Source organism: Actinoallomurus soli (assembly GCF_024055715.1).
Classification (GTDB): Bacteria; Actinomycetota; Actinomycetes; order Streptosporangiales; family Streptosporangiaceae; genus Actinoallomurus; species Actinoallomurus soli.
This window is the reverse complement of sequence record NZ_JAMXMV010000002.1, coordinates 1-56,035: the sequence shown is the minus strand read 5'-3', so window position 1 is coordinate 56,035 and position 56,035 is coordinate 1. Positions and strand designations below refer to the sequence as shown.

The window sequence follows — 56,035 nt, the reverse complement described above, 5'->3', positions numbered from 1 at the left end:
GTCGCGGTCACCTCCGGCGGCCACGCGGGGTCCGGCGGCCCGTCGGGCAGGTCGAGGCGTACGGCCGGGCCGCGCCGGGCGAAACGCTCGACCAGGTCGGCCAGCGCCTCGGGCCCGGGGGCCGATCCGCCGGGATCGTCGGCCTCCCGGAGCAGGCCGATCACCTGGCGCATGGACGCGAGCGCCTCGGTGGCGGCGGCCTCGATGCCCGCGAGCGCGTCGTCGAGGCCGGCGGCGCTCCGGCGGGCGGCGATGCGGGCCCCCTGCGCCTGGAGCACGATGCCGGTGATGTGGTGGGCCGCCGAATCGTGCAGCTCCCGGGCCAGTTCGAGGCGCTCGTCCCGCCGTACGGCGTCGATGGCGGCCTCCCGGCGGGCGTCGAGGCGGCGCAGCACCAGCCCGGCTCCCACGATGGCGACCCATCCCTGCGCCATGATCCAGGTCGCGGAGTAGGAGACCGGGGCGCCGGTGGCCAGGAAGTGGGAGTAGCGCTCGAGACTGCCGGCCACCACGACCGCCCCGCCGGCCGCGACGGCCGCCGCCGTGCGGACCGGCAGCACCCTCACCGCCGAGGCGATGAGCACCCCCAGGGCGAGGATCGCGGCGCCGGACGGCTCGCCGGACAGGCCCCAGCGCCAGGCGGCCGCTTCGGCGACCCCGGCGACGGCGAGACCGGCCGCGGCGGCCCACGTACGCGAGCGCTCCCGCACCAGGGCGGCGGCCGACACCACAGCCCCGGCGGCGAGCGTGAGGGCCCAGTCGTCGTGCCGGCCCCTCAGGAGGTGGATCTCATAGCCCAGCGCCGCCGCGAACACGATGCCGAGCACGGCGTTCACGGCCGCTCCGGGGCGCGCCATCAGGCGATCCAGAAGACCCATGACGTTCAGGCTAGAGATCCGCCGCCACCGGCGGATCAGCCGAAAGTACGACCGGCCTGGCCGGAACCGTCCTTCCGGCCGGTACCCGCGCGGAGCCCGGGCCCGCACAGTGAACCGCATGCCTTTCACGGAGAGACGCTCATGAGCGCGGTGCTGCGGGCTCGGGGACTCGGCAAGAGATACCGGAGGCGCTGGGCGCTGGCGGACTGCACCCTCGACATCCCGGCCGGGCGGGTCGTCGGCCTGGTCGGCCCGAACGGGGCCGGCAAGTCGACGCTGCTGGGCCTGGCCGCCGGCCTCCTGACGCCGACGACGGGCACCATCCAGGTGTGCGGCGAACGCCCCGGCGCCGACCCGGCACAGCTCGCCAAGGTCGGCTTCGTCGCCCAGGACACGCCGACCTACGCCCGGCTCACCGTCGCCGAGCACCTCACGCTCGGCTCCCGGCTGATCCCGGGCTGGGACATGCGGCTGGCGACCGAGCGGGTGCGGCGGCTCGGCCTGCCCCCCGATCAGCGGGCGGGGAGCCTGTCCGGCGGCCAGCGCGCCCAGCTCGCCCTCACCCTCGCGCTCGCCAAGCGACCCCGGCTGCTGATCCTCGACGAGCCGGTCGCCGCCCTCGACCCGCTCGCCCGCAACGAGTTCCTCCGGGAGCTGAGCGACGCCGTCGCCGGCCGGGAGATCAGTGTGGTGCTCTCCTCGCATCTGGTCTCCGACGTCGAACGGGTCTGCGACCACCTCATCGTGCTCGTCGGCTCCCGGGTCCAGGTCGCCGGTGACGTCCGCGAGCTGCTGGCCGCGCACCACCTGATCGGCGCGCCGCACCTCGACCCCGCCGCCCTCCCGCCGGGCGTGCACGCCGTCTCGGCCGACCGCACCGACCGGCGGACCACCCTGCTCGTCCGCGCCGACGTCCCGGTCGACGGCCACGGCTGGGCGGTGACCCCGGTCGGGCTGGAAGACCTCGTCCTGGCGTACATGAGCCGGTCCACCCCGGTCCTGGAGGAACAGCGATGATCTGGCTCACCTGGCGGCAGCTCCGTACGCAGGCGGCCGTGGTGTTCGGCGCCGTCGCCGTCCTCGCCGCCCTCCTCCTGGCCACCGGCCCGCGGATCGCCCACCTGTACCACGCCCACGGCAGGGCGTTCCTCGACGAACTGGGCCGCACCGAGAGCGGCCTCTATCTCATCGGCACCTTCGCCGTGCTCTTCGCCCCCGCCCTCATCGGCACGTTCTGGGGCGCCCCGCTGGTCACCCGGGAGCTGGACGCCGGGACGCACCGGCTGGCCTGGACCCTGACCACCCGCACCCGATGGCTGCTCGTCAAGCTCGGGGTCGTCGGCCTGGTCGCGATCGCCGCCACCGGGCTGCTCAGCCTCGTGGTGACCTGGTGGAACGGCCCGATCGACGCGGCCATCGCCCGCAACAGCGGCGCACCCGGCCACGGCGTGTTCCTGTTGCCGCGCCTGCACGCCCTGGTCTTCGACACGCGCGGTGTCGTCCCCATCGGCTATGCCGCGTTCGCCTTCGTCCTCGGCGTCACCATCGGCGTCGTCATCCGGCGGACCCTGCCCGCGATGGCCCTCCTCCTCGCCCTCTTCACCGTCGTCCAGGTCACGATGGCCCTGGAAGCCCGGTCGCACCTGCTGCCTCCGGACCACGTCACCACCACGATCACCTCGGCGAACCTGATGCTCATCGACATCAGCGGGAACCTCACGGTGCGGATCGACGAGCCCGGCGCCTGGATCGTCTCCCAGCACACCGTCGACGCCGCCGGTCAGGCGGTCTCCCCGCCGTCCTGGGTGGGGAAGTGCCCGCTGGAGACAGGGCAGGCGTCTCAGACCTGCTTCGACAGGCTCACCGCCCTCGGTTACCGGCAGCGGGTCGCCTACCACCCCGCCGGTCGTTTCTGGACCTTCCAGTGGGAGGAGACGGCGATCTACCTGGTCGCCGCGCTCTGCCTGGCCGGATTCTGCGTCCGATGGATCCGCCGGCGCGTGTCCTGACCGGCCCTCTGCCGACCGGCGCCCTCCCGAAACCCGGCCCCGCTCGCCGGTAGGGCGCCACTTCCTTCTCCTGAAGTCCTCCGGGGTGTGAAACTCTCGGTCGGGTGAGGAGGGACCATCGATGGACGTCCTGATCAGAGAAGCCTCGGCCGTCGACGCCCCCGTGATAGCCGAGCTGGTGACGCAGCTCGGCTATCCGTCGACCGTGGAGCAGACCGCCGACCGGATCGCGCGGTGGCGAAAGGATCCGCTCAGCCGTGTCGTCGTCGCGACGCTCGACGATCACGTGGTCGGGGTCCTCGCCTTCCACGCCATTCCCTTCTTCGAACGCGACGGCCGGCGCGGCAGAGTGGTGTCCCTGGTGGTGGACGCGGAGGCTCGCGGGCACGGGGTCGGGGCCCGGCTGATGAGCTTCATCGAGGCGGAGGCGCGCCGCCTCGGCTGCGAGGACCTCGAGCTCACCAGCTCCCGGTACCGCACCGGCGCGCACGCCTTCTACAAGCACCTGGGCTTCGAGGACGCCTGCCACCGCTCCGCCCGATTCGTCCGCCCCCTGAGCACCCCCGGGGACGTCAGCTGACGACGTCCTTGGAGCGGAAGCGGCGGACGGCCAGGGCGAGAAAGACGATGGCGTACGAGGCGGACAGGGCCGTGCCCTTGATCATGCCGGTCCACTCCAGGTGCGGCTGGAGGGCGTCGGTCCAGGCGAACGTCCAGTGCGTCGGCAGGAACTCCCGCCAGTGGCCGAGCGCCGTCACCGCGTCGATGATGTTGCTGAGGATGACGAGGCCGACCGCGCCGCCGACCGCGCCGAGCGGCGAGTCGGTGGTGACGGACAGCAGGAACGCCAGGGCGGCGACGACCAGCTCGGACGCGAGGATGTAGGCGACGATGATCAGCAGCCGGGTGAGGGCCGTGCCGTTCGGCAGCGCGACGTCGCCGCCCGGCACCCGCAGGCGGGCCCAGCCGAAGACGTAGATTCCGGTGATCATCGCCATGGCGGGCAGGCTGACCACGGCCAGCGCGGCGTACGCCAGGGCGACGATCAGCTTCTGACGCAGCAGCCGGACGCGCGGCACCGGGGCGGCGAGGAGGTAGCGCAGGGACGCCCAGCCCGCCTCGCTCGCGACCGTGTCGCCGCAGAACAGCGCCACCGCCACGACGAGCAGGAAGCCCGAGGACGCGAACAGCGTGAACGCCGTGAAGTTCAGCGCGCCCGCGGTCGCCACCGTGACGAGGCCGGGGGTGTTCGCGGCGTCCCCCGAGGGCGAGCCGCCGATCTTGAAGGCGGCGGCGAGCACCCAGGGCAGGGCCAGCAGGACCAGGAACGCGATCCAGGTGCGGCGCCGGCGCAGCTGCCGGACGGCCTCGACGCGCAGCGGCAGCGTCCGGCGCCGCCGGTACGCGGGATCCTCGGCCGCGCGCCCACCTCGGCCGTCGAGCGCCTCCTGTGTCACCGGGCCTTCCCGATCCGTCACGAGCCGTCTCCGATCAGCGCGAGGAAGGCGTCCTCCAGGCGGCGGTGCGGCGTCACCCGGTCCACCGGAACACCGCCCGCGACCAGGGCGGCGACCACGGCCGCCGGGCCCGAGCCGTCCAGGCGCACGAGGACGCCGGGGGCGTACGGCTCCGCGCCCTCGACGCCCTCCAGCGCGGTCAGCACGCTCATCGCGCGGTCGACCTCCGGGGTGCCGATCAGGATCGAGCCGTCGTGGCCGGCGATCTCGGCGACGGGGCCGGCGGCGACGAGCGTGCCCCGGTGCATGACGACGACGTCGGTGCAGGTCTGCTCGACCTCGGCGAGCAGGTGGCTGGAGATGATGACGGTCCGGCCCGCGGCGGCGTACCGCACGAGGACCTCGCGCATCTCGGCGATCTGCGGCGGGTCGAGGCCGTTGGTCGGCTCGTCGAGGACGAGCAGGTCGGGCAGGCCGAGCATGGCCTGGGCGATGGCGAGCCGCTGCCGCATCCCCTGTGAGTAGGTGCGCACGGGCCGCCGGATCGCGTCGCCCAGCCCGGCGATCTCCAGGGCCTCGTCGAGGTAGGCCTCGCCGCGCCCGGCGGCCTTCCAGTACAGCTCCAGGTTGTCGCGGCCGGACAGGTGCGGCAGGAAGCCGGGGCCCTCGACGAACGAGCCGAGCCGCGCCAGCACCGGGGCGCCGGGCCGGACGGGCTCGCCGAAGATGCGGATGTGCCCGGCGTCGGGGTGGATCAGGCCCATGAGCATGCGCAGCGTGGTGGTCTTGCCGGCGCCGTTCGGGCCGAGCAGGCCGCAGACCTGCCCGCGTTCGACGCGGAAGGACAGGTCGTCCACCGCCAGGTGGCCGTTCTTGTACCGCTTGGTGAGCCCGCTGATCTCCAGCGGTACCTCGGGGTCGCCGGGGCCCGCGCCGCCCCGTCGCCGCCCGCGCCCCGTCGCCACGAGGACGACGGCCGCCGCCACCGCGATCGCCGGGAGGCCCCACACCCACCAGGGCAGCGGGGCCGAGGGCGTGCGCAGCGCCGGGTCGACGGGGACGGTGAGCGGGGAGTCCACGGACACGCGGTACGAGGCGGCACGGGTCGGGGAGGCGAAGCCCATGTCGGTGGTGCTGAACACGACCCGGACGCGGTGCCCCGCGTCGAAGCGGTGGTCGAGGGCGGGCAGGGCGACGTCCACCGTGCCGTCGGCGTTGAAGGGGGCGGCCAGTCGGCGGGCCGGCTCGGCCTGGCCGTCCGGCCCGACGTCGTACACCTTGGCGAACAGCGTCGCCCGCCCGCCGGCGACGTGGACGCGGACGTGCGCGGACCCGGTGAGCGTCACCGGAGCGTCCAGGGGCTCGGTCTCGAACACCGCCGACTGGCCGGGCATGTCGAACGGGGCGCCCCCGGCGCCGAGCCCGCCGGCCGCGTTCAGCGCGCCGAGCCCGGGCAGCGTGGAGATGGACGCGGGCGACCCGCCCGCGGGGTTCTGGATCGTCTGTTCCTGGCCGCCCAGCGGGAGCGTGCGGCGGGACGCGCCGGACAGGCCCGGATACCGGGGCGCGGCGGCGGCGGTGACGACGACGCGCTGGGTGGAGGAGTCGATGCCGCCGCTCCGCGTGACGGTGAACCCGCTCTCCGCCGCCGTGCGGTCGCCCTTGAGGTACCGGTCGAACCAGCCCGTGACCAGGCCGCGGACCCGCGTGGTCTCCGGGTCGCCGCCGTCGTGCCCGCCCTGGAACCACACGACCTTCACCGGCGCGCCGGCGACCGCCCGCGCGTTGCCGTCGGCCTGGTCGAGGGGGAACAGCGAGTCCGACTGGCCCTGGACGAGGAGCGTCGGGACGTGGATCCGGCCGGCGACGGAGGAGGCGCTGGACCGGCGCAGCGTCGCGACCGCCTCGGGCGTGGGCCGCCCGGTCTCCGCGACCTTCTGGTACATCGCGCACAGCGACGGCAGGAACCGTCCACACCCTGTGGACGACGCGCCCGCGGTGAAGAAGATGCCGGCCCAGACCTTCTTGAACACACCGTTCGCGGCGCCCTTCCCGGTGGCGTCGGGGAAGAGCGAGTCGGCCAGGTCGTACCACGTGATCTGCGGCGCGATGGCGTCGACGCGGCGGTCGTACGCGGCGGCCAGCAGGGCGATCCCGCCGCCGTAGGACTGTCCGGCGACGCCGACGCGCGGGTCACCGGGCCCGTCGAGCCGCACCTCGGGGCGGCGGGCCAGCCAGTCGATCAGCTGCCGGACGTCCTTCACGTCGTAGTCGGGGGAGTCCAGGGTGATCTCGCCGTCCGAGCGGCCGAAGCCGCGCGCGGACCAGGTGAGCACGGCGTACCCGTGCCGGGCCAGCCGCTCGGCCTCGCCGCGGGTGTCGTCCTTGCTGCCGCCGAACCCGTGCGCGAGCAGCACCGCGGGGGCGCGCCCGTGGCCGGCGGGCGCGAAGAACGTCGTGTCGAGACCGACGTGCCGGTCGTCGTGCGGCCCGTCGACCACCTGGATGCGCTGCTCCGACGTCCGCACGTGCGGCGGCCCCGGCAGTGCCGCCCAGGTCACGCCGCCCGCCAGCACGGCCGCCGCGCCGACGACCGCCGCCCACCGACCCCGCCTCATGGCGTAGACCCTACGCGGCGTGTAACAGAACGCGGACACCGCACGGACAGGGTCATGACACTGGTTGACGATCTTGGTCCGCATGTCGTCTCCGAGCATTCTCGACGTCCGGACCCCGGTACGGTCACGCCCGCCCGCGGTCCGTCCGCGGCGCCGGCCCTCCTGGCCGCTGCTCGTCCTGGCCGGCTGGCTCGCCCAGGTCGGCATCCGGTACGCGCTGACCGGCGGGAACGGCGTCCCGGTCGCGTTCCCCGACGAGAGCGGGTACCTCCTCGCGGCACGGTGGCTGACCGGCGGCCCGGGCGGCGACCTGTCGGGCAGCACCTTTTACCAGGGCGGATACCCGCTGCTGATCAGCCCCGCGTTCTGGCTCGGCCACGACCCGCAGACCTGCTACCGGATCGTGCTGGGGATCAACGCCCTCGTCGGCGCGTCGATCTTCCCGCTCGGCGTCGTCGCGCTGCGCCGGATGCGCCTGGCCCGGCCGCAGGCGTACGCGCTGGCGTTCGGCGCCGCGCTGCTGCCCGCGGCGACGGTGTTCGGCGGGTTCGCGCTCACCGACGCGGTCCTGCCGACCCTGCTCCTCGGCTGGCTGCTCGCGCTGCACTCCTTCCTGCGCGCCTGGTCCCGGGGGCGGAACACCTCCGGGGACGCCCGGCGTATGTACGCGCGGCGGACCGTGGCGGCCGGCTCGCTGGCGGGCCTGGCCGCGGCGTACGCCTACACGACGCACGCCCGCGGATCGGTCGTCCTCGCCGTGCACGTCCTCACCCTGGCCGCCGTCCTGGGGCGCGACCTGGTACGGAAGGGGACGCCACGCGCCGCCGTCCCGGCAGAACCGGGGAGGCCGCGCGCCGCGGTCGTGGCAGAACGGGGGAGGCCGCGCGCCGCCGTCCGGCCGCTCCTTGTCCCGGCGGCCGTCGTCCTCCTCGCGGTCGGCGCCGGGTGGGCGCTGAACGGCGCGGTACGGTCCGCGCTGTACCCCCACGGTGTCCGGAACCTCGGCGGCCTGCTGTCCACGCGGCTCACCACGGTCGCGGGCCTGGAGTGGGCCGTGTGCGGCGCGGCGGGCCAGATCTGGTACCTCATCGTCGCCACCTGGGGGCTCGCGGGGATCGGCCTCGTCGCCGCCGCCCGTACGCTCTGCCGGCCCTGGAGCGCCCCGGCCGACCGGATCCTGTCCGGGGTGCTGCTGGCCGCGACCGCCGGCACCGCCCTGGCGTCCTCGGCGGCGCTGCCGGACGAACACCGGGTCGGCAACTACTTCTACGGCCGCTACCTCGCCTGCCTCGCCGTCGCGCACGCGCTGTGCGGCCTCGCGGTGCTGATCCGGCGGCGGCACGCCCTCGCCGGGTACGCCTGCGCGGCGGGGGTCGTGCTCGTCGGGGCCGGGCTGTCCGCCGCGGTGTTCGCCGGGGACCGGCTCACCCACTACACGTTCATCGCCTTCGACTTCCCCGAGACGTGCTTCCTGACCTGGGACTGGACGTCATTCCGGCTCGGAGCTTCCTCGCTCGCCGCGTTCGGGCTGCTGAGCGCGCTCGTCGTCCTGGCGTTCCTGCCGCGCCCGGCGTGGACGATCGCCGCCGGGCTCACGGCGTTCAACCTCGTCGCGGCCCTCGTCATCGCCAAGCCCTGGCTCCCGGCGCGCGAGCCGATCTTCCGCCCCGGCCCGCCGTACGGGGGAGTGGCCGTCGACGCGGGCCTGACATGGCGGGTCTGGGTGCGGCAGACCTACCAGGTCTGGTGGACGCAGATCGGCTTCTTCCACTCCGCGAATGAGGCGCCACCTACGGGGACCTGCATGGTCATCGTGCCGGTTCCGGAGCGTACGGCGCCCGGCGCGTCGTGGCGGCGGCACCCGGACGGCTGGCGGCTCGCGTACTCCGGCGTCTCGCCCGCGCCCTGGGCGGCGTGGAGAAGTTCGCGATGTTCCAAGACTGTGACATGATCATTTTGTTCTGACCATTGCGCCGACTGTCCTGATAATGGGCGCGTGGCGACAATCTTGCTCGTGGAGGACGACCCGTCGGCCCGTGCCGGACTCGAGTTCGCGCTGACCCGGCTCGGCCACTCCGTCACCGCGCGCGAGACCGGCGAACTCGGTCTCGAGCAGGTGCGCACGCAACGTCCGGAGATCGTCATCCTCGACGTCATGCTGCCGGGCATCGACGGCGTCGAGGTCTGCCGCCGGATCCGTGCGGAGGACTCCCTGCCCGTCATCCTGCTCACCGCCCGCAGCGACGACATCGACGTCGTCGTCGGCCTGGAGGCCGGGGCCGACGACTACGTCGTCAAACCGGTCGAGCCGCGCGTCCTGGACGCGCGGCTGCGGGCGGTCCTGCGCCGCGTCGAGCGCGCGCCAGGGGACCGTTCCACCCACGGTGACCTGGTCATCGACCGCGGGACGATGAAGGTGCGGCGGGCCGGCCAGGACGTGCACGTCACCGCCACCGAGCTCCGGCTCCTGCTCGAACTGTCCCGGCACCCCGGCCAGGTGCTGACCCGGCAGCAGCTGCTGGCCTCCGTGTGGGAGCACGACTTCCTCGGCGACTCGCGGCTCGTGGACGCCACCGTGCAGCGCGTCCGGTCGAAGATCGAGGACGTGCCGTCCCGGCCGAAGTACATCGAGACCGTACGCGGCTTCGGCTACCGCTTCGTCGCCTCGTGATCGGGCTGCGCGGTCGGCTCGTCGCGGCGTTCGCCGCCGTGGCGCTGCTGGCCTCGGCGGTCACCGCGGGGATCGCGTACTGGCTCGTACGGCGGGCGTTGCTGGAGCGGGTGCAGAACGCGGTCGTCAACGACGTCCGCAACGTCCTCGCCCAGACGGTCCCCACGCGGCTGCCCGATACGACGCTGACCTCCGACCTGCTCCAGCCCATCAGCAGGGCCCTCGCCCGTCAGCCCGGCCGCCAGTCCTGGGTGCTGGGCGACGAGCCCGGCGGATGGGCCACCAGCGGCGCGCACTTCACCGGCCTGCGCATCCCGCCCAAGCTCATCGCCGCCGTCCGCGGGCCCGGCCCCCACAACCGGTTCGCCCGGCCGCTGCGCGGGCAGCAGATCTACTTCCAGCGGATCTCCTCGCGCGGAGTGCCGTACCTGGTCGTCGGCACGCCGGTCTACCTGCCGGCCACGGGCGGCCGTTTCGCCAGCCCCATCGAGGCGTACGTCATCGTGAGCCTCCAGCGCGAACGGGACGACCTCGACCGGATGGCCCGCTCGGTCGCGGCCGGGAGCGGGGCCGCCGTCGTCGTCGCGCTGCTGCTGGCCCTGCTCGCCGCGCGCAGCGTGCTGCGGCCGGTCCGCCGGCTCGCCGCGGCCGCGCAGGGCTTGGGCGCCGGCGACCTGCAGCGGCGGGTCGACGCGCGCGGCAGGGACGAGCTCGCCCGCCTCGCCCGGATCTTCAACTCCAGCGCCGAGGCCCTGGAGGCCAGCGTCACCGAGCTCCGGGAGATGGAGCGGTCGGCCCGCCGGTTCGTGGCCGACGTGTCCCACGAGCTGCGCACGCCGCTGACCGCGATGACCGCCGTCACGGACGCCCTGGAGGAGGAGGCCACCGGAAGTGCCGCCACGGCCGCCGGCCTGGTGGCCGAGGAGACGCGCCGACTGCGCACCCTGATCGGTCACCTGCTGGAGATCAGCAGGCTCGACGCCGGGGCGGCGGCGCTCGTCCTGGACGACGTGGACCTGCCGGAGCTGGTCGTGCAGAGCCTGCGGCTGCGCGACTGGAGCGAGGAGGTCGAGACCGACCTCGTCCCCGACCTGCGCGCCCGCGTCGACCCCCGGCGCTTCGACATGATCCTGGCGAACCTGGTCGGCAACGCCCTCAAGCACGGCGAACGCCCCGTCACCGTACGGCTGCGACGCTCGTACGTGCCGGACGGTCCCGGCATCCGGCTGCGTGTGTCCGACAGCGGGCCCGGCATCCCCGAGGAGGCGCGCAGGCACGTGTTCGAACGATTCTGGAAGGCCGACGCCGCGCGGACCCGCAGCGAGGGCAGCGGCCTCGGGCTCGCCATCGCCCGCGCCAACGCCGAACTGCACGGCGGCGAGCTGACCCTGCTCGACACCGACACCGGCACGACGTTCGAGCTGTGGCTGCCCAACCCGCCGGTGGAGCGCGTGTGAGGGCCCGCCGTGGGCTCGCCCGGTCCGCCGGCGGAACGCGCGTGACGGCCCGCCTCGGGTTCCGCGTCGTCCTCGCGGTGGCCGCCGCGCTCCTCGGCGCGGCCTGCGGGGTACGTCCCACCGGCCTCATCGGGGCCGGTGAGCCCGCCCTGGCGCAGCAGGCCGTCCCGCAGACGACCGTCTACCTCGTCCGGAACGGCCGGCTGGTGCCGGAGCGCCGCGTGGCCTTTCCCGGCGCTCCGCAGGCCGCGGTGTACGCCCTGTGGCTGAGCGGGCCGACCCAGGACGAGATCGCGGCGGGCATCTGGAGCCCACTCGCGAAACTCCCCCTGTACGAGATCACGGTGGACGACGGGATCATGACGGTCCACTACGACCGGAGCGGACTGATGACCCGTCTGGTCATGGCGCAGCTCGTCTGCTCCGGCACCGCACAGCCGGATGTCCGCCGGGTGCGGGCGGCCGGCTGGGAGCAAATGGTCGGCCAGGAGGCCGCGCCCGGCCGGCCCCCGTTCGACCTCCGCCACCCGCCGCGCGGCTGGACGGTCGTCGTCGGCCACCAGAAGAAGTGCTCGGACTACGCCGACCTGATGGCTCCCTGACCGGTCCTCAGAGCGAGCGCACCGCGGGCAGCAGCTCGCGTTCGGCCCAGGAGATGAAGGAGTCCTGGTGCTCGCCGCCGATCTGCACGATGGCGATCTCCTGGAACCCCGCGTCGACGAACCCCTTGATCTTCTCCACGTGCTCGTCGACGTCCGGGCCGCACGAGAGCTGCTGGGCGACCTGGTCCGGGGTGACGAACTGACTCGCCGACTCGAACGCGCCCGTGCCCGGCAGGTTCGCGTTGACCGGCCAGCCGAGGCCGAACCACCGGAACTGCTCGTGCGCCCGCTTGACCGCCGCCTCCCGGTCGGTGTCGTACGCGATGGCGAGCTGCCCGACGCGCGGCTTGCCGGATCCGCCCGCGGCGTCGAACATCTCACCGAGCTCACCCTTCGGCTCGGTGGCGATCATGAGATCCGCCTGCTCGCCCGCCAGCCGGCACGACTCGGGCCCCGACACGGCCACGCCGATCGGGATCCGCTCGTCGGGCAGGTCCCACAGCTTGGCCGACTCCACGTCGAAGTGCGCGCCCCGGTAGTCGATCGTCCCGCCGTCGAAGAGCGCGGAGATCACCTCGATCGCCTCGCTCAGCATCTCGTGCCGGACGCTCGTCATCGGCCAGCCCTTGCCCACGACGTGCTCGTTGAGGTTCTCCCCGGCGCCCAGGCCGAGACGGAACCGCCCGCCGGACAGGATCTGCACGGTGGCGGCCTTCTGCGCCACGATCGCCGGGTGGTAGCGCATCGTCGGGCACGTCACGAAGGTCATCAGCGGAATGCGCTCCGTGGCCTGCGCGGCGGCCCCCAGGATCGCCCAGGCGTAGCCGGCATGGCCCTGCGCGGGCAGCCAGGGGAAGTAGTGGTCGCTGATCACCGAGAAGTCGAACCCGGCGTGCTCGGCGGCACGGACATCGCGCACCAACTGGTCCGGAGCCGCCTGCTCGCACATCATCGTGTATCCGATGGCAACCATGTCTCTTCCCCTCTCCATGGTCCTCGGGCCGGCCGAAGCCCGTACCCAGGGTGCTGATGACCTGACGCTAATACCCGACTCCGTCGAGTGAATCCTGAACGGCGCACGTAAGATCGATAACGGTCCCGGACCCGAGCCTCCTCCGGGTTCGGCGCCGCGTTCGCGGCACCTGCTACCCGGACAGGACCGGCGAAAACCTGGGTTACGGTCGGCGGCCGCAGATGCGGAAGCCCCCCGGTCTGGCGCGCCAGGCCGTCCGCATGATGCCATTGACCCGATTCACGCCTTGGCGAGAGACTTCCGCCCGCCCCCACGCGGAGGAGAAGACACCTTGAGGTTCGCGGTTCACCGGTCCGCACGCCGACCGGCCTCCCCGCACGGACAGCCCCAGGAGCCCGGCGGGGACGCCGAGGACACGACCCGTCCGATGCCTCCGGTCCCGTCCCCGCCGCCGGTCGACGCTCCCGAGCCGGGCGCGACGGCCGCCGCGGCGCCGACGCCTTCCGCGGAGCCCGCGCCTTCCGGGCAGCCGGCGCCTACCGTGCCACCCGGGGTTTCCGCGGAGCCCGCATCCACCGGGCAGTCGGCGCCTTCCGCGTCGTCCGCGCTCGCCGCGCCCTCCGAGCAGGCCGGTGGCGACGCCGAGAGCCCGACCCGTCCGATGGCCCCGGTGGGGCCATCGGTGCCCGGCGGCGGCGACGCGGCCGGCCGGACGCGCCGGATGCCGCCCGTCGGTACCCCGCTCGCCCCGGCACCGGACGCCGCCGGCAGGACAACCTCCGGCGGCGGACAGCCGTCCTCCTCCGGGGAACCGGTGGAACGGAGGTCGGTGTTGCGGATCGTGCGGCGCACGGGCGCACGGCCGGGCCGACGGCCCGGCGCGGGGGCCGCGCGGCGGGCCGACGGCCGGCCGGGGCTGATCGCGGTCATCGTCATCCTGTGGCTCGTCATCGCCGCCATCGCCCTGACCGGGACGCTCATCGTCGCGTTCTCCCAGGAGCACCCGACGCGCTTCGCCGCACCACTGAAGATCTTCCCGGTCACGCAGGCGATCCCCGGTCAGCAGTGCCCGGCCGGAGTCCAGGGGATGATGGGCCAGACCGGGATCGGGCCCGTCTGCTACGAGCTGACCGAAGGCATCACCATCAAGCGGGTGAACGACCTCCACGTCGAGCGCGCCAAGCAGGGCGGCGGGTACGCCGTCTCGATCAGCCTCACGCCGGCGGACGGCAGGGCGCTCAAGCGCCTCACCCGCAACGCCGCCGGCCGCAACTTCGCGCTGACCGTGCGCGACCAGGTCGTGGCCGCGCCCCGGGTCGACGCCCCGATCACCAAGGGCCGGGTGCTCATCACCGGCAACCTCAGCCAGAGCGCCGCCGCAGAGATCGTGAACCGGCTCAAGACCGGGAAGGGAGCGCCGGTGCCCACCCCGGTCCCCGTCTACACGCCCCCGGCGCCGGCCCCGACCCCCACGTCGACCTCGCCGACCCCGTCGCCGACTCCGGACCAGACGTCGACCTCGACCTCGTCGACCTCGCCGAGCCCGACGCCGACCGGGACGACGTCGGCTCCGACGCCGGGCGCGACGACGACCACGAGCCACCCCCTGTCGGTCTGATCAGCCGCCGAAGGAGCCGTGCCGGCCGGCGCCGTCCCGGAACCGCTGGACGCCGGCCAGGCCGGTCTCCTCGAGGACGGCGCGGCCGTGGCGGTACTCGTTCGCGATCGCGGCGTCCTCCTCCAGGCCCTGCTGCTCGAGCATGGACATGCGGTCGTGCCGCAGGCAGTCCTGGGGGAACCCGGCGATCTGGGCGGCCAGCTCCTCCGCGGCCGCGCGCGCACGTCCCGGCGGCACGACGCGGTTGACCAGGCCCATCTCGTGCGCCTCGGCCGCAGGCACGGCACGACCGGTGAGGATCAGGTCGGCCGCCCGCGACTCGCCGATCAGGCGCGGCAGGCGCACGGTCCCGCCGTCGATCAGGGGGACGCCCCAGCGGCGGCAGAACACCCCGAGCACGGCGTCCTCCTCGGCGACGCGCAGGTCGCACCAGAGCGCCAGCTCGAGGCCGCCCGCGACGGCGTGCCCGCTGATCGCCGCGATCACGGGCTTGGACAGCCGCATCCGCGTCGGCCCCATCGGGCCCTCGGAGGAATGGGACACGTCGTGCGCGGAGGCGCCCGCGCCGGGCGGATCGACCCGGTTGCCGCGGTCGGTGCCCAGCGCCTTCAGGTCCGCACCCGCGCAGAAGGCGCCGCCCTCGCCCCACAGGACGGCGACGCTCGCCTCCTCGTCGGCGTCGAACCCCTGGAACGCCTCGGCCAGCGCCCGCGCGGTCGGCCCGTCCACCGCGTTACGCACCTCGGGACGGGCCAGCACCACCGTCGTCACCGGCCCCTGCTTCTCCACGCGAACGCCCATGGAACCGAACGATTCCATGGGCGTGCGAACGGAACAAGGGAGGTCAGTCGATGCGCCAGGTGTCCCCACTGCCGAGCAGGGCCGCCAGGTCGCCCTGGCCCTGCTGGGCGATCGCCTCGTCGATCTGGGTCCGCATCAGCTCGTCGTACGACGGGCGCTCGACGTTGCGGAAGATCCCGATCGGCGTGTGCTCGAACGCCGGCGAGTCGAGCCGGGACAGTGCGAACGCGAGCGAGGGGTCCGGGTTCGTGGCGTCGTGCACCAGGACGTCCGGAGAGTCGGCCGGGACGACCTCCAGCGAGCCGGAGGCCGAGCGCCGCAGCGCCTTGTCCCGGTTCGCGCCGAACACGATGGGCTCACCGTGCTCGAGCCGGATCGTCACGTCGTCGCGGGTCTCGGGGTTCTTCAGCGGCGCGAACGCGTCGTCGTTGAAGATGTTGCAGTTCTGGTAGATCTCGACCAGCGCCGTGCCGTTGTGCGTGGCGGCCTCCCGCAGCACCGACTGCAGGTGCTTGCGGTCGGAGTCGATGGTCCGGGCGACGAACGACGCCTCCGCGCCGATGGCCAGCGAGATCGGGTTGAAGGGGGAGTCCAGCGACCCGAGTGGGGTCGACTTGGTGATCTTCCCGATCTCCGAGGTCGGGGAGTACTGCCCCTTCGTGAGCCCGTAGATCCGGTTGTTGAACAGCAGGATCTTCAGATTCACGTTGCGGCGCAGCGCGTGGATCAGGTGGTTGCCGCCGATCGACAGCGCGTCGCCGTCACCGGTCACGACCCACACCGACAGGTCCGGCCGCGAGGACGCCAGCCCGGTGGCGATCGCCGGGGCGCGCCCGTGGATCGAGTGCATCCCGTAGGTGTTCATGTAGTACGGGAACCGCGACGAGCAGCCGATGCCGGAGACGAAGACGATGTTCTCCCGCTTCAGGCCCAGCTCCGGCAGAAAGCCCTGCACCGCCGCGAGGATCGCGTAGTCACCGCACCCGGGGCACCAGCGGACCTCCTGGTCGGTCTTGAAGTCCTTCGCGGTCTGCCGCTCGGGGTCCTTCGGCACGAGGGCGAGAGGGTCGCTCATGAATTGATCACATCCCGGATGACGTCCGCGAGCTCTTCTGCCTTGAAGGGCAGGCCGCGGACGCGGTTGTAGCCGATCACGTCGACGAGGAAACGGCCGCGCAGGATCAGCGCGAGCTGACCCAGGTTGATCTCCGGCACGATCACCTTGTCGTACGAGCGCAGCACCTCTTCGAGATTGGCCGGGAACGGGTTCAGGTGACGCAGGTGCGCCTGCGCGACCTTGTCCCCGGAGACCCGGATGCGGCGCACGGCCGCGGCGATCGCGCCGTACGTGCCGCCCCAGCCGAGGACGAGCACGCGCGCGTCACCGTCGGGGTCGTCGACGGCCACCGGCGCGATGTCGCGGGCGATGCCGTCGATCTTCGCCTGGCGGAGCCGCACCATCAGGTCGTGGTTGTCCGGGTCGTAGGAGATGTTGCCGCTGCCGTCGGCCTTCTCGATGCCGCCGATGCGGTGCTCCAGCCCCGCCGTGCCCGGGACGGCCCAGGGGCGGGCCAGCGTGTCCGGGTTCCGCTTGAACGGCTGGAACTCCTCCTGGCCCGGCTGTGCGAAGGCCGGATCGATCTGCGGCAGCGCGTCGACCTCGGGCACCTGCCACGGCTCGGAGCCGTTCGCGAGGTACCCGTCGGACAGCAGGATCACCGGCGTCCGGTACTTCACGGCGATGCGCGCCGCCTCGATCGCGGTCGCGAAGCAGTCCGACGGCGTCGCGGGCGCCACCACGGGCACCGGCGCCTCGCCGTTGCGGCCGTACATCGCCTGCAGCAGGTCGGCCTGCTCGGTCTTGGTCGGCATGCCCGTCGACGGGCCCGCCCGCTGCACGTCGATGACGACCAGCGGCAGCTCCGTCGCGACGCCCAGGCCGACCGTCTCGGCCTTCAGCGCGAGGCCCGGACCGGACGTCGTCGTCACGCCGAGCGCGCCGCCGAACGACGCGCCGAGCGCCGCGCCCACCGCCGCGATCTCGTCCTCGGCCTGGAACGTTCGAACCCCGAACCGCTTGTGCTTGGACAGTTCGTGGAGGATGTCCGAGGCCGGCGTGATGGGGTACGAGCCGAGGAACAGCGGCAGCCCGGACCGCACGCTCGCCGCGATCAGCCCGTACGCGAGCGCCATGTTGCCGGAGATGTTGCGGTACAGCCCCGGCGGCAGCGTCGCCGGCTTCACCTCGTACGACACCGAGAACGACTCGGTCGTCTCGCCGTAGTTCCAGCCCGCTTGGAAGGCCGCGATGTTGGCCTTCATGATCTCGGGCTTCTTGGCGAACTTCACCTCGAGGAACCGGACCGTCGCCTCGGTCGGCCGGTGGTACAGCCAGGACAGCAGCCCGAGCGCGAACATGTTCTTCGCCCGCTCGGCGTCCTTCTTGGAGATGTCGAAGTCCTCGAGGGCCTTCACCGTCATCGAGGTGAGCGGCAGCGAGTGCACGCGGTACTCGTCGAGCGAGCCGTCTTCGAGGGGGTTGGCCGCGTACCCGACCTTCGCCAGCGCGCGCTTCGTGAACTCGTCGGTGTTCACGATGAGGTCCGCGCCGCGCGGCAGGTCGCCGACGTTCGCCTTGAGGGCCGCGGGGTTCATCGCGACCAGGACGTTCGGCGCGTCGCCCGGCGTCAGGATGTCGTGGTCGGCGAAGTGCAGCTGGAAGCTGGAGACGCCGGGGAGCGTGCCGGCCGGCGCGCGGATCTCGGCGGGGAAGTTGGGCAGTGTTGACAGGTCATTGCCGAAGGCGGCCGTCTCCTGAGTGAAGCGGTCGCCGGTCAGCTGCATGCCGTCGCCGGAGTCCCCGGCGAAACGGATGATGACGCGGTCGAGTTGCCGGACCTGTTTGGTCACAGAGCAGGACCTCCTCGACGCGCGGCACTCGGGCGGAGGGAGGCATCCGCCACCGACGTGCCACTTAGGCTTACCTTCATGCTACGTCCCGGATCACGTGGTTATTTCAACATTGGCCGCTAGAAGCGCGCTTGTGAGATGCGTCGCAGCGCCCAGTGATCCGCCCCGCTCGCATCACGCCCCCGTACTGATTTCCCAAGTCACGGCGTAGGCATACCTGCGATGGCGGCTCAGCGCGCTGCGGAGGGCGGCCGGATCAGGCCGCCGCCGGTTCCGGACACAGCGCGCTCGCCGACCGGCAGAGGTCGACGTGCAGCCGTGCGAAGAGCAGGAGTCCGGACACGTGCCGAACTATATGGCCTCACCCACGGCATTCCTCGAAACGGGGAGCCGCGGCATGTCCCGGCGGCCGCGCGGCCCGGGCCGGAACCGGGCCCGCGAACGCCGCGAAAGCCCGTGAAAACCGGTGGAACGGGGAGCGGCGGGCGCCGGGCCGCACGACCCGGCGCCTCCCGCCCTCAGTTCGTTCGCTGCTCCTGCGTGAGCTTGGCCAGCAGCCCGTTGACATCGGAGGCGGTGTTGACGGTCCCGGAGAACGACGGCGTCGCGTGGATGGTGAACCGCCCGACGTGCGAGCGGTACCAGGACGACCACGTGCCGCCGCTGGTCCGGCAGGACAACCGCACCTGGGTGTCCATCTTCGTCGACGCGGTGTCGGTGCAGGTCGACACGGCCGCCCCGTCGGTGGCGCCACTGAACTTGATCTTCATGCTGACGCGGACGCCTCCGGTCGAGTCGTGAAGCGACGTCGCCTTGACGTCGGCCCGCACCGTGCAGCTCGACTCGGTGCAACTGCCGAACTGCAGCCTGCTGAGCGGCAGCACGGTCAGGTCGGGGTCGTAGGCGTCCTTCAGCGCCTGCACATCCGTCCGGAGCCCGCTGAACACCTCGCCGGCGCCGGCGGAGGACAGCGCCTTGACGTCGAACACGTACTGATCCGACCCCGAGGCGCCCTCCAGCCGGAGCACCCGGCGGGGCGCGCTCTTGGTGATGTAGTACGTCCGGGCGCCGACCCTCACCTTGAGGGCCTGCACGCCGTTCACCGTCGTCCGCGCGGCGAGCGGGTCGTTCGCCGCCTGGCCGAGGACGGACGACAGCCGCGCGGGCGCCAGGTCGGCCAGGTTCAGCGTCGTGATGTCGTCAGGGGCCTTCGTCCACGTGCCACTCGCCTTCTCGGCGTCGTCCGAGTCCAGACCCTGGTCGTTCCAGTAGCCGCTGTTCGCCTTCAGGTAGGTGGTCCCGCCGACGTCGACCCGGCTGACCTGAGAACCGCTCGCGCTGAAGGTGCCGCGGGCGCTCCCCGCCTTCGTCACGCTGAACGTCGCCCGGCTCCCGCCGTAGGTGCCCGTGAGCGTCACCCCGGCCGCCTGGCCGATCGCATGACCCGCCTCGCGCGCCGCCTTGCCCGACGTGGTCTTGGGGTCGTCGCCGGAGCGGCCCAGCGCCACGACACCGACGACGGCGAGGACGACGAACACCACCCCCGCGCCGGCCAGCACAGAGATGAGGACACCCTTGGACTTCTTCGCCCGCGGGGGCGGCCCGTACTGGTACGGCTGAGGCGCGCCCCACCCCTGCCCGCCGCTCCAGCCCTGCGGGCCGCCGGGAGGTCCGGGCGGGCCACCGGGGTTCTCCCACGGCCCGAGCCCCGTGGGGCTCCCCGGATACGGGCCCGGCCCACCGACGCCCTGCCCGTACGGCCCGGGCCCGCCCGGGCCTGCCGTGTACGGCCCGGGCACCGGGTTCTCCCCGTACGGCCCTGGAGCGGCGGGTCCGCCGGGGTAGGGCCCAGGTCCGGCGGGATCACCGGGGTAGGGCCCGGGGGCGCCGGGTCCGCCGGGGTAGGGCCCGGGCATGGCCGGGTTCCCCGCGTAGGGACCGGGAGCGGCCGGGCCGCCCGCGTACGGGCCGGGGCCGCCGGGGTCCTGCGGGTGAGGGCCGGGTCCGATGGGGCCCGTGTCCGGCCCGGAGGGTTCGGCGGGCTCTTCGGGGCCGCCGGACACGGCGGGCGCGGAGGCCGCGGTCCCTTCCGGACCGAACGGCACCGCCGGTTGCTGAGGGGCGGCAGGAGCGGACGGAGGAGATCCCGGCTGCCCCTGCCACACTCCGGTCTCGGCCTGCGGCGCGGAAGGCCCCGCCCACGTACCGGTGCGGCCGTCGTCCGGCCCGGGCGACTCCGCCGGTTCGCCCGGATGCGGTTCGTCGCCTGGGGAAGACGCGGGCGCGGCATCGTTCACCGACCCATCCGCCTGGGCGGACTCCCCCTCCGACGCGGACTCGGCGGGCTCTCCGGCCCGGCCAGGCCACCCGGCCTCCGCGGACTGCGCGGGTTGCGCTGGCCGGCCGGCCTGCACGGCCTGGCCGGGCTGCCCGAACTGCGCGGGGTCGCCCTGGCCGGCCTGCACGGGCTGGCCGGGCTGCCCGGATTGGGTGAAGTGCGCGGGCGGTGGGGGCGGGAGCGGGGCCACCTGCCGGTCGTGCCCCGATCCTGCGCCTTGCGGGGACGGTTCGAGTGGGCTGGAGGGTTCCGTTTGCGCTGGACCTTCGCCTGGCGCGGACGTCTCCGCCCCTTCCGGCGATCCGGCGTGCTCGATCTCCTCCGGTTTTCCCGGTTGTTCCGGCGACGGCTCCTGAACGCCGTCTCGCTCCGTGCTCAATGATGTCCCCTGTATAACGATCGACGCCGTGACCTTACGTTTACGCTGATCGTCGGACAAGACGGAGAAGCGGTCTGTTACCCGGTCGATGCCCGTAAGATCACCGTCTGCCGCCCGCGCCCGCGCGGCGCCTCCGCCGGCTCCTCTCCGGCCACGGCCGGCTCCCCGAACGCCCCGTGTAGTGACGTGGCGACGTTCGTCCTGGTGACGGGCGGGCGGAACGCTCGGAAACGTGGGCGACAAAGCGCGAAGAACCGGCGGTTCGCATCGCGGAATGCCGCCATCACGGAGCCTTGGCTCGCAGGTCCGGGCCGGCCGTTCCGAGAGTTGTCCACAGGTTGTGGAGAAGGGTGGTGCCGGTCATTCCCTCTGCCGGATGCTCTTGACCATGGACCCGGTCGTCTTGATCTCCCGAAACCGCGGAGCCGTCACCTGTGCCCGTCCGGCTGCAAGTGGCCGGCCGCCGGACGGCGGCCAGAGCCCTCGCCGAGGAGCGGTCGAGCCGCCCGTTCCGCGGCATCGTCGCCTTACCCGGCCCGCCGCGTGCCGTCGCCGCCGCCGTTCGCTACGGCGGGATCGTCTCCCATACGCCGGCAGCCGAGCGGCGTCTTGGCCCGGCGCGGACCGCTCACCGAGCGTTCCGCGCCGGCGGGGTGAGGAACGCCGCGTCGGAGGCGGGTGAGGTCGTCCGCGGCGGGTGATCCGATTACGCTGAGGCTCGTGCACGGCTATTACGGGAACTACCTGACCGTCGTCGTGCTGTTCGCGATCGGCGCTGCGATCGTGGGCGGCGCGCTCCTCGCCAACCGGGCACTGCGCCCGCACCGGCCCACCCCGGAGAAGCTCACGACGTACGAGTGCGGTGTCGACCCGGTCGGTGAGGGCTGGGCGCAGTCGTACGTCCGCTACTACGTCTTCGCGTACCTCTACGTGGTCTTCGCGGTCGACGCGGTGTTCCTGTTCCCCTGGGCGACGGTCTTCTCCGCCAAGGGATACGGCTACGTCACGCTCGGTGAGATGTTCGTCTTCCTCGCCTTCATCGCCGCCGGCCTCGCGTACGCCTGGAAGAAGGGCGTCCTCGGGTGGGTCTGAGCCGCAGGCGGCGGGTCAGCCGTCCTGCGGCAGCGGCTCGGCCGGGTCGAACTCCACCGGATAGGGCAGCGTGACCCGGCTCTTGGTTCCGCCGGCCAGGCGTTCGGCGAGCCGGTAGGACCCTCTCTTCTCGTCGATCGCGTGCACGAGCACGACGGGCGGCTGCTCTCCGGGCTGCAGCCCACGGAATCTCCGCAGCTCCAGCCGCCAGAAGTACGGGATGCCGGCGCCGGCGTAAACGGAGGGAGCGAGTTCGCACAGTGACTGATCGAATACGTGGTGTTCTGTGAACGTGATCGGCCGGTGACAAGTCCGCCCCGCCGCGGCGATCCGTGTCCACCTTGCCGTGAGGCATGCCCCAAGGACACGTAAGAATGGGGGCATGGGTGCCGTCGATCTCCCCGAGCCGCGTATCGGGCCCGCCTCCCGGCTCGCCCCGAAGCCGATCAAGTTCGTGCTCAACTGGGGGCGGCGGTACTCCCTGTGGGTGTTCAACTTCGGCCTGGCCTGCTGCGCGATCGAGTTCATCGCGACGTCGATGTCCCGGCACGACTTCATCCGGCTGGGCGTCATCCCGTTCGCGCCGGGACCGCGGCAGGCCGACCTGATGGTGGTGTCCGGCACGGTCAGCGACAAGATGGCGCCGGCCGTGAAACGGCTCTACGAGCAGATGCCCGAGCCGAAGTACGTCATCTCGTTCGGCGCCTGCTCCAACTGCGGCGGCCCGTACTGGGACTCCTACTGCGTGACGAAGGGCGTCGACCAGATCATCCCCGTCGACGTGTACGTTCCGGGCTGCCCGCCGCGGCCGGAGGCGCTCCTGCACGGCATCCTCAAGCTGCAGGAGAAGATCGCCGCCGAGTCGCTCGGTGACCGGTACACCGGGAACGGTGAGGCCGTCGCGCCGCCGCCACCGGTCGTACGGCGGCCGCCCACGCCCGCGGTCCTGCGCCGGCCGCTCGTGCTGCCGCCCGTGCCCGAGCCGGAGGAGATCGAGGCGGCCGAGCAGCCCACGCAGAAGTTCACCGCGCTGAGTGAGGACGTCGCGGCGACGGGAACCCAGGAACTCCCGCCGGCCGCCGTACCGGCGCCCGAGAACGATCGGGCCGTGACGCGGGACTCCACCGAGACGCAGGACCTGCCCGTCCCCGAACTCCCGGCCTCCGGCGAGCCCTCCTCCGCCGCGGCGGAGACCCAGGAGCTCCCGACAGTGGATCCCGATCCCACCCCGGCTCCGCCTTCGCCGGGCGATCCCGACGTCGCGGACAGGCCGACCGAGGTACTGCCGCCGGTCCCCGACGCGAGCACCACTCAGGACCTCCCCACGCCGAAGGACCCGGGGACGACCCAGGAGCTGCCGGTCCCTGACGAATCCGACCGGCCGGCCGAGACGCCGCCGTCCGCGAAGGGCCCCGACGAGCCGACCGAGGTCCTGCCCACGGTCGACGAGACCGCAGCGGAAGAGCCGGCCGGCGACGCCGGACGCGAGAAGACGGCGACGGAGCGACCCTCCGGAGGTTCACCGGCCGAGGGGCGGAGACGTCGGCTGGGCGGCCGGTTGCGGAGGATCGCCGAGCCGCCCCCCGTGCTGGGCGACACCGACCACACCATCATTCCGGGGTTGAGCGATGACGATTGAGCTGGCGGTGTCGTGGGCGCGCCGGTTCGGTGACGACGTCCGGGCGGACGAGTCCTTCGGCCTGCTGACCGTCGATGTCCCGCCGGAGCTGTGGGAGGAGGCGCTGACGTTCGCACGCGACGAGCTGGGATGCGGCTTCTTCGACTGGCTCAGCGCCGTGGACGAGCTGGAGCGCGGATTCGCCATCGTGACGCACCTCCACTCGCTCGAACAGGGGCATCACCTGCTGATACGTACGACGGTGCCGCGCGAGGACCCGCGGCTGGTGAGCGCGACCGCGGTCTACCGTGGCGCGAACTGGCACGAGCGGGAGACGCACGAGATGTTCGGCGTGATCTTCGACGGGCATCCGGACCTGACTCCGCTGCTGCTTCCGGATGAGTTCGAAGGACATCCGCTGCGCAAGGAGTTCGTCCTGGCGGCACGGGTGGCCAAGCCCTGGCCGGGCGCGAAGGAGCCCGGCGAGTCCGGGCACGGGGCGCCGAGCCGCCGCCGCATGCTGCCGCCCGGCGTACCCCAGGACTGGGGCCCGGCGGCCCGCGCCGCCACCGAGGCGCGCCGGGGCGCACGCCGCGGCGCGGGAGAGGCTCCCGGGGACCAGCCGGCGCGACGCCGGGCACGCGGCATCGACCCGGAGGGCGGCGATGTCTGACGTCCTGGTCGTCATCGTCAAACTGCTGCTGGTCGTCGGCGCGTTCGCCGTGCTGCCGCTGCTGGTCGGGCAGGCCGAACACAAGGTCATGGCCCACATGCAGGGCCGCCTCGGACCGATGTACGCGGGGGCGTTCCACGGCTGGGCACAGCTCGTCGCGGACGGGGTGAAGTTCGCCCAGAAGGAGGACGTGGTCCCGGCCGCCGCCGACCGGCGGATCTTCTCGCTCGCGCCGGCGGTCGCGCTCATCCCGTACCTCGTCGTGCTGGTCGTGATCCCGGTCGGACCGGGCGGTCAGGTGGCCGTGTCGATGGACCCGGGGCTGTTCTTCGCGCTGGCGATGATCGGCGTCGGCGTGCTGGGCGCGATCATGGCGGGCTGGGCGAGCGCGAACAAGTACAGCCTGCTCGGCGGCATGCGGGTCGCCGCGCAGCTGCTGTCGTACGAGCTGCCGATGGTGCTGGCCGCCTCCTCGGTGGCGATGGCGGCGGGCAGCCTGAACCTGTCCGCGATCGTCGACCAGTGGCGGTGGTGGTGGCTGCCCTGGCAGGTGATCGGCGGAGTGGTGTTCTTCGTCGCGGGCCTCGCCGAACTGCGCCGCCCGCCGTTCGACATGCCGGTCGCCGACTCCGAGATCATCTTCGGCCCGTACACCGAGTACGCCGGACTGCGGTTCGCCCTGTTCCTGCTGGCGGAGTACGCCGGGATCGTCGTGCTGTCCGCGCTGACGACCGTGCTGTTCCTCGGCGGCTGGAAGGGGCCGGTGCTCGACACGCAGCTCGGCTGGCTCTGGACACTGATCAAGGTGTTCGTGCTGTCGTTCGTCGTGATCTGGCTGCGGGTGAGCTACCCCCGGCTGCGCGAGGACCAGCTCCAGAAGCTCGCCTGGGCGGGCCTCGTCCCCCTCGCCCTTGTCCAACTGGCCCTCACCGGCATCATCAAAATCGCCATCGGCTGACCGCCCGACCGGCCGGCCTGGCCGGCATACGAGCGATCAGCCCTAAGAGCGAATTCGGTATGTGGCGATAGTGGAACAACAGCAGATACGTCCGTAACGTGCCTGGTTGACGAGTACTTTACGGCGAACTACTCTGAGCTTTGCTCTTTCAAGTGGCGACCTGTGGTGAGTGTGCGGGGATGAAAGGGCAGGTCGAGGCGCTGATGATCGCTTCTGTTGTCGACTCGGCGGCCTATGTGGTTGATGTGCTCAGTTGTCCCCAGTGAGGTGATTCCAGGGCGGATGGTGGGCGCATTGCATCGCGATAGAGATAACGGGATGGCTGATATGCCAAAATCGGTCTCGCATGAATTCTGGTCCGCGGGACTGACGGCCAACAGATCTACAGCTGTCGGCGAACCGGGGCACGTCGATGGCCGACGCTCCAGGTGGATCGCCTTGGTGGGTGTCTTAATGGCGGGCGTGCTTGTTTCCTGCTCGAACGGCTCCCCACGGCATAAAGCCTCCCCGGCGTCCACCCCCGCCGGCCTGAAGACCACCGGTGCAGCCTTGCCTCTGAAAGCCACCCACGACGCCCACGGGTTGATCGTCGCACTTCCCGACCTCGTCGGCGTGCTTGGGCGCGCGCCGCTCCCCGGCGTGACTCTGTCCGGGGTCCAGACGTATTCCGAAATCCTGGGTGGAAGTCGCGTCACGAAGGAAGAGGGCATCGCTTTCACCCGGACCTCGTCACGATACAAGGCCTTGAATGTGAATCTGCTCAGATGGCCGTCAGTGGGATCGGTTGGCGAGTCCTATGGAAAAGTAGGACCCGGCCCTTTTCGGGAGAATGCGCATCATTGGTATGGAGCGTCGATCCCTATAGCTGATCTCGGTGATACGGCTATCGTCTTCCAGACTAGTGATGGGCCGATCTCGGAGGGCGTCGCCGATCGGACCGTCAGTTTCGACACTGTCGGCGCAACGCTGAAAGCCCGGTACAAGAACGTTGCAATCGATATTTCCCTTAATGGTGCAAGCTTCGGCAAGCCAACTGGTGGAAGGGTTAGCGTCTCCCATGAGTCGTACGGGCAGACGAAGGCAGACATCATAAAGATGGCTAAGAAAATAATCGATCACCTCTAGGGGTGGAAAATGTCGAAGTCGCATCTCCGGGCCGTAGTCGAAGATATCGGCGCTGCAGGTAATCTGTTCCTTGATAGGGCGGCTGATTATAGCGAGGGAATGCCGTATGATGGCGCCGAGTGTCCGTTCGGGTGTCCCAGAGGTGGAACCGAAATCATTGACAGAGTGCTTGAGAACACGCTCCGCCTGATCGGCGAGGTTCACGTCGAGATCGGCCAAGCCATGGCTAATCATGGCCACAAGTTGAGGTTGGCCGCCGAACAATACGCTAGCGCTGAGGAGCAGGCGCATGCGATCATCGGGAAGGTCTTCCAAGCTGCGAAAGAAGCTTCCCTTCCTCCGGATCAGCCCCATGAATGACGGATTACCAGGAGTCTTCCATGGCAGAGGGTAAGTCCATACCTGAGCGTCACTACAGGCCCATGCTCGATCTTCCGCAGCCAAAGATCGATAAAGCTCGTCGGACTCTATTTCCGACTCGGGCCAGATTTATTGCTGGCGACCCGCAAGGTCTATATGAGCTGGCGGGGAGAATGTATCAATATGTCTCTATGGAATCACATCCGACGGTCGGGCACTTAGTCGGGGTCATCACCAAGCTGGTGAAGGAAGATGACGAGCCCGGCGGCTACCACTCTGGGGCGGATGGCGGATGGATCGGGGAGACCGCATACGCTTTCCGTAGTACATTCACATCGGACGCGGCCATGATGAACGGTCTCAATTCGGTGATCTGTTCGGTTGCGAAAGCTGCGGATGACCTGGCGGTCGGTCTCTCTGCTCTCGAGCTCAAGCTTGAGTTGGAGGTGGAGAAGAACGCTCCGAAGGTGGACGGCTTCAACCTCAACTGGCTTGCCACCAAGGGTCCTGGGGTGCATCCTAAGTTCGGGTACACGGCGCTGGCCGCTCCTGCTCTGCGGCGGTACTCTGACCAGTTTACATTCCCAAAAGACTTCATCTCGACCTGTAACGAGATCGCCTATCCGATCTTTGTCCAGGCAGACAAGCTGCGCCACGCTGCGGCTTCCCAGTTGCTCGCAGTCGGGAAGGTGCTGGAAGAGGCGCTCGGCTACTACGCGAACTATTCCGCGTCTCCTGGATCTCCGGACACGATGGATCCGAGCGTCCTGCTCACTTCTAGTCAGTACAACTCCGACTCTCGGGCGGTGCAGGACCTGGAGGGTAAGTACTCAAAGCTCTCGGCGAGGGTCAACGTCGACCAGAATGCCGCCAAGAGAGCACTGACCGATCTCGGCATCACCGCGCAGAAGAGCAGCATGCTCATCGGGGGCATCAAGGATGTCAAGGATGCCAAGGGCGCGGTGGCCACCGGGAACAAGTTCCTCGCGCTCGTCGGAAACGCCCTCCCGCTGCTGATGGAGATCGGGTTGCTCGGATGACGCCTGCCGGATCACTCGAGGGTCTCGTCGGCTGAGTTCCGGAGGCGGCGGCTCCCGCCCCTGCGGCGGCAGGTGCTCGCCCCGGATCCGTTCGTGACGCAGGGCCCTGCCGTACGAGCTCAGGCGAGGGTGCGGGCGTGCTCGACGAACCGGCGGACGGTGGGGTCCGTGTCGTCGCGCCGCCAGGCCACGCCGACGGGGACGGTCGGCACGGGGTCGGCGAAACGCCGGATGGCGACGCCGGGCATCCGCAGGTTGTGCGCCCTGCCCTCGGTGACGAGGGTGAGGCCGCGCCCCTGGGCGACCGCCTGGAGCATGCGCTCCTCCTCGGGTTCCCAGTGTGCGACGGGCGGGCGTTCGCCCTCACCGAAGACCTCATCCAGCATCCGATCCCACATTCCCGGACCGTGCTCGCGCGGCCACCAGATGAGCGGCTCGCCGGCCAGGTCGCCGCGTCGGAGGCGGCGCTTGCGGGCCAGCGGATGCGTCGGGTGCACGGCCGCCACGATCGGCTCCAGGCCGATCTGCACGCAGGCCAGGTCGTCGCGCAGGTCGATGGGCGGGCGGACGAAGGCGATGTCGATCTCGCGATCGCGTAGCCGCTGTTCGTGCAGGGCCGTGTAACCGCTGGTGAGCTGCAGCTCCACGGCGGGATGGCGGTCACGGAACCGCTCGATGAGGTCCGTGACGACCCCGCCGGGAGCCGACCGGGTCAGGCTGACGACCAGGCGGCCGGCCTGGCCCGCGCCGTGGCGCCGTACCAGTGCCACGGCCGCGTCCGCGCGGGCGATGACGTCCTTGGCCGCGGGCAGGAGCGCCGTGCCGGCCTCGGTGAGCGAGACGCCGCGCCGGTTGCGGTCGAACAGGGTCACCCCGAGCTCGCGTTCGAACACCTTGATCTGCTGGCTGAGGCCCGGCTGTGCGACGTGCAGGCGCTGCGCCGCTCGCCCGTAGTGCAGCTCCTCGGCGACAGCCACGAAATGCCGCAGATGCCGCAATTCCATGCGACCAAAGGCTACCAGCGGTGAGAAGCCGTGCTTATCACAGCAGAAGATCCTGGACTTGGACGGTGCGGCCGGCCGTCTGGCCGAATGACGTCATGGCTGTTCTGACGACACTTCCGACCATGCCGGCCCGGGTCGGTGCGAAGCAGTGGATCGCGCTGGCGTCGGTGTTGCTGGCCACGTTCATGGGGCTGCTCGACGCGAGCATCGTGACGGTCGCCGCTCCCTCGATCCAGCGGAGCCTGGGGGCGTCGTTCGGCGAGGCGCAGGCGGTGATGGCGGGTTACACGCTCGCGTACGCCGTCGGCCTGGTCACGGGCGGCCGGCTCGGAGATCTGTACGGCCGCCGGCGGATCTTCCTGACCGGCGTGCTGCTGTTCATGATCATGTCGGCCGCGTGCGCGGCGGCTCCCACGGCACCGGTTCTGATTCTCGCCCGGGTGGCGCAGGGGCTGGCCGCCGCCGTGATGCTGCCGCAGGTGCTGGCGATCATCCAGAGTTCGTTCCCCGGCCCCGAGCGGTCGAGCGCACTCGGCCTGTACGGCGCCACCATCGGCCTCGCCTCGATCGCGGGCCAGATCGTCGGTGGCGCCCTCCTCGCCTGGAATCCGCTGGGGCTCGGCTGGCGCGGGGTCTTCCTCGTCAATCTGCCGATCGGCCTGGCCGCCATCGTGGTAGCGCGATGCACGGTCGGGGAGAGCCGGGGGCCGAGGGCCCGTCTGGACCTCGCGGGTGCGGCGGTGCTCGCGCTCGCGCTGACGGGGCTGCTGCTGCCCGCGGAACTCGGCTGGCCGCTGTGGGGCTGGCCGCTCCTCCTCGCGGGCGCCGGGCTGCTGGCCGGATTCGGGTTTCTGGAGCGAGGCAGGACGAACGCGCTGGTGCCGATGCGGCTGCTGGCCCGCCGGGTGATGGTGCGCGGGCTGGGCACGGTCTTCGCCTTCTATGCCGGCAACGCCGGGTTCTTCCTCCTGCTGGCCTACCACCTTCAGGCCGGGCTGGGGGAGAGCGCGCTCGGCAGCGGGTTGATCTTCGCGCCCCTCGGAGTCGGCTTCGCGGTGTCGAGCCTGCTCGGCAAGCGGCTCGGCGCCCTCGTGACCGGAACGGTCCTGATGGTGGTCAGCCTCGCGGCGGTGGTCCTCGTCGTGGTCGCCGTGCCGTCGTCGTCCCAGGTCGTCTGGCTGCTGCCGGTGCTCGCGCTGTCCGGGGTCGGGGAGGGGCTGGTCGCGGCCCCGCTGATCGGGCGGATCCTCGCCGGGGTCGACCCCGCGGACGGCGGCGCGGCGAGCGGTGTGCTGCTCACCGCGACGCAGGTGGCCAACGCCTCCGGTGTCGCGCTGATCGGCGGGTTGTTCGCCGCCGTGCTCGGAGGGACGCCCGGCGCTCCGGGGTCGGATTTCGGCCGCTACGTCCACGCGACCGGGGTCAGCGGCGTGGTCGTCCTCGTTCTCGCGGCCCTCACCGGAGTGCTCGCCCACACGCTCGGCCGTGGGCGGCGCGGGTAGGCGGTTGACGCGCTCGGCTAATTAGATTAGCTTTATGGCTATCGAAATTAGCCAAAGGAGATGGCGATGACCGAGTTCCTGGATGTTGACGGTGGCCGGATCGCGTACGACGTGGCCGGTGAGGGGCCGCTCGTCGTGCTGGCGAACGGGATGGGGGACCTGCGCAGTGCCTACCGCTTCCTGGCGCCCCGGCTCGTCGAGGCGGGGTTCCGGGTGGCGAGCGCCGACCTGCGCGGGCACGGCGAGTCCAGCACCGGCTGGGCCTCCCACACCCGTACGGACACGGCCGGGGACCTGCTGGCGCTGATCCGCCACCTGGGCGGGCCCGCGGTCGTCGTCGGCCACTCCTTCGCCGGTGGGGCCGCCACGATCGCGGCGGCCCAGGAGCCGGATCTCGTCAGCGCCGTCGTCGAGATCGGCCCGTTCACCCGGGCGCAGAAGCTCGACCTCGGTGGGCTCCTGCGGGTCGGGCGCTACCGCAAGGGCCTGACCCTCCTCATGCGGGCGGGGATGTTCGGCAGCGTGGAGGCGTGGGCCCGCTACCTCGACCACGCCTACCCGGGCACGAAGCCCGCCGACTTCGCCGACCAGGTCGGCGCGATCCGCGCGAGTCTGAGCGACAAGGACCGGATGGCGGCCCTGCAGAAGATGGGGCAGTCCAAGCCGACCGACGCCGGCGCACAACTTCCGAACCTCCCCTGCCCGGCCCTGGTCGTCATGGGCACGCTCGACCCCGACTGGGCCGACCCGAAGGCTGAGGCGGACGGCGTCGTCGCCGCGATGCCCGCCGGGCGCGGCACCGTGGCGATGATCGAGGGGGCCGGGCACTACCCTCACGCGCAGTTCCCCGAGGAGGTCGCCGCGGTCATCGTGCCGTTCCTCAAGGAGCACACGGCCGCCTGATCGAGGAGCGTACGGCCGCCTGACCCGAGAAGGAGGAGCGATGCCACGGGGCAGACTGACCGCGGCCGACGTCGTACGGGCCGGCGCGGAGCTGGCCGACGAGGTCGGCTACCAGGACCTGGCGATGGGCGCGCTCGCCCAGCGGCTCGGGGTCCGGACGCCGTCCCTGTACAAGCACGTCGGCGGCCTGGACGACCTGCGGCGCCGGGTCGCGGTCCTCGCGGTGACCGAGCTCGGCGAGGCGGTACGGGCCGCGATCCAGGGCAGGGCGGGCTCGGACGCGCTGGCGGCCTTCGCCCGGGCGTTCGCGGCGTACGTCACCGCCCACCCCGGCCGCTACGCCGCGACGATCGGCGCCGAGGTCACCGGGCCCGGCGACGAGCTCTACGACGCGAGCGCCCGGGTGCTGGAGTCGATGGCCGCGATCCTGCGGGGATACGGCGTCGGGGATGACGAGATGGTGCACGCGCAGCGCACCCTGCGGTGCCTGTTCCACGGGCTCGCCGCGCTCCAGGCCGCGAACGGCTTTCGGTGGACCGGCGACACCGACGAGAGCTTCGACTGGATGATCGGCTTCGTCGACCGCGGCCTCCGGGGCGAGAAGACCGCGGTCTCCGGATGAGAAGACCGCGGTCTCCGGGAAGGCCGGTCAGGACCTGAGATAGCGCAGGACCGCCAGCACCCGGCGGTGGTCGTCGCCGGACGGCGCCAGGCCGAGCTTGGTGAAGATGTTGGCGATGTGCTTCTCCACCGCCCGGTCGGAGACGACGAGGGTCTTGGCGATCGCCGCGTTCGCCCGGCCCTCGGCCATCAAGGCCAGGACCTCCCGCTCGCGCGGGGTCAGCGCGCCGACGCCCTGGTGGCGGGAGCCGAGCAGCTGGGCGACGACCTCGGGGTCCAGGGCGGTTCCGCCGACGGCGACCCGCCGCAGCGCGTCGACGAAGTCGTCCAGGTCGGCGACGCGCTCCTTGAGCAGGTAGCCGACGCCGGCGGGCGACCCGGCGAGCAGGTCGGCGGCGAACCGCGTCTCGACGTACTGGGAGAACAGCAGGATCCCCACACGCGGATGGTCGCGCCGCAGGTCGATCGCCGCGCGCAGCCCCTCGTCGGTGTGCGTCGGCGGCATCCGTACGTCGATGACGGCGACGTCGGGGCGGTGCTCCGCGACCGCCTCCCGCAGCGCGGCGGCGTCCCCGACCCCCGCGACCACCTCGTGGCCGCGCGCGGCGAGCAGCTGGGCGAGCCCCTCCCGCAGGATGACGGCGTCGTCGGCGATCACGATGCGCATGGGCTCATCCTCAGGCATGAGAAGGGAGTTCGACGCTGATCACCGTAGGGCCACCGGCCGGGCTGTCGACCTCCAGGCGGCCGTCGACGGGCCGGATCCGCTCGGCGAGGCCGGACAGGCCCGATCCCCCGCCGAGGACCGCGCCGCCCGCGCCGTCGTCCCGTACGCGCAGGCGCAGCCGGTCGTCGCGCTGCACCACCTCGATCTCGGCGCGGGTGGCGCCGCTGTGCTTGATGACGTTGGTCAGCAGCTCCGCCGCGCAGAAGTACGCGATCGACTCGATCGCCGCCGTCGGCCGTGCGGGGATGTCGGCGCGCAGCTCGACGGGCAGGCCGGCGCGCGCCGCGAGCGAGGCCAGGGCGGCGTCCAGGCCGCTGTCCAGGACCGGCGGGTGGATGCCGCGTACGAGCTCGCGCAGTTCGGTGACGGCCTCCCGGGCCGTCGCCTGGGCGGCGGTGGCGAGGTCACGGACGGGGCCCTCCGGCGCCGTCTCCCGCAGCAGGGTGAGCTGCATCGTCAGCGCGACGAGGCGGGCCTGCGCGCCGTCGTGCAGGTCGCGCTCGATGCGGCGGAGCGTCGCGGCGGCGTCGTCGACCGCCCGCGCGCGGGTCTCCTCCAGGGTGCGGATGCGTTCGGCGGGGGAGGAGTCGCCCAGGAGCCGCCGGATCAGCGTCCGGTCCAGCAGCACGACCGCGCGTACCGCCTTGGGCGCGACGAACAGGAGGATCGCGCCGACCACCGAGACGAGCAGGACGCGGGGCCAGGTGTCGAGGTGGAGTCCGCCGACCGCGAAACCGTGCCTGATCATGCCCTGCTCGTCACGGGTCGTGACCTCGTTCAGGCCGAACGCGTGCTGCAGCGGATAGGTCAGCGCGACGAAGCCCCATCCCCAGGTGAAGAGGATGACGTAGAGGTGGAGGAGGGCGACGGGCAGCCGCAGGAGGAGATACGCCATCGCCCGCCAGCCGGCGGCGTCGCCGAGCACGGCCTGGACCCGGCCGTAGAACCCGGTGCCGGGGCGGTGGGGCGTCGGCGGCGGTACGCGCTCGCCGAGGAGCCGCCCGGCGAGCCCGCGGTACAGGCCGCCGAACCGCCGGGCGCCGATCAGGGCCACGGCGAGGAGCGGAATGCCGGCCGCGGTGACGGCCAGGCCGGTGCCGAAGACCAGCGTCGCCACCGCGTAGCCGAAGCCGAGGACGGCCACCGGGATGGTCACCACGGCGTACAGCAGCTCGACCGCCGCCCGCCGGCCGAAGGCCGCCCGCGCGGCGGTCGCCGGACGGGACGCCGCGCCGCGGGTCAGACGTTCCATCGCCCCAGGACCCGCACCTGCAGGGCGGTCAGGCCGCGCAGGATCCACGGCATGAGGAACAGGAAGGTCAGCCCGCCGAAGACGGCGTGGAAGGCCCACGCCCCGGCGAACGTGGGGCCGCCCCACGCGTGCTCGTACGATCCGCCCATGCCGATCAGCCAACGTACCGGGTAGCCCAGGTTGAGGGCCACGAGCGACCATCCGTAGCCGGTGATCACCAGGCTCACGAGGGCGAGCGGCAGGACGGCGACGCCGCGCAGCCGGCCGGCCCGCACGCCGCGGCCGAGGAGCGCGCCCGCCAGCCGGCGCTGGACCCGCCCGCCGTCGGCGATCGCGACCACCGCGGCGACGGGCGCCAGCACGACGTAGGCGGTGCGCCGCCACGGCTCGGCGGTGAACGGCGTCCGCCACCAGCCGGCCATCGGGGAACCAGAGGTCAGAGCGGTCATCGGGGGTCTCCTCCGTCGAGCGGCGATGTCGTGCCTTCATGCTCGCGGCCGAGCGCCTCACCGGACGATCGTGAGAGTACGGATATCCGGGGTTCGGTTCACCCCACCCCCCGAGCCCCTCAGGTGAGGAACAGGCCGTACTCGGCGATGTCGGGGACGATCCGCGGCGGCAGGTCGGCCTGGATCGCGAGCTCCTCGGCCGAGATGAACCCGCCGTGCTCGGCCCGGCAGCGGACGATCCGGTCGACGAGCTCCGGCGTCACGCCCGGAAGCAGGGCCAGCGCCTGCGGCGGAGCGTGGTTCACGTCGATCAGCCCGCCGTCGTCGTACGCGCGCGGGTCCAGGTCGGGCCGGCCGATGCGCAGCTCGTGCGCCAGGCCGCGGTCCTCCAGCGCGATCCGGCGGGCCTCCTCGCGGAGCGTCCGGCGGTACCGCGCCGCCTCGACGACCCGGCGGTTCCGCTGGTCGCTGGGGTCGGCGGGCGGGTACAGGCGGGGGCGGGCGCCGATCGCGTGCATGGCGCTGACGATCCAGGTGCCCAGGAGCAGGAGCAGGCCGAGGGTGTGCGGCTCATCGCCCGGTGCGAGGAGCGCCTCGTACGCCGCCACCAGCGCGCCGGCGTAGACCGCCGCGGCGACCGCCAGCCCCGCCGAACGCCGCCGGACCGCCGCGTACAGGAACGAGACCGGCGAGCCGACGCCGAGGGTGATCAGCGGCACCACCGACCAGCCCAGCCCGTCCGAGGGAGGGCGCGGCGGAAGCTGAGACGGCCGTCGTTCGGGCGGGGGCATCGGCGACCGCGTCATGGCCCGATGGTAAGCCGGTCGAGCGCCGCAGCGCCGCGACCCGTTTCGGCTCGATGGGTATACGGTCGTGTTCGAAAGACGCTCCCTATAAGTAATCATGGTGAACCGTGGCACGGCTTCCCGGATCTGGCCTGGCGAAGGGGCTCGCGGTGACGCTGCGTACGATGACGCGGCGTTCGATCACGCGGCAGTACCCCGAGGTGCAGCCCGACCTGCCGCCCCGCAGTCGCGGCGTGATCGCACTGTTCGAGGAGAACTGCACCGTCTGCATGCTCTGCGCCCGCGAGTGTCCCGACTGGTGCATCTACATCGACTCGCACAAGGAGACGCTGCCCGCCCCGACCGGCGGCCGGGCGCGCACCCGTAACGTCCTCGACCGGTTCGCCATCGACTTCGCGCTGTGCATGTACTGCGGGATCTGCATCGAGGCGTGCCCGTTCGACGCGCTGTTCTGGTCGCCGGAGTTCGAGTACGCCGAGTACGACATCGCCGAGCTGACGCATGAGCGGGAGCGGCTCCGCGAGTGGATGTGGACGGTGCCGCCCCCGCCCGCGCACGACCCCGGCGCCGAGCCGCCCAAGGAGCTGAAGACGAGGTGACCGCGGCGGACGTCGTCATCGTGCTGCTCGGAGTGGTCGCGGTGGGCTCCGGCGTGCTCGTGGTCGCCACCCGGCAGCTCGTGCACGCCGCGCTGTGGCTGGTCGTGTCGTTCGGCGCGCTGGCCGGCTCGTACCTCGTCCTGACGGCGGAGTTCGTCGCCTGGGTGCAGGTGCTGATCTACGTCGGCGCGGTCGTCGTGCTCCTCCTGTTCGGGATCATGCTGACCCGCGCGCCGATCGGGCGCTCGGAGGACCTGGACTCGGGCAACCGGATCGTCGCCCTCGTCGTGGCGGTGGCGACCGCGGCGGTCCTGGTGACGACGCTGGTCCGCGGGTTCCGCTCGGCGTACGTTCCGATCAAGGACCGGGTGGGCAGCGGGTCGTCGCACACGCTCGGCGGGAGCCTGTTCCAGACCTGGGTGCTGCCGTTCGAGGCGCTGTCGGTGCTGCTGCTGGCCGCGCTGATCGGCGCGATCGTGCTGTCCCGTACCGACATCCGCGGCGCCGGGCCGGAGCCCGAGGAGGAGGACCCCGCGCCCCGCCGCCGGCCCGCGGCGCCCCGCGGCGTGGTCGCGCGGCGCCTCGGCACGGCCAAGCGGCGGACGGGTCCCGACGACGAGGACACCATCGTGCTGTCCCGCGTGGACGAGGAGATCTGATGCATCTCGTCTACCCGGTGGTGATCGCGGCGCTGCTGTTCGCCGTGGGCGTGTACGGCGTGCTCGCCCGGCGCAACGCGATCCTCGTGCTGATGTCCGTCGAGCTGATGCTCAACGCGGTCAACCTCAACCTCGTCGTCTTCGACATGCGGTGGGCCGACCGGCTGCACGGCGGCCAGATGCTGACGCTGTTCGTCATCGTGCTGGCCGCCGCCGAGGTGGGCATCGGCCTGGCGCTGGTGCTGCTGATCTACCGCAACCGCCGTACGGTCGACATCGACCGGCTCCGTACGCTCGCCGAGGGCGACCCGGACCCCGACTCCGACGTCGGGTCCATGACCGACGACGAAGGGGTGCGCCGGTGATCGTCGTGGCGGCCGTCGCGGTCGTGCTCCCGTTCGCCGCCGCCCTGGTCGGCATGCTGTTCGGGCACACCGTCTCGCATCTGCTGTCCCCGCTGGCCCGCCGGGTGCGCAAGCCCGCTCCCGGCACCGCGCGGCGCGGCGCGCTCGTGCTGGCGCGGCGGATGCCCGCGAACGGCCCGGCGCTGATCGCCGTCGTGCCGGTCGCCGTGTCCACCGTGCTGACCGCCGTGCTCGCCGTCGACCAGCTGCGGCACCCCGCCTCGCACGTCGGCACGCTGACCCGCGTCCCGACGGGCACGGTCGAGATCACGCTGTCCCTGCAGGTCGACGGGCTCGCCTCGGTGGTCGCGCTCCTGGTCTGCTGCGTGGCACTGGCGGTGCAGATCTACTCCGTCGCCTACATGCGCGACGACCCGCGCTACTCCTCCTACGCGGCGTTCGTGTCCCTGTTCACCGCGGCGATGCTGCTCGTGGTCCTGTCCGGCGACCTGCTCGTGCTGTACGTCGGGTGGGAGGTCATGGGCATCTGCTCGTACTTCCTGATCGGGCACTACTGGCACGACCGGGCCACCTCGCGCGCCGCCGTCAAGGCGTTCCTCGTCACCCGGCTCGGCGACGTCGGCTTCCTGTTCGGGATCTTCGTGCTGGGCCTGGCGGCGCACTCGTTCCAGATCCGGGAGATCATCGGGCGGGTCGGGGTCATGCCGCACACCGCGCTGCTGGCGGGCACGCTCCTGCTGCTGTGCGGGGTCGCGGGCAAGAGCGCGCAGTTCCCGCTGCACACCTGGCTGCCGGACGCCATGGCCGGTCCCACGCCGATCAGCGCGCTGATCCACGCCGCGACGATGGTCGCGGCGGGCGTGTACGTCGTCGCCCGGCTCTACCCGGCGTTCTTCTTCGCGCCGGCGTCGCTGGCGGTCCTCGGCGTCATCGCCGCGATCTCCATGCTCGGCGCCGCGCTGGCCGCGCTCGCCCAGGAGGATCTCAAGCGGGTGCTGGCCTACTCGACGATCAGCCAGCTCGCCTACATGGCGGCCGGCCTCGCGGTCGGCGCCCGGGACGGCGCGGTCTTCCACCTGCTGGCGCACGGGGCGTTCAAGGCGCTGCTGTTCCTCGGCGCGGGCTGCGTCATCGTCACCGTCGGCTCGAACCTGATGAGCGCCATGGGCGGCCTGCGCCTGGCCATGCCGGTGACGTTCTGGTCGATGACGGTCGGGTTCGCGGCCCTGGCCGGCATCCCGCCCGCCAGCGGCTTCTTCAGCAAGGACACGATCCTGTCCCAGGCGTGGAAGGCCGCCCACGACCGCGGAACGCCGTCCGCCGGCGGCTGGTACGCCTCCACGCCACTGACCACGCGACCGGCCCCGCAGGGACAGGCCGTGGTCCTGACCTGGACCGTGAAACCCCGGCACATGATGGGCGCGCCGGTCCCGCACATCCCGTCGTGGGTCGCCTGGCTCGTGCTGGTCACCGGGCTCCTGACCGTGGTGATCACCGCGGCGTACGCCACGCGGACCTGGCTGGTGACGTTCTTCGGTGAGCGGCGGTCGGCGGTACGGGCGCGGGAGGCGACGCCGCTGATGCGCTGGCCGGTCGCGGCGCTGGCGGTCCCGGCGCTCATCCTGGGCTTCTTCGGGCTGGGCAGCGCCGAGCTGCGGCCCGAGTGGGGCATGGCGGTGATCTCGCTGCTGTGCGCCGCCGCCGGGGCGGGCGGCGTGTACGTCGTCTGGAACAACGACCCGGCCCTGGACCCCGTCCGCCTGCTCGGCCCGCTGCGGCCGGTGCTGCGCGCGGCCTTCTACCTCGACACCGTCTACGACGTGACGATCGTACGGCCGGTGCGGGCCCTCGCCCGGCTCGTCGTCCACGCCGACGAACGCGTCGTCGACGCCGGCGTCGAGGGCTCCGGCCGGGGCGCGCGGCGGCTCGGCGGCCTGCTGCGGGCCACCGAGAACGGCAACGCGCAGGCGTACGTCTCCGGGCTCTTCGCGGGAGTGGTGCTGATAGTGGTCGCGGTGGTGGTGCTGACATGATCGTCGCGGCGAAGCGGGCGGTGCCGAGGTCGATCGTCGCGGTGAAGCGGGCGGTGTCGACATGATCCTCGCGGCGATGCTCGCGGTGCCCTTCCTCGGGGCGCTGGGGATGCTCGTCCCCCTGCCGGGGAGCCCGCGCCGGGTGACGCGCCTGGCGCGGTTGTACGGCCTGGCGGTGTCCGGCGTGACGCTGGTGCTGGCGGTCGCGGCCGCGGCCGCCTTCGACTACGGCCGGCGCGGCGCGCAGCTCGGCGTGAACGTCCCCTGGGCGAAGTCCATCGGGCTCCGCTTCCACCTGGGTGTCGACGGCATCTCCCTGCCGCTCGTCGTGCTGACGGCGGCGCTGACGTTCCTGTGCATGGTCTACACCGCCCGCGCGCTGCCGGTCCCCGCCGGGTCGCGGGGCGGGTCGCCGCAGGCGCTGATCGGGCTGGTCCTGCTGCTCGAGGTCGGCATGCTGGGCACGTTCGTCGCGCTCGACCTCCTGCTGTTCTTCGTGTTCTTCGAGGTCGTCCTCATCCCGATGTACTTCGTGATCGCCGACTGGGGCGGTTCGGGCAAGGACGCCGCGCCACGCGCCCGTGCGGCGGCGAACAAGTTCATCCTCTACACGCTGCTCGGCTCCGGCTTCCTGCTCGTCGGCATCCTCATCGTCGCGGTGAACGCCCACACCCTCGACATGACCGCCCTCACCGCCCGGCACGGCGCCGGCCTGTCGCACGGCCTGCAGGTCGCCGCGTTCGGGCTGCTCGCCCTCGGCTTCGCGGTCAAGACGCCGATGTGGCCGCTGCACACCTGGCTGCCGGACGCCCACACCGAGGCGCCGACCATCGGCTCGGTGCTGCTGGCCGGGGTGCTGCTGAAGATGGGCACGTACGGCTTCGTCCGCATCGCCGTGCCGATGGCGCCGGAGGGCGCGAAGGTCTGGGCGCCCTGGCTCGGCCTCCTCGCCGTCATCGGGATCGTGTACGGCGCGCTGGCCTGCCTCGCGCAGCGCGAACTCAAGCGGATGATCGCCTACTCGTCCATCGGGCACATGGGATTCGTCCTGCTCGGCATCGCGACGCTCACGCCCGTCGGGCTGAACGCCGCGCTGTTCGGCAACATCGCGCACGGCCTCATCACCGGCCTGCTGTTCTTCCTCGCCGGGGCGATCAAGGAGCGGTACGGCACCGGCGACCTGGACGCCCTCGGCGGCGGCATGCTCGCCAAGGCCCCGTACCTCGCCTCCATCCTCACGTTCGCCGCGGTGGCGAGCATGGGCCTGCCCGGCCTGGCCGGCTTCTGGGGCGAGATGCTGGCACTGCTCGGCGCGTACGAGCCGCACAGCGGGCTGCCGAGGCCGACGTTCATCACCTTCATGGCCGTCGGCGGGCTCGGCGCGGTGCTGACCGCCGCCTACTTCCTGCGGCTGCTGTCGCGGGTCACCCACGGCCCGGTGGCCGAACGCTGGCGCACGGCACGGTTCGCCGACGTTCGCTCGCACGAACTGCTGGCCTGGACCCCGCTGATCACCGCCACGCTGTTCATCGGCCTGTGGCCGAAGACGCTCCTCGCCCTCACCGACGGGGCCGTACGCCTGCTCCTGGGGGCACGATGATCCAGTCCATCGGCTACCTGGCGATCCTCCCGGTCCTGATCGTCTCGGTGGCGGCCGTGGCCGTGCTGCTGGCCGACGCGTTCGGCGCGCCCGCGAAGGCCGTCGGCGGGCTCACCGCCGTGTCGCTGATCGCGGCGGCGGTCGCGCTGCCGTTCGGGCACGGGCGGTCGACGTTCTGCGCGGCCGCGACGCGGGCCGGCGAGCACGTCTCCTGCTCCTACGTCGCCGACGACTTCACCGTGCTGTTCCAGGCGGTGGTGCTGCTGGCGGCCATCGTGGTCGTCCTGCTGTCCCACGGCGAGATGCGGCGATCGGCGCTGCCCGTGGGGGAGTACCACTTCCTGCTGCTCGCCGCGATCCTCGGGGCGCTGCTGCTCGCGGCGGGCCGGGACCTGATCACGCTGGTCGTCGCGCTGGAGACGCTGTCGCTGCCGGTGTTCGCGCTCGTCGCGCTGCGGAGGTACGACGGGACGGCGTCCGAGGCGGCGCTCAAGCTGTTCCTCGTGTCGGTCGTGTCGTCGGCGGTGACGCTGTTCGGGATCAGCCTCGTGTACGGCGTCACCGGCGCGATGCACCTCGACCGGGTGGCCGCCGGGCTGACCCGCGTCCACGGCGACCTGCGGCCCGTGGCGGCCGCGGGCATCGTCCTGACCGTCGCCGGCTTCGGCTTCAAGATCGCGGCGGTGCCGTTCCACTTCTGGGCGCCGGACGTCTACCAGGGCTCTCCGCTGCCGGTCGCCGCGTTCCTGTCCGTCGTCTCGAAGGCGGGCGGCTTCGCCGGGCTGACCCTCGTGCTGACCGCCGGCTTCTGGCCGTACGGCCACACGTGGGGCCCGCTGATGGGCGTGCTGGCCGCGGCGACCATGACGCTCGGCAACCTCCTCGCGCTCCGCCAGACCGACGCCGTACGGCTGCTGGCGTGGTCCTCGGTGGCGCAGAGCGGCTACATCCTCGCCCCGATGGCCGGGGGAGCGCACGTCCGCCCGCACCAGTGGATGACGGCCACGGCCGCGTACGTCGCCATGTACGCGATCATGAACATCGGCGCGTTCGCGGTCGTCACGGTCGCGGCCCGGCGCGGCATCCGCGACCTGGAGTCCTACCGGGGCCTTGCCCGTGCCAACCCGGGCAGCGGCCTCGCCCTCGCGTTCTTCCTCCTGTGCCTGGCCGGGCTCCCACCGGGCGTCATGGGGCTGCTCGCCAAGGTCGTGGTGTTCCGCGCGGCGGTCGGCGGCGCCGCGACCTGGCTCGCCGTGATCATGGCGGTGAACACCGTCATCGGCCTTTACTACTACCTGACCTGGGCCACGCGGCTCTTCGCCGCCGGAAAGGCCCGGCGCGTACGGGCCGGCCGCGCGGGCGGCGTCGCGATCGCGGTCGCCCTGGCCGCGGCCGTCGTGGTCTCCGCGGCCCCTGAACTGGTCCTGCACGCGGCCGCGCTCGCCGTCCCCTAACGGGGAACATTTCTCCAGGTCAGCCCGTTGATCCTAGGGGGACAAGGGGAGGTGCCGCAGGTGCGTTTCAACGGTGTCAAGACGGCCGCCCTGCTGGGGGTCATGTCGGCGCTGATCCTCCTCATCGGAGGCGCGCTGGGCGGTCGTGCGGGTCTGACCATCGCGCTGGTCATCGCGGTGGCCACGAACGGCGTCGCGTACTTCTTCAGCGACCGCATCGCCCTGTCCGCGATGCGCGCCCGGCCCGTGAGCGAGGTCGAGCAGCCCGCGATGTACCGCATCGTCCGGGAGCTGTCGACCGGCGCCCGGCATCCCATGCCACGCCTGTACATCTCACCCACGATCGCGCCGAACGCCTTCGCCACCGGCCGCAACCCGCGCAACGCCGCGGTCTGCTGCACGACGGGCATCCTGCAGATCCTCGACGAGCGGGAGCTGCGCGCCGTCCTCGCGCACGAGCTGTCGCACGTCTACAACCGCGACATCCTGATCTCCTCGGTGGCCGGGGCCCTCGCCGCCGTCGTCACCTGGGTGGCCAACCTCGCCTGGCTCATCCCCCTGGGCAACTCCGACGACGAGGACGGCCCCGGCGTGCTCGGCGCGCTGCTGATGATGTTCCTCGGCCCGATCGCGGCCACGATCGTGCAGCTGGCCATCAGCCGCACCCGCGAGTTCCAGGCCGACGCCTCGGGCGCCCAGCTCAGCGGCGACCCGCTCGCCCTGGCCTCCGCCCTCCGCAAGATCGAGGGCGGCACGCGGCGGCTCCCGCTGCCGGAGGACGGCCGCCTGACCGCGGTCAGCCACCTGATGATCGCCAACCCGTTCCGCGGCGAGGGTGTCGTCCGCCTGTTCTCGACCCACCCGCCGACCGCCCAGCGCATCGCCCGCCTCGAGGAGATGGCCGGCTACCGCAGGTGACACGCCTCACGCCGTGCGACCAACGACCCGTCCGCGCAGGACGAGACGCGGTCCACTCCGGCGGCGAGGCGGCCACCGGAGGTCACCTTCACCGCGCATTTCGCCCGGCCCCGGGACGTGATCGCCGAGACCGGCATGGCTACGGCGCCTGTCCGGGGCCGGCCGCCTGGCCTGGGCCCCGGATGGAGCCCAGGCGCGTCATGGCGGCGTTCAGGAACCCTCGCGGACGGGCACCGGCCGGGACCGACGCCCTCGTCAGCGGTAGTTCGTGAACTGGAGGGCGACGTCGAGGTCCTTGCCCTTGAGCAGCGTGATCACCGACTGCAGGTCGTCCTTCTTCTTCGAGCTGACCCGCAGCTCGTCACCCTGGATCTGCGCCCGCACGCCCTTGGGGCCCTCGTCCCGGACGATCTTGCTGATCTTCTTGGCGTCCTCCTGGGAGATGCCCTCCTTGAGCCCGATGGTGAGCTTGTAGAGCTTCCCGGACGCCTTGGGCTCGCCCGCATCGATCGACTTCAGGGAGACGCCGCGCTTGACCAGCTTCTCCTGGAAGACGTCGAGGACGGCGTTGGCGCGCTCCTCGCTGTTGGCCTGGACCTCGATGGTCTCGCCCGACCACCGGATCCCCGCGTCGACGTTACGGAAGTCGAACCGGTTGGCGATCTCCTTGGCGGCCTGGTTCAGAGCGTTGTCCACCTCCTGCCGGTCGAGCTTTGACACGATGTCGAAAGAGCTTTCCGAAGCCACGGTTCATGTCCTCACGGATAACGACGATCTCTCTGGAGAGCCTAGTAAGCGTTCGCCCGCTCCACTGCCACCGACGCCGGTGCCCCGCCGACCGAAACCGATGTCACCCTTGGGCCCAGAGTCCGCTATCCTTCTGAGCGTCGCTACGGCGGCTTACCCGGCGGGTTGCCCGAGTGGCCAATGGGAGCGGACTGTAAATCCGTCGGCTCAGCCTACCCAGGTTCGAATCCTGGACCCGCCACATCAGGTGGAACGGCCCCTGACCAGCAGAGATGCGGTCAGGGGCCGTTCCGTTTCTTGATCGACATATGCAGCCGGATGCCACCGGAAGCAGCCCCCGGCCGGTGGTCGCGGGATATACGCGGGATGGAAATCCGGCCGTTCCCGCAGGTCACCCCAGACGCCAAGGAGGGGCCGCGGGATGATCCCGCAGCCCCTCCAGGGTAAGGAACGATCAGCCGGCCAGCGCCTCCTCGATCCGGCGGTTGGCCATCTCCTCCTGGCCCTCGACGCACTTGGCGTAGACCTTGAGCAGAACATCGACGCTGTGACCGGCCCGCCGCGCAACCTCGGTAGCCGGAACCCCGGAATTGAGCCACAGTGACACCGCCGCGTGTCGAAGGTCGTACGGCCGCCGAGCGACCGGCGATGCGGCCCACTCCGGAGACAGGCCGATGGTCCGCGCCTCGGCCCAGATGCGCCCGTACGAGGTCGAGCCGACGACCTTGCCCCGTTCGCTCTGGAACAGCCGGCCATCCTCCGCCGTCCCGAACTCCGCGAGGTGCGCCCGCAGGATCTCCACCAGGACCGGCGGAATCGGCACCACGCGGACATCCTTCCGCGAACGGTGCTTGAGCTGGCGTTCCTCGTGCGTCGAGCCGCTATCGGTCCACCGGGTGTTGACCTCGGGACGCGACCCGCTCAGCGTGATCTTGCCCCATCCCTGCTCGGGCAGGTGGCAGTCCTGTCGACGGAGCGCCACCGCCTCGGCCGGCCGAAGCGCCGCGTAGTACATGCAGGCGTACAGCGCCATCAGCCGTCGGCCGCCGCCGCGGCTCCCGATGTACGTCACCGCCGCCAGCAGCTCCCGCGCCTGCCCCGGATTGATCACCACCCGAGGGTCGACCGCTTCCGCGACCTTCACCGGCTTCCACCGGACCCGGTCGATCGGGTTGGAGTCGAGTTCTTCGAGCTCCACCGCGTACTGAAGCACGTTGTAGAAGATCGCCCGCTTCCGCGCCACGGTGGCCGCCGCAGCCGGCTTCCCGTCCAACCGCAACGCGAGCGCATCGAGACCGGCCCGCACGACCCGAGCCTCACGGAGGGCGCCCATCGGTAGGGACGCCTGCTCAAGCCAGCGGATCGCCGAGGCGATCTCGGCGGGACGCTCCTTGACCCGATCGGTGGGGGACAGGAGGAAGTGGCGCAGCGCCCGCCACAGCGTTTCGGCGTCCGGCCGACCGGGCCGATCAGCGACGAGCGCCGGGGTCACCGTCGCAAGGGAGTCGGTCAGACCGTCACGCGACTTGGCAGCGGCATGCGGCCATTTCGCGTCCAGGTAGGCCAGCACGAAGGCCAGCCACGTAGCCGCCTGCTTGGCCTCCATCATCGACTCAGGCAGGCCCGTGTCCGTGTCGAAGGCTTCCCCGCGCTTGGCCGCCTGCCGCAGGTCGGACAGGAAGCTTTCAGCGAGCGCCTTGGTCCGCCGCGTACGGGACTTCTGCCGACCGGCGACCACCCAGCGAACCTCGAACGAGGCCGTCTTGCTGGACTTGTTCCGGCGGACGTCCCAGAACTTGACGTCAGTCGACTTCACGCCGCCTCCCGCAGCGTCTCCAGCCAGGAGGCGAACTCACTGCGCCAGATGCGGATCTCGCCGTTGGGCAGCTTGAGGCCGGCGGGAGCGTTGCCGAGTTCGCGCCAGCGGTAGAACGTTCGGCGCGAGACGCCGCCGAGTTCGGCCAGGACCTCGGGAACGGTCATCAGCTCGTCTCGTCTGTTCACATGACCTCCATGAGTTCCGGCAGGGTTCCGCCTGCGCCGGTGGAGTCGAGAGGGGGCAATGGCTTGCCGCTCAGCGCGGCGGATAGGAAGGCTTCGCCAGGGGTGTGGCCTTGGCCGACGTAGTCCCAGTGCGCGATGACGAGGACCTGGTCGTCATCGAAGAGGGGCAGTCGGCCGGTGGTGATGTCGTGTTCGCGCTGGTTGTAGGCCGCGCGTGCTTCGCGGAGTGCGCCGAGGGTGGTGGAGTAGCGGCGGGATTTGGTCGAGAAGTGGCCGCGGAAGCCGAGCATGTGGGCCCAGTCCGCAAGCCGGAGATCGGCCATCTCCGCCAACCCGCCCAGTCGCCGGCACTCGGCGATCAGCCGCCGGGCGTGGTCGCGGATGTTCAGCCGGTCGAGGTCATCGGTCGGGCGGATGCGCCGGTCGAGGGTGCCGACGCATTCGGCGGCTTTGGTGGCGTATTTGGCGATGTAGCCGGCTACGGCTTGGTCGGTGAGTTCCCCGGTCGTGGTGATCGGTCGTACGTCGACCTGCGAGCCCCATGCCAGCGAGCGCGCCGGTACGTCCTCGGCCGCGGGCGTGGTCACTGTGACCGCTTGGGCGGCATGGCGTACCGCGTCGTCGAGGAGCGTCCCGGTCGCCCAGGCGGGCGGGGACGTGGTCGGCCAGGCCCGTCGGGTCCGTCGAGGCGGATGACGGCGTGGAAGTGGACGACGCCGCGCCGCTGGTATTCGGCGACCTTGGCGAACGACACGGCCAGCACGGCCCGCATCTCAGCGAGGGGCAGGCCCGCCGCCTTGGCCAGCCGCCGACGCAGGGCGAGGGTGAAGCGTCGCCATAGTTCGGGGGCGAGGGCGTTGAACAGGACGGAGCCGGTGTAGTCGTAGCAGTCCGGGCAGAGCGGTTCGCCCAGCCGCGGATCGTCGGCCCCGTGCCGGTCGGTGCAGGACTGCGGACGCCCGTGCGGGCAGTCGTCGAGGTCGCGCCGGGGGTGGCACGGCTGGATGACGCCGGCCTTTTCGCGTCGGGTGTGGACAGGCCCGAACGAGGGAGCCGTGAGGGTGACGAACGCCGCCGGATGCTCGGTGACGGTGTCGGGGACGCCCTTTGCCGCCGACCAGGCCCGCGCGGACGAGTTGGTAGGTGTCGGCGCGGTAGACCTCCGCACACGCCGGACACCGCGACGCGCGGCGGGTCTTGCACGCCACCCGCAGCACGCCGTCCGGTTCATGGGCGGTGGAGTAGCGGTGGAGTAGGGCGCCGGTGAGGGGGTCGCGGTAGTCGACCCGCCCGCGCAGGTGGATGGGTTGGGCGCAGCCGCCGGTCCGGCGGATCTGCGCGGCCCAGCGCTGGTAGTCGGGTGAGGTGGCGCGGCGGGCGATGTCGCGGAGGGTGAGCGGGGAGGGGACGGCAGCAGGCAAGATGGAGGGGTCTCCTGTCGTTCTTTGGAGCGGTGGAGGGATGGCCCCCGACGTGGCGGACGACTTGGCGGTTGTGTGGCCACGCCGGGGGCGTCAGAGCCTCAGGCGAACCCGAGGCCCTGGCAGTGCTCGCAGGTCTGGCCCTCGGAGGTCAGGCCGCCGGTGCAGTGGCAGCACGCCCAGTGCTCCACCAGCGGCACCAGCGCCGGACGCTCGTCGTCGAGGTCCGTCACGCGGCTTCCTCGCGCGTCGCCGCTTCGAAGACCGGGGCGTAGCTCATGAGCGCTTCGTGAGCTTCCCTGCGCCGGGCGGGGATGTGGACGGCCGTGTAGGTGATCCGGCCGAAGGTCTTGGTCACGGTGTAGTGGCCGCCGTCGTCCCGCTCGTCGACCGGGAGGGCGTCGAGGAGCGCGGCGATCCGGTCGACCTCGGTCGCCTGGTGCTCGTCGGTGCCGCGGGCGTAGTAGCTGACATCCCACCCGTAGGGGTTGACCGGAACGCCGGGGTTGGCTTCCAGGAAGTCAGCCAGGGCGCGCAGGCCCTTGATGGTCTGGTGACGGGCGAACAGGTCACCGGGAACGATCGGTTGTGCGGTCATGACGTGGGTTCCCTTTCTTCAGGCGGTGCGGATTTGGCGGAGTAGGTCAGAGGCGAGTTGGTTGGATACGCCGAGGCGGGCGCGGAGGGCGTCGCGGGTGATGGGGCGTCCGTGGCGTTGTTCGTGTTCGGTGGCGACGCGGCGGGCGAAGGTGAGCAGTTCGGCCGCCGGACCACCCGCCGAGGCAGCCTCGTCCCGGCGCTCGTCCTGTTTCGGCGCGTCGTCCTGGTCGTCCCGGACGAGGACGAGGTCCGAGGACGGCCGTCCGAACGACGGCGGCACCGGGGACGAGTCGACAGCGCCCATCGCCGACGAGGACGAGGGAGCCTCGGCCGGGCGTCGACCGGTGGAGCGTCGTTCGAGCATCGAGACCGCGACCAGGAAGGCGCCTGCCGGGGTTGCTGCGGTGAGCCAGCCCCAGGGGGTGGGTTCGGCTTGGGCGAGGTTGGCGGCCAAGGAGAGCACCACCCCGCCGGCCAGGACCAGCGACGGCCAGGAGATCGGGCCGGTACGTCGACCCGTGCGCCGGTCCCGCTGGCGTTCGCGGGCGGCCATGACGCAGGTCAGGTCGATGCAGACGGCGATGGCCCAGGCCATCCAGCCGTGTTGTCCGTGCTGGCGGGCGGTGTCGTCAAAGCCCTCGGCCTGGAGCCGACGCACGAGATCACCGTCGAACACGCCGAACCACCCGAGGAGATCGCCGACGCGCTGGGACTCCCGCCCGGCGAGGTGAACTGCCTCGTCCGGCGGCGCCGGCTACTGGCCAGCGGCATCCCGGTCGTCCTCAACGCCTCATGGTTCCCGCTGTCAATCGCGGACGGTACCGTCCTGGAGAAGCCAGGCCCGGTCATCGTCGGCGGAGTCAAGTCCGCGCTCGCCGACCTGGGATACAAGCAGACCCGCGCCAGTGAGCGGATTCGCGACCGCCTGCCCGACGAGGCCGAGGCGAACGCCTTGGCGATCAGCCCCGAACGTACGGTGTTGGACATCTTCCACGTGGGACGCACCGCGGACGGGACCGCCGTGGAGGTCACCACCACGGTCACGCCGGCGCATTACCTGATCATCGAGACTGACTTTCCGCTCGCCTAGCCAGCTGAAGGAGAACCGACGCGTGATCACCGAACGCGTGCGCAAGCACGCCGAACACCTGGCCGGCGCGAGCGAGCTGCCCGCGTTCGTCTACGACCTGGACGCGCTTGCCTCCGACGCCGCCGGCATCAGGCAGGCACTGACCGTCCCCGGCGCACCGGAGATCTTCTACGCCGCCAAGGCCAACCCCGACGCCCCCATCCTGCGGACCATCGCCCCGCACGTCGACGGGATCGAGGTCGCCTCAGGCGGCGAACTCCAACACATTCGCCAGATCCTCCCCGACGCCCGGCTTGCCTTCGGCGGACCCGGCAAGACCGACGACGAACTCAGGCTCGCCCTGGAACTGGGCGTCGAGCGCATCCACGTCGAGTCCCCGCACGAACTGTCCCGCCTCGCCGCCCTGGCGCGCGAGCATGACCGCCAGGTCGACATCCTCCTTCGGGTGAACCTGGCAGGGGACCGGACCGGCGTCGCCCTGGCGATGTCCGGCCCGTTCGGCATGGACCCCGACCTCATCGAGGACTGCCGCGACACCCTCACCGACAACCCGCACGTCCGCCTACGCGGCATTCACGCGCACTTGGCGTCCGGGCTGGACGCCGAGGCGATGGTCAACCAGTCCCGGGAAATCCTGGAGTGGGCACGGCCCTGGCTCGCCAAGGCCGACGTCACCGACCCGGAAATCAACCTCGGCGGCGGCATGGCCGTCGACTACGCCGACCCCGCCCACCGCTTCGACTGGACCGGCTACGCCCGCCAGGTCGCAGCACTGGCCCAGCCGGGGGAGAAGCTTCGGATCGAGCCAGGACGCGCCGTCAGCGTCTACGCCGGTTGGTACGTCACCGAGGTCCTGGACGTCAAGAAGGCCCACGGCCAGTGGTACGCGGTACTGCGCGGCGGGACCATGCACATCCGAACCCCCGTGACCAAGCAGCACAACCACCCGTTCGTCGTACTGCCCCGAGGGGGCAGCGGCCCCGCCGTCGACGACCAGCCCGTCACCCTCGTCGGGCAACTCTGCACACCCAAGGACGTGTTCGCCCGCCAGGTCCCGACCGACCACCTTGCCATCGGCGATCTCGTGGCGTTCTCCATGGCCGGCGCCTACGCCTGGAACATCTCCCACCACGACTTCCTGATGCACCCCAAGCCAGGCCACCACTACCTCAGCGACGACTAGGGCCTGTCCGGGGGCTGCAGCAGGTATACGTCCCCGGCCCGCCTGTGAGCGGTTCTGTGCCGGATCGGGGATGACGTGCCGTGTGCTGTGCAGGGCCGGGCTCTTGCGGAGGTCGTCGTTGTCGCGTCAGGCTGGTCGGATGGGGAGTCACGTGACGGGAAAGGCGGCCTGGGCGCTGGTGTGGTCGCTTTGGTGCGTGCTGGCGGCGGCCGTGCCGTTGGGGATCTCGCTGCTGTCGCTGAGGCTCGAACAGTACGCGTGGCGTGCGAACGAGCACGGTCTGACCCTCGTCCTCGTGTTCGCGGGCCTGATGTTCTACCTCGCCATGGCGATGGTGTACCTGTTCGTCAGAGACTGCTGGATGGAGGACCAGACTGGCACAGCGCGCTGGGTGGTCTTCTGGGCCGGTGTCGTTGTCGTCGTCGCTTGCTCGTTCACGGCCGGCGTACTCGGTGACCGGGAGGTCGAGCAGCGGATCCTGCATGATCGCGGGGTGACGTCCACGGGTGTGGTCACCGGGATCAAGACTTCCACCAGCGACAGCGGGGCTCCCGAGCAGGTCGGGGTCTACGTCCGGCTGAACGACGGCAGGTCGTTCTCCGTCGACGGCGAACCCCGCGTCGGCAGCACCGTGCAGGTCACCACCGACCCCCAGGACAAGGTCCGTCCTCAGCTCGGCCCGCGGCCGGCTGCGCCTGCGGAGCAGGTCCTAAAAGCGCTCCTCGCCGTGCTGGCCGTCGGTCACCTCATGGCGGCGAGCATCACGTGTGGACCGCTGTCCGGAACAGCCCGTTCGCGCCGAAGGCACCCCGCCGGCGGGCGGGTTGGGGAGCCTTCGCCGCAACCGTAGGACTGCCTCGAACCTGGCCAGGCGGGTCCTGACGGGCCGGCCGAGCGTGTCCGCGGAGCGCGCCGGCTCATGGCGAGGGAGGATCACCGACACGAGGCGGACCTTCGCAATGCGGCGGCCGACGTCGGGTGGGGCGCCTCTGACTCAAGCCATGATCCGCCGGACAGGCCCTAGACCCACCCCGCGGCCAACGACCAGAGCCCCCGAACCACCGACGCACGGCACCGGGGGCTCTGACGTATTCAAGACCGAACGGACAGCCCGCCCGGATGAGAACTTTCTCTACGTCTTCAAGGGCGCCCCGCTACGCGGGCCGCCGGCGGCCGACCGGCCCTCGGGCCGGGCGTGCGGCCTCTGCGGGCCGATCCCGGCCCGAACCGGCCGGCCGCCCAGTCCCAAATAGTTACGCTTGTAGCACATCGAACAGCTCTACCCTCGATGGGATCGACCTGGCTCCGGTGCCACCGGTATGAGACGCAGAACGACCTACACTGACGGCAAGCGACTAATAAAGGGAGCCTGCAAGGCAATGGCGAAGGTAACGAGCGCGCCCGACGATGATGATGATCGCGACGAGGCAGTTGTCCACCACTCCATCGGTAACCTCTCGGTGGGCGGTGACTTCTACCAGAACTACGTCTGGAGCCCCGCACCGCAACCAAAGGTCGACGAGCAGCGAGTCAACTTCTTCTTCAGCTTCCTCAACCAAGCATTGAAACAGGCCGAAACCACGTTTCGACTGAGCGTGATCTTCATGTCCGCCGGTGCGGTGATCCTCCTCGTAGGCGGCGCCCTAGCCCTCGCCGATCAGCACTCCAACTACTTGCCCGCGTTAACAAGCTTGAGTGGTCTACTGATCACTTCATGCGGCGGCGCTTTCGCTATCCACTCGAACAGGGCGCGCAAGCACTTGACCGAACAAGCAAACCGTCTGCGAGACGAGATGCGCAGCGACGTGCTTCATGAGCAGACGCTTGCACTGATTGACCGTGTCGCCGACGCCAACTTGCAAGACCGGCTGAAGTCCCTCGCTGCTATGCGGTTGCTCGGTTTGGACCCCGATGCAGGCGTGACCATCAACCGGCTGATGCCTGGCGACGAGCAAGCCTCCCGAGAGATTGAGCCGTGAGAGACGCAACCTCGGCACTCATAGATGCACAGGTCGTGACGATCGCCGTGGGTGGTTGGGCGTTGCACGGGGCCGGGGCGATCGGCTGACGCGCTGCTTCCGGTCCTCGGGCCGTAGCCGGCCCTGCGGTCCGGGTCAGCTTGTCCTCTATCTCCGGTGGTCCTCGCCTCACTTGAGCGATGCCGACCAGATACGTCTCCTCTCATCGATAGGAGGTGCTTCTGGGTCGCGGACAGGCTGTTCGCCCATGCCGAGCGCATCGGCGCCTTGGCCGCCGAGCTTGACCGGATGGATGGACAACCAGGCGCAAGCAGGCTGCAAGTCGTTGGGATATATGAGCATCCGGACGGCGAGGAAGAAGAGGACACCAACCCGGTTGAGGGTCTCGAGAAGGTTGGGGGACAGCACCAGTTGCTGGGCTGGCATCTTGACGCCAGGACGCTGGAGTTCCTCCGGTTGACGCGCGCGGAACTGGATATCGACGAGTACGCCTATTGATGACGTCCACCCCGTCTAGGACTGACCTACAGCCACGCTCCCACACCCGCGCGAAGCCGTCTGTCACATCGTCTCACGGGTCCGCGTCGGAAAGCACTCCGGACAGGGGCTAGCCGGCCGCGTGCGCGGTGGCCACCTTGCTAACGCCCGCGCTAACAACCACCTTGGATGTCCCCGGACGGGCGTGGACACCCGAGAGCACGACAACGCAGGTCGGTAGTCAGATCTGGACGGCTGCGGACGTGCTTAGCATGACTCGTAATGAAGAGTGCACCCGAAAGCATGAGCAGCGCGCGCAGGAGATGCGCGGGATGGCGTCCGTTTCCCCCTGCCCCGACGGTAGCCCTCCGCTAGTCGGGGCCTCCAAGGCCGTCGGGGCGCCTCGGCGGCTCAGCCTTCTGATTCGGCAGGAGGCGTACGGCCTTCATTGTTGGAACTTCTGCGGCTTTCAATCGCGTCATTCCAAGCCTTCACCACTTGATCCGTTAGGTCTTTCTGTCCGAACCCTTCCTCTTTATAGCCAGACTTGATTCTCTCAATTGCCTTCTCGGCGGAATCTCGACCGTATCCAAACATGTCGGCCCTGATTGCCGTCATAAGATAGGTACGAGAGACTATCACTCTTTCATATTGACTCATTCCAGCTTCTGCATCGAAGCGCATGGCGGTCAGCCATTGAAGTGCCCTAGCTTGGAGGATCCGTGCATAACGAACTACCCATTCCGGTGCGACGAGCTCTAGCTCATCGAGCGCAGATGATAGCTTTTCGTGTGCCTCTGCCACAATTTTACCGTACGAAATACTGGTAGAATCGGGTAGATTTCCATAGATCGCACTCGTTACCTCATTAAGGCATTGCAGGAATTTGAGATATGCATCTCTTTTTTCTGCTCTTAGTGTATCGCCCTCATTGTGTGAGCGTTGAATACTAAGAACCTTCAACTGGTTCCTTTGTTGTGTGTATGCAGTCAAAGAGGTCGCCACTAGGCCCGCCAGCCCTACGACGCCAGTTGTTGTGGGTGCAAGCCAGTCCCAAGTCATCCCGCCATGATGGCCGAACGAGATCGCAGAAGTAAGAGGAACCCTTAGCCCTGCCCATCTCGTCAGTCGCCGTTCCACCCTCTACGGGGGTGGGGCCGACGGTTCTGCTCGGCTCGGCGGCGACGTCCGACGCCAAGCCCGGCTGCTGACACTCGGCGCACGCGTCCGACATTTCGATCTCGGAGGCACGCGGGATATACGCGGGATGACGACGATGCCGGGACATAGGTCCGCCGGTGTCTTCCAAGGTCAGAGAGGAAGTTGGGACGAGAACGCCGACCCTCTGTAAATCCGTCGGCTCAGCCTACCCAGGTTCGAATCCTGGACCCGCCACATCAGGTGGGACGGCCCCTGACCAGCAGAGATGCGGTCAGGGGCCGTTTCGCTTTCATGATCCCCGGTTCACCGCGACTCTCTCTTGATCACCGGTCTATCTGGCACGCGTGTGGCACGGCGCGAGTTGTTGGTTCCAGGCGTGCCCACCCCACATCACCCCCGCCGGGTCATCCCTTGTGCCTTCGTCCCACCCCGGAGGGGAAGCGGGCCAGACTCCACGGGCCGAGGTGGAGCGCCCCACGGACGAACGACCTCGACCCGTGGGGTCTGGTCTGCTGGGCTTGTCCTGGGACGGAGGCAGAGGGGATGACCCGGCTTCCACCCTAGCCAGCGATCATCGTGCGCCGCGTGCGGTCCGACTCCATCCCCGAGCCTGGAGGCCCCCGCCGGAGGCATGTGGTGGCCGCACCCGGTCTTAGCCTCGACCGTCCGGATCGGACGGCCATTCCTCCATAGCGGTGACGATCTCAGCCAGGCGGGTTTCGAAGAGCGCAGTCTCGACATCGCCGCTTCTGAACGCTCGCCAAAGGTCAATGAGTCGCTCTTCCCACTCGCCAAACTCAATGACCTTGTTGGCCAGCGTGAGACCGTCTAGGGACGGCTTTCCAACCTCCAGCATCCATCGAGTTGCAGCCGCGTCGGCCGTGATGCCACGACCTGCCAGTTCGACCACCGTGAACGGCACCCTGGGATGAGACGCCACGCCAAGGAACACCCCCAGCGCCACCGAGTTTCGTGGTGGCGACTCCAACGCCTGCCCATCGGTTGGCACGTCCTGCTTCGTCATGCGCCAACCTTCCCGTAGACAGGTCGCACATCCGGTGGCGACCGGCCGATAACCTACATAGCTCCCCGAACAGCGGCCCGAGCCACACCACTAGACAGTGCCCCATGACCTGGTGAGCGGGGTGGCCTGCCAATCGTCGTAGGCGACCCGGAGGGCGAACGAAGTGAAGTTGGCCGGCGGCCCTGCGGCCGTCCCGCGAGAACGGTTCGAAGCTGGTGACGCTGGAGGGAATCCGCGGTTGGGTCTTCGTCTGCTGAGCCGCCCGATCGGCGCGGCCGGAGGGACCGGCGCCCACGCCGCACGCCCGTAGGGCCTGCCGGGCGGGCGGCCTGAGGCGGCGCCGAGCGCCGCCGCCTTGATCCAATACAGCGGGATTCAGCAAAGAACGGTGCTCGCGTCGCCCGCGTTGTGGCCGGTCCGCCGCGACCTCGGTGGCCGGAACGCCGGAGCTGAGTCACAGTGACACCGCCGCGTCGAAGGTCGTACGGCGGCCGAGCGACCGGGGAGGCGGCCCACTCCGGAGACGGACCGATGGCCCGCGCCTCGGCCCAGACACGCCAGTACGAGGTCGAGCAGACGACCTGCCCGTTCGCTCTGGAACAGCCGGCCATCCTCTGCCGTCGCGAACCGCGATGTGCGCCCGAAGGATCTCCCCCAGGATCGGTGGAATCGGCACAACACCGTCGGCAGCCGCCAGCCGAGCCGAGACGGGCGGACCAGACCGAGGCACGGAGCATTCTCGATCTTCACCCGCCGCGAGTCCAGGGGCGGACCTTGCCGAAGGTGCCCTCTTCGTACGAGCACGGCACGAGCGCGTGAAGGGATCTGCGTTCGGCCTACCTCAACTCGGAGCAGCGACCGGCGACGCGTCCAGAACCGCCTCTGCCGTTGCGATGAACTTGACCAAGGCCGCATGCACATCGTGGTACGCCGAAGCGCATGCCTCCTCGAATGGTTCTTGGGACTTTCCCTGCCCATGAACTGCGATCAGTACCTCGACGTGGACAAGCCAGTCGCTGGTCCGGTCCAGCAGTGTCTTCGCAGCCGTCCCCACTGGCTTCGGGCCTTCCATCGCGACGACCGCCCACCGTGCTCGCAAGGGCTCGCGCAGCGCCTGGGCTTCCTGCATGAAGGTCGACGCGCCTTCGATCAAGCGCCCTGGATCGTTCATCACTGCACTACGAGCCCGTTCCGCCCGATCATGAACGGCATGGACGGTGTCCAAGAAGGCCGCGTAAGCATCCCTGCGAGTTTCCCGTCGCCAGCGCGCGTGATCAACGCGAGCCTGGGCCTGGGCTTGCTCTCGTTGAGCATCAGCGGTCAGCTTTGCTTGGCCCCGCGCCCACCAGGCGGTCAACGTTGCCGTCACTGCCGTCCCGAGCGCTCCGACGCCCGCTCCCAGCAACACACCAAGGCCCTGATCCACCTGGTGATTCTGTCGCATTCCTGCTCGAAGGCGCGAGGGCCTGGCCCCAAGCACCGGCCGGAGAATTTACTACTAGGCGAACAAGAGAAGTTGCCGGGGCCGCCCCCTCCGGCACGGCCGGAGGGGCCGACTCCCACGCCGCACGCCCGTAGGGTGTGCGGCGTGGGCGGCCTGCGGCGGCGCTAGCGCCGCCGGCTTCGTCTGATACAGCGGAATTCGGCGAAGAACAGGCGTGTCGCGTCGGAACGCGTATTCGCGTGCCCACATTCAAGACCAGTCGCTAGGCAAGTTGCCCCTTGCGGAGAATGGTGCAGAGGGCCAGGTGGTCTAGGGCGTGTCCGGTAGATCTTGGCGTTCGGCTGAGGTCGATCTTGTGACGGGCTTTGATGGTGTGTCATGGTCCGGCGACATGAGTTAACCGATGCGGCCTGGCAGCGGATCGAGCCGTTGCTGC

At 70.9% G+C, this 56,035-nt stretch carries 54 protein-coding genes, 1 tRNA gene and 2 pseudogenes (1 of these 57 cut by a window edge); 31 read left to right on the top strand and 26 right to left on the bottom strand.

What is annotated here, in order from left to right; translation table 11 throughout:
- Positions 1–878 carry the 5' portion of a sensor histidine kinase gene (locus NDW01_RS06120; protein WP_252817510.1) on the bottom strand. The gene continues 283 nt to the left of window position 1, outside the view, so only the first 878 of its 1,161 coding nucleotides appear in the window; the start codon lies at positions 876–878; the stop codon falls past the left edge of the window.
- Positions 879–1,019: 141 nt separating this feature from the next.
- On the opposite strand from NDW01_RS06120, the gene NDW01_RS06115 reads away from it, so the two are divergent.
- The 3 genes from NDW01_RS06115 to NDW01_RS06105 all read left to right on the top strand — a co-directional run bounded on the left by NDW01_RS06115 (position 1,020) and on the right by NDW01_RS06105 (position 3,467).
- On the top strand, positions 1,020–1,895 hold the full coding sequence (locus tag NDW01_RS06115) for an ATP-binding cassette domain-containing protein (protein ID WP_252817508.1): 876 nt from the start codon (positions 1,020–1,022) through the stop codon (positions 1,893–1,895).
- Positions 1,892–2,887 (top strand): ABC transporter permease, encoded by a 996-nt coding sequence (locus NDW01_RS06110; RefSeq protein ID WP_252817507.1) that lies wholly within the window; start codon positions 1,892–1,894, stop codon positions 2,885–2,887. Before NDW01_RS06115 ends, NDW01_RS06110 begins: the two co-directional genes overlap by 4 nt.
- Before the next feature lie 121 nt (positions 2,888–3,008).
- Entirely contained in the window at positions 3,009–3,467 is a 459-nt protein-coding gene (locus tag NDW01_RS06105) for a GNAT family N-acetyltransferase (RefSeq protein WP_252817505.1), read from the top strand.
- Here the strand turns inward: NDW01_RS06105 and NDW01_RS06100 are convergent.
- Both NDW01_RS06100 and NDW01_RS06095 read right to left on the bottom strand, forming a co-directional pair.
- Positions 3,460–4,365 carry an ABC transporter permease gene (locus NDW01_RS06100; RefSeq protein WP_252817503.1) on the bottom strand — a complete coding sequence of 302 codons (906 nt, stop codon included), beginning with the start codon at positions 4,363–4,365 and terminating at the stop codon, positions 3,460–3,462. The genes NDW01_RS06105 and NDW01_RS06100 overlap by 8 nt on opposite strands.
- On the bottom strand, positions 4,362–6,962 hold the full coding sequence (locus NDW01_RS06095) for an alpha/beta fold hydrolase (protein ID WP_252817501.1): 2,601 nt from the start codon (positions 6,960–6,962) through the stop codon (positions 4,362–4,364). Before NDW01_RS06095 ends, NDW01_RS06100 begins: the two co-directional genes overlap by 4 nt.
- A gap of 82 nt (positions 6,963–7,044) precedes the next feature.
- On the opposite strand from NDW01_RS06095, the gene NDW01_RS06090 reads away from it, so the two are divergent.
- The 4 genes from NDW01_RS06090 to NDW01_RS06075 are packed head-to-tail and all read left to right on the top strand — an operon-like array spanning position 7,045 to position 11,692.
- Positions 7,045–8,913 (top strand): hypothetical protein, encoded by a 1,869-nt coding sequence (locus NDW01_RS06090; RefSeq protein WP_252817499.1) that lies wholly within the window; start codon positions 7,045–7,047, stop codon positions 8,911–8,913.
- A gap of 45 nt (positions 8,914–8,958) precedes the next feature.
- Positions 8,959–9,633, top strand: coding sequence for a response regulator transcription factor (locus tag NDW01_RS06085; RefSeq protein WP_252817498.1), 675 nt, complete (start codon positions 8,959–8,961; stop codon positions 9,631–9,633).
- Complete coding sequence (locus tag NDW01_RS06080) at positions 9,630–11,090, top strand: sensor histidine kinase (protein WP_252817497.1); 1,461 nt, start codon at positions 9,630–9,632, stop codon at positions 11,088–11,090. Before NDW01_RS06085 ends, NDW01_RS06080 begins: the two co-directional genes overlap by 4 nt.
- 41 nt (positions 11,091–11,131) lie before the next feature.
- Positions 11,132–11,692: a GerMN domain-containing protein gene (locus tag NDW01_RS06075; RefSeq protein WP_252817496.1), complete on the top strand. Its 561-nt coding sequence runs from the start codon at positions 11,132–11,134 to the stop codon at positions 11,690–11,692.
- A 7-nt stretch (positions 11,693–11,699) separates the two neighbouring features.
- Here NDW01_RS06075 and NDW01_RS06070 read toward each other — a convergent pair whose 3' ends face one another.
- Positions 11,700–12,665, bottom strand: coding sequence for a TIGR03557 family F420-dependent LLM class oxidoreductase (locus NDW01_RS06070; protein ID WP_252817495.1), 966 nt, complete (start codon positions 12,663–12,665; stop codon positions 11,700–11,702).
- Positions 12,666–13,494: 829 nt separating this feature from the next.
- Here NDW01_RS06070 and NDW01_RS06065 point away from each other — a divergent pair.
- A complete protein-coding gene (locus tag NDW01_RS06065) occupies positions 13,495–14,283 on the top strand; it encodes a SecDF P1 head subdomain-containing protein (RefSeq protein ID WP_252817494.1) in 789 nt (262 codons plus the stop codon).
- Here NDW01_RS06065 and NDW01_RS06060 read toward each other — a convergent pair whose 3' ends face one another.
- The 5 genes from NDW01_RS06060 to NDW01_RS06045 all read right to left on the bottom strand — a co-directional run bounded on the left by NDW01_RS06060 (position 14,284) and on the right by NDW01_RS06045 (position 19,793).
- Positions 14,284–15,084 (bottom strand): crotonase/enoyl-CoA hydratase family protein, encoded by an 801-nt coding sequence (locus NDW01_RS06060; protein WP_252817493.1) that lies wholly within the window; start codon positions 15,082–15,084, stop codon positions 14,284–14,286.
- 43 nt (positions 15,085–15,127) lie between these two features.
- Positions 15,128–16,159 carry a 2-oxoacid:ferredoxin oxidoreductase subunit beta gene (locus NDW01_RS06055; protein WP_252817492.1) on the bottom strand — a complete coding sequence of 344 codons (1,032 nt, stop codon included), beginning with the start codon at positions 16,157–16,159 and terminating at the stop codon, positions 15,128–15,130.
- The gene (locus NDW01_RS06050; RefSeq protein ID WP_252817490.1) at positions 16,156–17,994 is read right to left on the bottom strand and encodes a 2-oxoacid:acceptor oxidoreductase subunit alpha; all 1,839 of its coding nucleotides are present in this window, start codon (positions 17,992–17,994) and stop codon (positions 16,156–16,158) included. The genes NDW01_RS06055 and NDW01_RS06050 overlap by 4 nt, the downstream gene beginning before the upstream one ends.
- A 256-nt stretch (positions 17,995–18,250) precedes the next feature.
- Entirely contained in the window at positions 18,251–18,337 is an 87-nt protein-coding gene (locus tag NDW01_RS44240; RefSeq protein WP_406567005.1) for a putative leader peptide, read from the bottom strand.
- Positions 18,338–18,512: 175 nt separating this feature from the next.
- Positions 18,513–19,793, bottom strand: coding sequence for a hypothetical protein (locus tag NDW01_RS06045; protein ID WP_252817489.1), 1,281 nt, complete (start codon positions 19,791–19,793; stop codon positions 18,513–18,515).
- A 1,638-nt stretch (positions 19,794–21,431) separates the two neighbouring features.
- Here NDW01_RS06045 and NDW01_RS06040 point away from each other — a divergent pair.
- Positions 21,432–21,803 (top strand): NADH-quinone oxidoreductase subunit A, encoded by a 372-nt coding sequence (locus NDW01_RS06040; protein WP_252817487.1) that lies wholly within the window; start codon positions 21,432–21,434, stop codon positions 21,801–21,803.
- Between the two features lie 15 nt (positions 21,804–21,818).
- Here the strand turns inward: NDW01_RS06040 and NDW01_RS06035 are convergent, their stop codons facing one another.
- Positions 21,819–21,956, bottom strand: a complete 138-nt coding sequence (locus NDW01_RS06035) for a hypothetical protein (RefSeq protein WP_252817485.1) — start codon at positions 21,954–21,956, stop codon at positions 21,819–21,821.
- A 229-nt stretch (positions 21,957–22,185) separates the two neighbouring features.
- Here NDW01_RS06035 and nuoB point away from each other — a divergent pair, with 229 nt between their 5' ends.
- From nuoB to NDW01_RS06005, 6 genes are all read left to right on the top strand, one after another.
- Positions 22,186–23,442 (top strand): NADH-quinone oxidoreductase subunit NuoB, encoded by a 1,257-nt coding sequence (gene nuoB, locus NDW01_RS44630; protein WP_305883754.1) that lies wholly within the window; start codon positions 22,186–22,188, stop codon positions 23,440–23,442.
- Complete coding sequence (locus NDW01_RS06025; protein WP_252817483.1) at positions 23,432–24,094, top strand: NADH-quinone oxidoreductase subunit C; 663 nt, start codon at positions 23,432–23,434, stop codon at positions 24,092–24,094. Before nuoB ends, NDW01_RS06025 begins: the two co-directional genes overlap by 11 nt.
- A complete protein-coding gene (gene nuoH / locus NDW01_RS06020; RefSeq protein WP_252817481.1) occupies positions 24,087–25,052 on the top strand; it encodes an NADH-quinone oxidoreductase subunit NuoH in 966 nt (321 codons plus the stop codon). The genes NDW01_RS06025 and nuoH overlap by 8 nt, the downstream gene beginning before the upstream one ends.
- A gap of 318 nt (positions 25,053–25,370) precedes the next feature.
- Positions 25,371–26,177, top strand: a complete 807-nt coding sequence (locus NDW01_RS06015; RefSeq protein ID WP_252817479.1) for a hypothetical protein — start codon at positions 25,371–25,373, stop codon at positions 26,175–26,177.
- A gap of 9 nt (positions 26,178–26,186) precedes the next feature.
- Entirely contained in the window at positions 26,187–26,537 is a 351-nt protein-coding gene (locus NDW01_RS06010) for a DUF6317 family protein (protein WP_252817477.1), read from the top strand.
- A 20-nt stretch (positions 26,538–26,557) separates the two neighbouring features.
- Positions 26,558–27,577, top strand: coding sequence for a hypothetical protein (locus NDW01_RS06005; protein WP_252817475.1), 1,020 nt, complete (start codon positions 26,558–26,560; stop codon positions 27,575–27,577).
- 119 nt (positions 27,578–27,696) lie between these two features.
- On the opposite strand, the gene NDW01_RS06000 is transcribed toward NDW01_RS06005, so the two are convergent.
- Positions 27,697–28,581 carry a LysR family transcriptional regulator gene (locus tag NDW01_RS06000; RefSeq protein WP_252817473.1) on the bottom strand — a complete coding sequence of 295 codons (885 nt, stop codon included), beginning with the start codon at positions 28,579–28,581 and terminating at the stop codon, positions 27,697–27,699.
- A 122-nt stretch (positions 28,582–28,703) separates the two neighbouring features.
- Between NDW01_RS06000 and NDW01_RS05995 the strand changes: the two genes are divergently transcribed.
- The 3 genes from NDW01_RS05995 (at position 28,704) to NDW01_RS05985 (ending at position 31,608) form a co-directional block, all read left to right on the top strand.
- Positions 28,704–30,083, top strand: coding sequence for an MFS transporter (locus tag NDW01_RS05995; protein ID WP_252817471.1), 1,380 nt, complete (start codon positions 28,704–28,706; stop codon positions 30,081–30,083).
- A 66-nt stretch (positions 30,084–30,149) separates the two neighbouring features.
- On the top strand, positions 30,150–30,986 hold the full coding sequence (locus tag NDW01_RS05990; RefSeq protein ID WP_252817469.1) for an alpha/beta fold hydrolase: 837 nt from the start codon (positions 30,150–30,152) through the stop codon (positions 30,984–30,986).
- A 40-nt stretch (positions 30,987–31,026) separates the two neighbouring features.
- Positions 31,027–31,608, top strand: coding sequence for a TetR/AcrR family transcriptional regulator (locus tag NDW01_RS05985; RefSeq protein ID WP_252817467.1), 582 nt, complete (start codon positions 31,027–31,029; stop codon positions 31,606–31,608).
- A 27-nt stretch (positions 31,609–31,635) separates the two neighbouring features.
- Here NDW01_RS05985 and NDW01_RS05980 read toward each other — a convergent pair whose 3' ends face one another.
- The 4 genes from NDW01_RS05980 to NDW01_RS05965 form a co-directional block, all read right to left on the bottom strand.
- Positions 31,636–32,274 (bottom strand): response regulator transcription factor, encoded by a 639-nt coding sequence (locus NDW01_RS05980; protein WP_252817465.1) that lies wholly within the window; start codon positions 32,272–32,274, stop codon positions 31,636–31,638.
- Positions 32,275–32,284: 10 nt separating this feature from the next.
- Positions 32,285–33,586: a sensor histidine kinase gene (locus tag NDW01_RS05975; RefSeq protein WP_252817463.1), complete on the bottom strand. Its 1,302-nt coding sequence runs from the start codon at positions 33,584–33,586 to the stop codon at positions 32,285–32,287.
- Complete coding sequence (locus NDW01_RS05970) at positions 33,574–34,035, bottom strand: hypothetical protein (protein WP_252817461.1); 462 nt, start codon at positions 34,033–34,035, stop codon at positions 33,574–33,576. The genes NDW01_RS05975 and NDW01_RS05970 overlap by 13 nt, the downstream gene beginning before the upstream one ends.
- A gap of 119 nt (positions 34,036–34,154) precedes the next feature.
- Positions 34,155–34,841: a ComEA family DNA-binding protein gene (locus NDW01_RS05965; RefSeq protein WP_252817459.1), complete on the bottom strand. Its 687-nt coding sequence runs from the start codon at positions 34,839–34,841 to the stop codon at positions 34,155–34,157.
- A 149-nt stretch (positions 34,842–34,990) separates the two neighbouring features.
- On the opposite strand from NDW01_RS05965, the gene NDW01_RS05960 reads away from it, so the two are divergent.
- From NDW01_RS05960 to htpX, 7 genes are all read left to right on the top strand, one after another.
- Entirely contained in the window at positions 34,991–35,440 is a 450-nt protein-coding gene (locus NDW01_RS05960; RefSeq protein ID WP_252817457.1) for a NuoI/complex I 23 kDa subunit family protein, read from the top strand.
- Complete coding sequence (locus tag NDW01_RS05955) at positions 35,437–36,099, top strand: NADH-quinone oxidoreductase subunit J family protein (RefSeq protein ID WP_252817455.1); 663 nt, start codon at positions 35,437–35,439, stop codon at positions 36,097–36,099. The genes NDW01_RS05960 and NDW01_RS05955 overlap by 4 nt, the downstream gene beginning before the upstream one ends.
- Positions 36,099–36,464: an NADH-quinone oxidoreductase subunit NuoK gene (gene nuoK, locus NDW01_RS05950; RefSeq protein WP_252817453.1), complete on the top strand. Its 366-nt coding sequence runs from the start codon at positions 36,099–36,101 to the stop codon at positions 36,462–36,464. Before NDW01_RS05955 ends, nuoK begins: the two co-directional genes overlap by 1 nt.
- Complete coding sequence (locus tag NDW01_RS05945) at positions 36,461–38,497, top strand: NADH-quinone oxidoreductase subunit 5 family protein (RefSeq protein ID WP_252817450.1); 2,037 nt, start codon at positions 36,461–36,463, stop codon at positions 38,495–38,497. Before nuoK ends, NDW01_RS05945 begins: the two co-directional genes overlap by 4 nt.
- Before the next feature lie 61 nt (positions 38,498–38,558).
- Entirely contained in the window at positions 38,559–40,097 is a 1,539-nt protein-coding gene (locus tag NDW01_RS05940; protein ID WP_252817448.1) for a complex I subunit 4 family protein, read from the top strand.
- Positions 40,094–41,551, top strand: coding sequence for an NADH-quinone oxidoreductase subunit N (locus NDW01_RS05935; protein WP_252817446.1), 1,458 nt, complete (start codon positions 40,094–40,096; stop codon positions 41,549–41,551). Before NDW01_RS05940 ends, NDW01_RS05935 begins: the two co-directional genes overlap by 4 nt.
- A gap of 60 nt (positions 41,552–41,611) precedes the next feature.
- Positions 41,612–42,469 (top strand): zinc metalloprotease HtpX, encoded by an 858-nt coding sequence (htpX, locus tag NDW01_RS05930; RefSeq protein ID WP_252780148.1) that lies wholly within the window; start codon positions 41,612–41,614, stop codon positions 42,467–42,469.
- A 255-nt stretch (positions 42,470–42,724) separates the two neighbouring features.
- On the opposite strand, the gene NDW01_RS05925 is transcribed toward htpX, so the two are convergent.
- A complete protein-coding gene (locus tag NDW01_RS05925; RefSeq protein ID WP_252817444.1) occupies positions 42,725–43,216 on the bottom strand; it encodes a YajQ family cyclic di-GMP-binding protein in 492 nt (163 codons plus the stop codon).
- Positions 43,217–43,375: 159 nt separating this feature from the next.
- On the opposite strand from NDW01_RS05925, the gene NDW01_RS05920 reads away from it, so the two are divergent.
- Positions 43,376–43,457 (top strand) — tRNA-Tyr (locus NDW01_RS05920).
- Positions 43,458–43,670: 213 nt separating this feature from the next.
- Here the strand turns inward: NDW01_RS05920 and NDW01_RS05915 are convergent.
- From NDW01_RS05915 to NDW01_RS05890, 7 genes and pseudogenes are all read right to left on the bottom strand, one after another.
- Positions 43,671–45,032: a tyrosine-type recombinase/integrase gene (locus NDW01_RS05915; RefSeq protein ID WP_252817443.1), complete on the bottom strand. Its 1,362-nt coding sequence runs from the start codon at positions 45,030–45,032 to the stop codon at positions 43,671–43,673.
- Positions 45,029–45,220: a helix-turn-helix transcriptional regulator gene (locus NDW01_RS05910; protein WP_252817441.1), complete on the bottom strand. Its 192-nt coding sequence runs from the start codon at positions 45,218–45,220 to the stop codon at positions 45,029–45,031. The genes NDW01_RS05915 and NDW01_RS05910 overlap by 4 nt, the downstream gene beginning before the upstream one ends.
- A pseudogene (locus NDW01_RS43710) lies at positions 45,217–46,451 on the bottom strand (replication initiator). The gene NDW01_RS05910 and the pseudogene NDW01_RS43710 overlap by 4 nt, the downstream one beginning before the upstream one ends.
- Positions 46,399–46,641, bottom strand: a pseudogene (locus NDW01_RS43705) (replication initiator); the annotation flags it as partial. The pseudogenes NDW01_RS43705 and NDW01_RS43710, both read right to left, overlap by 53 nt.
- Positions 46,642–46,742: 101 nt before the next feature.
- The gene (locus tag NDW01_RS42725) at positions 46,743–46,874 is read right to left on the bottom strand and encodes a hypothetical protein (protein WP_256511078.1); all 132 of its coding nucleotides are present in this window, start codon (positions 46,872–46,874) and stop codon (positions 46,743–46,745) included.
- Positions 46,871–47,239, bottom strand: a complete 369-nt coding sequence (locus tag NDW01_RS05895) for a hypothetical protein (RefSeq protein ID WP_252817435.1) — start codon at positions 47,237–47,239, stop codon at positions 46,871–46,873. The genes NDW01_RS42725 and NDW01_RS05895 overlap by 4 nt, the downstream gene beginning before the upstream one ends.
- 18 nt (positions 47,240–47,257) lie before the next feature.
- The gene (locus NDW01_RS05890; RefSeq protein ID WP_252817433.1) at positions 47,258–47,836 is read right to left on the bottom strand and encodes a hypothetical protein; all 579 of its coding nucleotides are present in this window, start codon (positions 47,834–47,836) and stop codon (positions 47,258–47,260) included.
- A 6-nt stretch (positions 47,837–47,842) separates the two neighbouring features.
- Here NDW01_RS05890 and NDW01_RS05885 point away from each other — a divergent pair, with 6 nt between their 5' ends.
- The 5 genes from NDW01_RS05885 (at position 47,843) to NDW01_RS05865 (ending at position 51,991) form a co-directional block, all read left to right on the top strand.
- Complete coding sequence (locus tag NDW01_RS05885) at positions 47,843–48,331, top strand: UTRA domain-containing protein (RefSeq protein WP_252817431.1); 489 nt, start codon at positions 47,843–47,845, stop codon at positions 48,329–48,331.
- Between the two features lie 22 nt (positions 48,332–48,353).
- On the top strand, positions 48,354–49,514 hold the full coding sequence (locus tag NDW01_RS05880; RefSeq protein WP_252817429.1) for a type III PLP-dependent enzyme: 1,161 nt from the start codon (positions 48,354–48,356) through the stop codon (positions 49,512–49,514).
- Positions 49,515–49,665: 151 nt separating this feature from the next.
- Entirely contained in the window at positions 49,666–50,364 is a 699-nt protein-coding gene (locus tag NDW01_RS05875) for a hypothetical protein (protein ID WP_252817426.1), read from the top strand.
- Between the two features lie 529 nt (positions 50,365–50,893).
- Positions 50,894–51,493 (top strand): TRADD-N-associated membrane domain-containing protein, encoded by a 600-nt coding sequence (locus NDW01_RS05870; RefSeq protein ID WP_252817424.1) that lies wholly within the window; start codon positions 50,894–50,896, stop codon positions 51,491–51,493.
- A 156-nt stretch (positions 51,494–51,649) separates the two neighbouring features.
- Positions 51,650–51,991, top strand: a complete 342-nt coding sequence (locus tag NDW01_RS05865; protein ID WP_252817422.1) for a hypothetical protein — start codon at positions 51,650–51,652, stop codon at positions 51,989–51,991.
- 390 nt (positions 51,992–52,381) lie between these two features.
- On the opposite strand, the gene NDW01_RS05860 is transcribed toward NDW01_RS05865, so the two are convergent.
- The 3 genes from NDW01_RS05860 to NDW01_RS05850 all read right to left on the bottom strand — a co-directional run bounded on the left by NDW01_RS05860 (position 52,382) and on the right by NDW01_RS05850 (position 55,581).
- Entirely contained in the window at positions 52,382–53,032 is a 651-nt protein-coding gene (locus tag NDW01_RS05860; protein WP_252817421.1) for a hypothetical protein, read from the bottom strand.
- A gap of 751 nt (positions 53,033–53,783) precedes the next feature.
- Positions 53,784–54,155 carry a hypothetical protein gene (locus tag NDW01_RS05855; protein WP_252817419.1) on the bottom strand — a complete coding sequence of 124 codons (372 nt, stop codon included), beginning with the start codon at positions 54,153–54,155 and terminating at the stop codon, positions 53,784–53,786.
- An 841-nt stretch (positions 54,156–54,996) separates the two neighbouring features.
- A complete protein-coding gene (locus NDW01_RS05850) occupies positions 54,997–55,581 on the bottom strand; it encodes a hypothetical protein (RefSeq protein ID WP_252817417.1) in 585 nt (194 codons plus the stop codon).
- Positions 55,582–56,035: the final 454 nt, after the last annotated feature.

What these genes read in the sequence shown, in the direction of transcription:
- NDW01_RS06095 (WP_252817501.1), bottom strand. Translation starts at nt 6,962, where the DNA reads ATGAGGCGGGGTCGGTGGGCGGCGGTCGTCGGCGCGGCGGCCGTGCTG.
- NDW01_RS06105 (WP_252817505.1), top strand. Translation starts at nt 3,009, where the DNA reads ATGGACGTCCTGATCAGAGAAGCCTCGGCCGTCGACGCCCCCGTGATA.
- nuoB (WP_305883754.1), top strand. Translation starts at nt 22,186, where the DNA reads ATGGGTGCCGTCGATCTCCCCGAGCCGCGTATCGGGCCCGCCTCCCGG.
- NDW01_RS06070 (WP_252817495.1), bottom strand. Translation starts at nt 12,665, where the DNA reads ATGGTTGCCATCGGATACACGATGATGTGCGAGCAGGCGGCTCCGGAC.
- NDW01_RS06060 (WP_252817493.1), bottom strand. Translation starts at nt 15,084, where the DNA reads ATGGGCGTTCGCGTGGAGAAGCAGGGGCCGGTGACGACGGTGGTGCTG.
- nuoH (WP_252817481.1), top strand. Translation starts at nt 24,087, where the DNA reads ATGTCTGACGTCCTGGTCGTCATCGTCAAACTGCTGCTGGTCGTCGGC.
- NDW01_RS05855 (WP_252817419.1), bottom strand. Translation starts at nt 54,155, where the DNA reads ATGACGAAGCAGGACGTGCCAACCGATGGGCAGGCGTTGGAGTCGCCA.
- NDW01_RS05985 (WP_252817467.1), top strand. Translation starts at nt 31,027, where the DNA reads ATGCCACGGGGCAGACTGACCGCGGCCGACGTCGTACGGGCCGGCGCG.
- NDW01_RS06010 (WP_252817477.1), top strand. Translation starts at nt 26,187, where the DNA reads ATGTCGAAGTCGCATCTCCGGGCCGTAGTCGAAGATATCGGCGCTGCA.
- NDW01_RS05940 (WP_252817448.1), top strand. Translation starts at nt 38,559, where the DNA reads ATGATCCTCGCGGCGATGCTCGCGGTGCCCTTCCTCGGGGCGCTGGGG.
- NDW01_RS05895 (WP_252817435.1), bottom strand. Translation starts at nt 47,239, where the DNA reads ATGACCGCACAACCGATCGTTCCCGGTGACCTGTTCGCCCGTCACCAG.
- NDW01_RS05975 (WP_252817463.1), bottom strand. Translation starts at nt 33,586, where the DNA reads ATGGAACGTCTGACCCGCGGCGCGGCGTCCCGTCCGGCGACCGCCGCG.
- NDW01_RS05990 (WP_252817469.1), top strand. Translation starts at nt 30,150, where the DNA reads ATGACCGAGTTCCTGGATGTTGACGGTGGCCGGATCGCGTACGACGTG.
- NDW01_RS05965 (WP_252817459.1), bottom strand. Translation starts at nt 34,841, where the DNA reads ATGACGCGGTCGCCGATGCCCCCGCCCGAACGACGGCCGTCTCAGCTT.
- NDW01_RS06025 (WP_252817483.1), top strand. Translation starts at nt 23,432, where the DNA reads ATGACGATTGAGCTGGCGGTGTCGTGGGCGCGCCGGTTCGGTGACGAC.
- NDW01_RS06115 (WP_252817508.1), top strand. Translation starts at nt 1,020, where the DNA reads ATGAGCGCGGTGCTGCGGGCTCGGGGACTCGGCAAGAGATACCGGAGG.
- nuoK (WP_252817453.1), top strand. Translation starts at nt 36,099, where the DNA reads ATGCATCTCGTCTACCCGGTGGTGATCGCGGCGCTGCTGTTCGCCGTG.
- NDW01_RS05860 (WP_252817421.1), bottom strand. Translation starts at nt 53,032, where the DNA reads ATGACTTGGGACTGGCTTGCACCCACAACAACTGGCGTCGTAGGGCTG.
- NDW01_RS05935 (WP_252817446.1), top strand. Translation starts at nt 40,094, where the DNA reads ATGATCCAGTCCATCGGCTACCTGGCGATCCTCCCGGTCCTGATCGTC.
- NDW01_RS06005 (WP_252817475.1), top strand. Translation starts at nt 26,558, where the DNA reads ATGGCAGAGGGTAAGTCCATACCTGAGCGTCACTACAGGCCCATGCTC.
- NDW01_RS05980 (WP_252817465.1), bottom strand. Translation starts at nt 32,274, where the DNA reads ATGCGCATCGTGATCGCCGACGACGCCGTCATCCTGCGGGAGGGGCTC.
- NDW01_RS06090 (WP_252817499.1), top strand. Translation starts at nt 7,045, where the DNA reads ATGTCGTCTCCGAGCATTCTCGACGTCCGGACCCCGGTACGGTCACGC.
- NDW01_RS06015 (WP_252817479.1), top strand. Translation starts at nt 25,371, where the DNA reads ATGGCTGATATGCCAAAATCGGTCTCGCATGAATTCTGGTCCGCGGGA.
- NDW01_RS05995 (WP_252817471.1), top strand. Translation starts at nt 28,704, where the DNA reads ATGCCGGCCCGGGTCGGTGCGAAGCAGTGGATCGCGCTGGCGTCGGTG.
- NDW01_RS06110 (WP_252817507.1), top strand. Translation starts at nt 1,892, where the DNA reads ATGATCTGGCTCACCTGGCGGCAGCTCCGTACGCAGGCGGCCGTGGTG.
- NDW01_RS05890 (WP_252817433.1), bottom strand. Translation starts at nt 47,836, where the DNA reads ATGGCCTGGGCCATCGCCGTCTGCATCGACCTGACCTGCGTCATGGCC.
- NDW01_RS05870 (WP_252817424.1), top strand. Translation starts at nt 50,894, where the DNA reads ATGGCGAAGGTAACGAGCGCGCCCGACGATGATGATGATCGCGACGAG.
- NDW01_RS06055 (WP_252817492.1), bottom strand. Translation starts at nt 16,159, where the DNA reads ATGAGCGACCCTCTCGCCCTCGTGCCGAAGGACCCCGAGCGGCAGACC.
- NDW01_RS06000 (WP_252817473.1), bottom strand. Translation starts at nt 28,581, where the DNA reads ATGGAATTGCGGCATCTGCGGCATTTCGTGGCTGTCGCCGAGGAGCTG.
- NDW01_RS05970 (WP_252817461.1), bottom strand. Translation starts at nt 34,035, where the DNA reads ATGACCGCTCTGACCTCTGGTTCCCCGATGGCCGGCTGGTGGCGGACG.